Raw genomic sequence first — 57,671 nt, 5'->3', positions numbered from 1 at the left:
ACGGCTGCGGGCACTGGCAGGTGAGGCGCAGGTGGTTGCCATCGGCGAGTGCGGGCTCGATTTCAACCGGAACTTTTCAACGCCCGCACAGCAGGAGCATGCCTTTACCGAACAGCTGCGGCTGGCGGCGGAACTGGCGCTGCCGGTGTTTTTACATTGTCGCGATGCGCATGCGCGTTTTCTGGCGCTGCTGGATCCGTGGCTGGATAAACTGCCGGGCGCGGTGCTGCACTGCTTTACCGGCAGCGAACAGGAGGCGCGGGAGTGCCTGGCGCGCGGTCTGTATCTGGGCATTACCGGCTGGGTATGCGACGAGCGCCGCGGGCTCGAACTGCGCGCGCTGCTGCCTGTGATCCCGGCCGACCGCCTGCTGCTGGAGACCGACGCGCCTTATCTGCTGCCGCGCGATCTCACGCCAAAACCTGCGTCGCGCCGCAACGAGCCATGCTGGTTGCCTCATATCCTCTCACGCGTCGCGCAGTGGCGCGGCGAAGATCCGGCGTGGCTGGAGGCGACCACTGACGCAAACGCGGCCCGTCTGTTTCTGAAAAGCTCGTCGCCTGCGTAAGGCGGTTATCAGAATCCCACTGAGTGTGGATTTTTGCACGCGGTTGAGACATCACCTCCTGAAAGCCCGGTGATAAGCTTCCCGCCAGGGATTTTCCCTGTTTTCAGACGCGAGGGATGTTAATGAGAAAGGTAACGACAACAGTCGTAGTGTTGATGCTGCTGGCGGGCGGGCCCGTCATGGCGATGGATAAAACCGCGACCGGCGCGGTGCTTGGCGCCACCGCGGGCGCTATCGCTGGCAAAGATGTCAAAAGCGCAGCGGGTGGAGCCATCATTGGCGCAGGCACCGGCGCGATGCTGAAAAAAGGCGATAAAGGCAAAGCTGCGCGCAAAGGCGGCGTCGCGGGCGCGGTGGTGGGCGCAGGTGTGGCGGCGGCAACCGGAAAAAGCGTTTTAAAAGGCGCGGCGGTTGGCGCGGGTGCGGGCGGTGTTATTGGCGAAGCGGCACATTAATCGCAGGCGGCGTTACGGCGCCGCCAGTCTCGCGTCAGACTTTACGGAATTCGGTATTCTTCACGCTCTGCAGCACCTGCTTATTCAGCAAATTCAACAGCAGCATGGAACGGGCTTCGCCATCGGGCTCGGTAAAAATCGCCTGTAACCCTTCAAACGCGCCTTCGGTAATCACCACCATATCGCCGGTATGCGGCGTGTCCGGATCGGTCACGTTCTCCGGCTGCCAGTCGAGCAACTGTTCGATAACGGTTTGCGGCACCACCGCCGGGCTTGAGCCAAAGCGAACAAAATGGCTGACGCCGCGCGTAGAGCTGACCGTAGTGGTGTGGATATCTTCCGGATCGAACCGGACGAAAAGGTAATTGGGGAACAGCGGCTCGCTGACGGACGTGCGTCTGCCACGTACCATTTTTTCGAGCGTTATCATTGGCGTAAGGCAGTTCACCGACTGTCGTTCAAGGTGCTCTTTGGCGCGCTGAAGTTGCCCGCGTTTACAGTACAGTAAATACCAGGATTGCATAATGACTCTTCTTACATGGCCGGACGCGCCAGCATAACAAAACCACCTCAGGATCGCTAAGGGCATTATACCGCGCTGTGCTATAGCCTGTGGTGATGATTCACGTTAATTTAACAAAATTACGGCATGCCTGCGGCGAACACCGTATAATAAAAAGCTTATTTTAAAGCCACGAATAACTGCATGAAATACCACGACCTACGCGAATTTCTGGCGCTGCTGGAGCAGCAAGGCGAACTCAAGCGCATTACATTGCCTGTCGATCCTTATCTGGAGATGACGGAAATCGCCGACCGCACCCTGCGCGCGGGCGGTCCGGCGCTGCTGTTTGAAAATCCCAAAGGCCATACCATGCCGGTGCTCTGCAACCTGTTCGGCACGCCAAAACGCGTGGCGATGGGCATGGGGCAGGATGATGTCTCCGCGCTGCGTGAAGTCGGCAAGCTGCTGGCCTTTCTGAAAGAGCCGGAGCCGCCGCGCGGTTTTCGCGATCTCTTTGATAAGCTGCCGCAGTTTAAGCAGGTGCTGAATATGCCGACGAAGCGGTTGCGTAACGCGCCGTGTCAGCAGAAGGTGTGGCAGGGCGATGAGGTCGATCTGAACCGGATCCCCATTATGCAGTGCTGGCCAGATGATGCTGCGCCGCTCATCACCTGGGGCCTGACGGTAACGCGCGGGCCGCATAAAGAGCGTCAGAATCTCGGCATTTATCGCCAGCAGTTAATTGGCAAAAACAAACTGATTATGCGCTGGCTTTCGCATCGCGGCGGCGCGCTCGATTTTCAGGAGTGGTGTCAGGCGCATCCCGGCGAGCGTTTCCCGGTTGCCGTGGCGCTGGGCGCTGACCCGGCCACCATTCTGGGCGCGGTGACGCCGGTGCCGGATACACTCTCTGAATACGCCTTCGCCGGTCTGCTGCGCGGCACCAAAACCGAAGTGGTGAAGTGCCTGTCAAACGATCTGGAGATTCCGGCCAGCGCGGAGATCGTGCTGGAAGGGTATATCGAACCGGGCGAAATGGCACCGGAAGGGCCGTATGGCGACCACACGGGTTACTATAATGAGATTGATAATTTCCCGGTTTTCACCGTGACGCATGTGACGCAGCGCGAAGATGCGATTTATCACTCGACGTATACCGGCCGTCCGCCTGATGAACCGGCCGTGCTTGGCGTGGCGCTGAATGAAGTTCTGGTGCCGATTCTGCAAAAGCAGTTCCCGGAAATCGTGGATTTTTATCTTCCGCCGGAAGGGTGCTCTTATCGCCTCGCCGTAGTAACGATGCGCAAGCAGTACGCGGGCCACGCGAAGCGCGTAATGATGGGCGTCTGGTCGTTCCTGCGTCAGTTTATGTATACCAAGTTTGTCATCGTTTGCGATGATGACGTGAACGCGCGCGACTGGAACGACGTTATCTGGGCGATTACTACCCGTATGGACCCGGCGCGCGACACGGTGATGGTGGAGAACACGCCGATCGATTATCTGGATTTCGCCTCGCCGGTATCCGGTCTCGGCTCCAAAATGGGGCTCGACGCCACCAACAAATGGCCGGGCGAAACCCAACGCGAGTGGGGCAGACCCATCAAGAAAGATCCCGAAGTGACGGCGCGTATCGACGCCATCTGGGATGAACTCGCCATTTTTCATGACGGAAAAGGCGCCTGACGCGCCGCCGTTGCAGTTGCATTATTGACCCGACAGAGGGAACGCATGACAACCTTAAGCTGTAAAGTGACCTCGGTAGAAGCCATCACGGATACCGTTTATCGCGTTCGTTTGGTGCCGGAAGCGGCCTTTTCGTTTCGCGCAGGTCAGTACCTGATGGTGGTAATGGATGAGCGGGACAAGCGCCCTTTTTCTATGGCCTCCACGCCGGATGAGCAGGGCTTTATCGAACTGCATATCGGCGCGTCGGAACTTAACCTCTATGCGATGGCGGTGATGGACCGCATCCTCAAAGAGCGTGAAATCGTGGTCGATATTCCGCATGGCGAGGCGTGGCTGCGCGATGATGAAGAGCGCCCGCTGATTTTAATCGCAGGCGGCACGGGCTTTTCTTACGCCCGCTCAATTCTGCTGACAGCGCTGGCTCGCAATCCGAATCGCGATATCACCATTTACTGGGGCGGGCGCGAAGAGAAACACCTGTACGATCTGGCGGAGCTGGAAGCGCTGTCCGTCGACCATCCGAATCTCAACATTGTGCCCGTTGTCGAGCAACCTGATGAGACGTGGCGCGGCCGCAGCGGCACCGTACTGACGGCGGTAATGCAGGATTTCGGCACGCTTGCCGGGCATGACATCTATATTGCCGGACGTTTCGAGATGGCGAAAATCGCCCGTGACCTCTTCTGCAACGAACGCGGCGCGCGTGAAGACCGCCTGTTCGGCGACGCCTTCGCGTTTATCTGAGCCGCTGATTGATGACGCCAGCCCGGCATCTTAAGGGCTGGCGGTAAGCTCCTTCCCTGACCACACATACAACGGTTGATCGTTTTCCAGCAGGCAAAGCAGCGTAATATTTTTGCGCGCCGGATGGTCAAGCTTTGCGGTGAGCTGCGTCGCGATATGCTGTTGCCCCACGTTTTCGTCATACCGCTCCACCACGACGCTTCCCGGCACAATGCGAGACTCATTCAGAACCTGGTGCATCCAGGTATGGTTTTGCGACGCGTCGATAAGCGACGCCAGACAGCGCTGCGCCAGCGTCTCTTCAGACTGCTGCGCCTGGGCGGGAACCGTAAAAAACAGCGCAGCGGCAAGGGGCGCGCAGATAAAGCATCCTTTCATAATTTTCCCTGAAGCATGGAGAGCGATAAAAGAGCCTGGCACAAACGCGGCAAATAAAAAACCCGCCCCTGACAGGCGGGAAGAACGGCAACTAAACTTTTCTCTCTTCGCCGTTGATGCCATAGCGGCGTTGGCGGCGTTCACTTACCCCAGTCACTTACGTCAGTAAGCTCCTGGGGATTCGTTCACTTGCCGCCTTGCTCTGACATCAACGGCATTGAGAGCACGCTCTCTTCGCGCTTGCTACTATGGCGGCGTTGGCGGCGTTCACTTACCCCAGTCACTGACGCCAGTAAGCTCCTGGGGATTCGTTCACTTGCCGCCTTGCTCTGACATCAACGGCATTGAGATCATGCTCTCTTCGCGCTTGCTTACTATGGCGGCGTTGGCTATCTCACACCCGCTCAAACACCGTCGCAATTCCCTGGCCGAGGCCGATACACATGGTGGCGAGGCCGAGCTGTGCGTCGCGGCGCTCCATCAGGTTGATAAGCGTGGTGCTGATGCGCGCGCCAGAGCAGCCGAGCGGGTGACCGAGCGCGATCGCGCCGCCGTTAAGGTTGATCTTCTCATCTATCTGCTCCATCAGACCCAGATCTTTAATACAAGGCAGGATCTGCGCGGCAAAGGCTTCGTTCATCTCAAAAAGATCGATATCGCTCGCGGTCAGTCCGGCTTTTTTCAGCGCCAGCTTTGAGGCAGGCACCGGGCCATAACCCATAATGGAGGGATCGCAGCCCACCACCGCCATAGAACGAATACGGGCGCGCGGCGTCAGGCCAAGTTCACGGGCGCGCGACTCGCTCATCACCAGCATTGCCGCCGCACCATCGGAAAGCGCCGACGAGGTGCCTGCCGTCACGGTGCCATTAGCCGGATCAAAGGCCGGCTTCAACTGCGACAGCCCTTCGGCCGTGGTCTCCGGGCGGATCACTTCGTCAAAGTCATAGCGTTTCAGCACGCCGTCTGCGTCATGACCGCTGGTGGGGAGGATTTCATTTTTGAAATGCCCGGCCTGCGTAGCCGCCCAGGCGCGCTGATGCGAGCGGGCAGCGAAGGCGTCCTGCATTTCACGGCTGATACCGTGCATGCGCGAGAGCATTTCTGCCGTCAGCCCCATCATGCCTGCCGCTTTCGCCACATTGCGGCTTAAGCCGGGATGAAAATCGACGCCGTGGTTCATCGGCACATGGCCCATGTGCTCCACGCCGCCCACGAGGCAGACGCTGGCGTCGCCGGTCATGATCATCCGCGCGGCGTCATGCAGCGCCTGCATCGACGAGCCGCACAGGCGGTTTACCGTCACCGCCGGTACGCGGTGTGGAATTTCCGCCAGCAGCGCCGCGTTGCGGGCGATGTTAAAACCCTGCTCCAGCGTCTGCTGTACGCAGCCCCAGTAGATGTCGTCAATAGCATTCGCGTCCAGCGCCGGGTTGCGCGACAGCAGGCTGCGCATCAGGTGCGCGGAGAGATCTTCCGCGCGTACCTGACGGAACGCGCCGCCTTTGGAGCGGCCCATCGGGGTGCGGATAGCATCAACAATTACAACCTTTTCCATTCGTCACTCCTTAAGCCGTTTGCAGGTCGCCCACCGGTTGGGCGGGTTCAACCTGGGGATAATAGGGCGCGTTGTGGCTCGCTTTGTCGCGAAGCCCCGCAGGCGCTTCATACAGCGGCCCCAGATGCTGATAGCGCTGCGCCATATCGACATATTTCGCGCTGCCCTGGGTGTCGAGCCAGCGGAACGCGCCGCCGTGGAACGGCGGGAAACCGAGACCATAGACCAGCGCCATATCGGCCTCCGCCGGGCTTGCGATAATGCCTTCTTCCAGGCAGCGCACCACTTCGTTGACCATCGGGATCATCATGCGCGCCACGATCTCTTCATCGCTGAACGCGCGTTTCGGCTGACTCACTTCCGCCAGCAGGCTGTCGACGGCATCGTCCTGCTCTTTGCGCGGCTTGCCTTTGCTGTCTTCTTTATAGGCGTAGAATCCTTTACCGTTTTTCTGCCCGAAACGGCCTGCGTCAAACAGCGCGTCGATGGCGTCGCGGTAATCTTTCTGCATTCTTTCCGGGAAGCCCGCCGCCATCACTGCCTGAGCGTGGTGCGCGGTATCGATGCCGACAACGTCCAGCAGATACGCCGGGCCCATCGGCCAGCCGAACTGTTTTTCCATAACTTTATCGATCTGGCGGAAATCCGCGCCGTCGCGCAGCAGCTGGCTGAAACCCGCGAAGTAGGGGAACAGCACGCGGTTAACGAAAAAGCCGGGGCAGTCGTTAACCACAATCGGCGTTTTACCCATTTTGCTCGCCCAGGCGACGACTTTCGCAATGGTGTCGTCAGAGGTTTTTTCGCCACGGATCACTTCAACCAGCGGCATACGGTGAACCGGGTTAAAGAAGTGCATGCCGCAGAAGTTTTCCGGACGCTTAAGGACGCTCGCCAGTTCGCTGATAGGAATGGTGGAGGTATTGGAGGCGAGTACGGTGTCCGGGCGCACCTGATCTTCGGTTTCCGCCAGTACCGCTTTTTTGACTTTCGGGTTTTCGACCACGGCCTCGACGACGACATCGGCGCGCCCGAAGCCTGCGTAATCCAGCGTCGGGTGGATAGTCGCTATCACGCTCGCGAGCTTCAGCCCGTCAATTTTGCCGCGCTCCAGCTGTTTGTTCAGCAGTTTACTGGCTTCGCTGATGCCGAGCGCCAGCGATTTTTCATTTATATCTTTCATGATGACCGGCACGCCTTTCCAGGCAGACTGGTAAGCGATGCCGCCGCCCATGATGCCAGCCCCGAGAACGGCCGCTTGTTTTGGCGTCTCTGTTTCTCTGGTCTGCTTTTTCGCCAGCCCTTTGACGTACTGATCGTTTAAGAAGATGCCGACCAGCGCGCGCGCTTCGCTGGAGCGCGCCAGCGGAACAAAGCTGTTATTTTCCAGCGCCAGGGCGTCGTCGCGCCCCATACCGGCAGCGGCTTCAATGGTTTTCACCGCTGTCATCGGTGCCGGGTAATGTTTACCGGCGGTCTGCATGACCATGCCTTTGGCGATAGTAAAGCTCATGGCGGCTTCGATTTTGCTTAAGCGCAGCGGTTCGAGTTTCGGCTGGCGTCTGGCCTGCCAGTCGAGATCGCCGTCGATGGCCTGACGCAGCATGCGCAGCGCGCCTTCAACCAGTTTTTCCGGTTTCACGACGGCGTCCACCAGGCCCACTTTCAGCGCGGCGTCGGCGGTGATGTCTTTACCGGCGGCGATAATTTCCAGCGCGCTGTCGGCACCCAGCAGGCGGGGCAGACGTACAGAGCCGCCAAAGCCCGGCATGATGCCAAGTTTCGTCTCCGGCAGCCCGATACGGGCATCCGGCGTGGCGAGACGGAAATCGGTCGCCAGCACGCATTCGCAGCCGCCGCCCAGGGCGTAGCCGTTGATGGCGGAGAGCGTCGGCACCGGCAAATCTTCAAGACGGTTAAACACGCTGTTGGCGAAGTGCAGCCACTGGCTCAGTTGCTCAGCGGGCACCTGGAACAGCGAGAGGAATTCGGTAATGTCGGCCCCGACGATAAACGCGGCTTTTTTCGAGCGCAGCAGCAGGGCTTTCAGACGAGGTTCTTTTTCCAGCACTTCCAGCGCGTGGCCAAGGCTTGCCACGGTCGCGGTATCGAGCTTATTCACCGAGCCGGGGGCATCGAACACCAGTTCGGCAATGCCGTCTTCCAGCCAGTTAAGGTACAGGGTGTCGCCTTTGTAGAGCATGTCGGTCTCCTGAATCCAGCAAGGGGATCTGGTCGTACCAGATGAAGCGGAGTGTGGAGTTGATGTTAATGAAATGCAAATTACTGTTTAAATATTTGCAAACACGATCACGGATGGTGGAAAACGCTCGGGTGACAGACCGGTGTGCTAAGATGCCTGGGTTGAGAGCTCAAACTTTAAAGGTAAAGTATGGATTCGCTGACCACCCTCTATAAAAATCATCTCGATACGCTCCAGGAGCGTACCCGCAACGTTCTCGCCCGTTTTAATCTGGACGCGCTGCTTATCCACTCCGGGGAGTTGTTTAATGTCTTTCTGGACGATCACGCTTATCCGTTTAAGGTGAACCCGCAGTTTAAGGCGTGGGTGCCGGTGACTCAGGTGCCGAACTGCTGGCTGCTGGTGGACGGCGTTAATAAGCCGAAGCTGTGGTTTTATCTGCCGGTGGATTACTGGCATAACGTGGAGCCGCTGCCGAACGCGTTCTGGACAGAAGAGATTGATATTATCGCGCTGCCGAAAGCCGATGAGATTGGCGGTCAGCTGCCAGCCGCACGCGGTAATATCGCCTATATCGGTCCGGTGCCGGAGCGTGCGCTGAAGCTCGATATCCCGGCGGATAAAGTGAACCCGAAAGGTGTTATCGACTACCTGCATTTCTGGCGTGCGTATAAGACGGACTATGAACTGGCCTGCATGCGTGAAGCGCAGAAAACGGCAGTTAACGGTCATCGCGCCGCGCATGAAGCGTTTCTTTCGGGGATGAGCGAGTTTGATATCAATCTGGCGTACCTGACCGCGACCGGCCATCGTGATACCGACGTGCCTTACAGTAATATCGTGGCGCTGAATGAACACGCCGCCGTGCTGCATTACACCCGTCTCGATCACCGCGCGCCGTCTGAAATGCGCAGCTTCCTGCTGGATGCGGGCGCGGAATATAACGGCTACGCGGCAGATTTAACCCGCACCTGGGCTGCTGACAGCGACAACGATTTCGCTGCCCTCATTAAAGACGTTAATGAAGAGCAACTGGCGCTGATTGGCACCATGAAAGCGGGCGTCAGCTACATTGATTACCATATCCAGTTCCATCAGCGCATCGCGAAGCTGCTGCGCCGCCACCAGATTGTTACCGACATCAGCGAAGAGGCGATGGTGGAGGCAGACATTACGGGGCCGTTTATGCCACACGGCATCGGGCATCCGCTGGGCTTACAGGTGCATGACGTCGCGGGCTTTATGCAGGACGATACCGGCACGCATCTGGCGGCGCCGGGGAAATATCCGTATCTGCGATGCACGCGCGTGTTGCAGCCGCGTATGGTGCTGACGATTGAGCCGGGGATTTACTTTATCGAATCGCTGCTGGCGCCGTGGCGCGAAGGCGAGTTCAGCAAACACTTCAACTGGCAGAAAATTGAAGCGCTGAAACCGTTTGGCGGCATTCGCATCGAAGACAACGTGATTATCCACGAGCATGGCGTGGAAAACATGACCCGGGACCTGAAGCTGGCCTGATGGAGAGCTGGCTGGTTCCGGCCGCGCCGGTGATCTTTACAGAAGAGATCAAAAAGAGCCGCTTTATCACGCTGCTCGGGCATACCGAGGGCGTGGAGGCGGCAAAGGCGTTTGTCGCGCAGGCGCGCGTCGACTATCCGGACGCCCGGCATTATTGTCAGGCCTGGGTTGCGGGCGCGCCCGATGATTCTCAGCAACTGGGGTTCTCGGACGACGGCGAACCGGCGGGTACCGCCGGGAAACCGATGCTGGCGCAGCTGATGGGTGGCGGCGTCGGGGAAGTGACCGCCGTGGTGGTGCGCTATTTCGGCGGCGTTAAACTTGGTACCGGCGGGCTGGTAAAAGCCTATGGCGGCGGCGTACAACAGGCGCTGGCGCAGCTTACGACCACGCTCAAAGTGCCGATGAGGGAATATACTTTGCTGTGTGATTACGCGCAGCTCGCGGGCGTGGAAACGCTGCTCGCTCAGTTTAATGGCCGGGTCGTGCAGAGTGATTTCCAGGCGAACGTGGCGCTCAGGGTGGCGCTGGCGCCGTCGCAGGTGACGGCTTTTTCAGCAAAGCTCGCCGACTTTAGCCGTGGCGCATTGCATTTGTTGTCGGTTGAATAATAATCCTCCCCTTCATTTTTGATTCCAAAGGAAACGGCAGATGCATTTTCGCGCCATTACCCGAATCGTTGGTCTGTTGGTTATCCTGTTTTCCGGGACGATGATTATTCCCGGCCTGGTGGCCCTGTTATACCGCGACGGTGCGGGACGCGCTTTTACGCAAACTTTTTTTGTCGCTCTGGCGATTGGCGCGGCGCTCTGGTGGCCGAATCGTCATCAGAAGCGCGAGCTGAAATCGCGCGAAGGCTTTCTTATCGTGGTGCTGTTCTGGACGGTGCTGGGCAGCGTCGGGGCATTACCGTTTATTTTCTCCGAACGGCCTAATCTCACCATTACCGACGCCTTTTTTGAATCCTTCTCCGGGCTGACGACGACCGGTGCTACGACGCTGGTGGGCCTTGATTCGCTGCCGCATGCCATTCTGTTCTATCGTCAGATGCTACAGTGGTTCGGCGGGATGGGGATCATCGTGCTGGCAGTGGCGATTCTGCCGATTCTGGGTGTGGGCGGGATGCAGCTCTATCGCGCTGAAATGCCCGGCCCGCTGAAAGACAATAAGATGCGCCCGCGTATCGCCGAAACGGCCAAGACGCTGTGGCTGATTTATGTGTTGCTGACGGTCGCGTGCGCGCTGGCGCTGTGGTTTGCCGGTATGCCCGCGTTTGACGCCATCGGCCATAGCTTCGCCACCATCGCCATCGGCGGGTTTTCCACCCATGACGCGAGCGTGGGGTATTTCAACAGCCCCACCATCAACACCATTATTGCTATCTTTCTGCTTATCTCCGGCTGTAACTACGGGCTGCACTTTTCTCTGCTTAGCGGGCGTAGCCTTAAGGTCTATTCACGCGACCCGGAGTTTCGCATGTTTATCGGCGTACAACTGACGCTGGTATTTATCTGTACGCTGGTCCTCTGGTTTCATGATACGTACGACTCGGCGGTGACGACGCTCAACCAGGCATTTTTCCAGGTGGTATCGATGGCGACGACGGCGGGCTTTACCACCGACAGCATCGCGAAGTGGCCGCTGTTCCTGCCTGTGCTGCTGCTTTGTTCGGCATTCATTGGCGGGTGTGCCGGCTCTACCGGCGGCGGGCTAAAGGTCATTCGCATTCTGTTGCTCTTTAAGCAGGGCAACCGCGAGCTGAAAAGGCTGGTACACCCGAACGCTGTCTACAGCATTAAGCTTGGCAACCGCGCGCTGCCGGAGCGTATCCTCGAAGCGGTGTGGGGATTCTTCTCGGCCTATGCGCTGGTGTTTCTGGTCAGTATGCTGGCGATTATCGCCACCGGTGTGGATGACTTCTCCGCTTTCGCCTCTGTCGTGGCGACGCTTAATAACCTTGGCCCAGGGCTTGGCGTGGTGGCAGATAACTTCGCCAGTATGAATCCGGTCGCTAAATGGATACTTATCGCCAATATGCTTTTCGGGCGCCTGGAAGTGTTCACGCTTCTGGTGCTGTTTACCCCGACCTTCTGGCGCGAATAACAGGGAGATACTTGTGAAAACCTTAATTCTGTTTTCCACCCGCGACGGACAAACGCGCGAAATCGCTTTTTATATCGCATCACAATTACAGGAGCTGGGCGAGGCGACGGATGTCGTGAACCTGCACCGCGCCGAAGAGATAGACTGGGCGCAATATAAGAAGGTGGTGATTGGCGCGTCGATCCGCTACGGGCATTTTCATCCGACGCTGGACGCGTTTGTGAAAAAGCATCAGCAGGCGCTTAACGCGGTGCCGGGCGCATTCTTCTCGGTCAACCTCGTTGCGCGTAAACCGGAAAAGCGTACCCCCCAGACCAACAACTACACCCGCAAGTTTCTGCTGAGCTCGCCGTGGCACCCCGACCAGTGCGCCGTGTTCGCGGGCGCGCTGCGCTACCCTCGTTACCGCTGGTTTGACCGCTTTATGATTCGCCTGATTATGAAAATGACCGGCGGCGAAACGGATACGTCAAAAGAAGTGGTTTACACGGACTGGCCGCAGGTGGCCCTTTTTGCGCAAGAAATCGCCCGCCTGACCCGCGAGTAGTATCATTTTCAGGCGTGTTGCCTGGAAATTAAGCGAACGAAGAGTTTTTTGAATTTAGGGGTTGTCAGGGGAAAAGAACTCCCTATAATGCGCCTCCACTGACACGGCACAACGGCAAACGAGCCGGCCTGTCAGACAGACGAAAGCGAAAATAAACGCTTGACTCTGAAAGAGGAAAGCGTAATATACGCCACCTCGCGACAGCAGGCTGAAGGCCGCGTCGCACCGCTCTTTAACAATTTATCAGACAATCTGTGTGGGCACTCGGGGCACTGATATCTTAACGTCTTCGGACGATAAATGAATATCAAGTCTCAAGTGAACAACAGTTAATTCATTACGGACTAACAGTTTAATTCTTTGAGCATCAAACTTTAATTGAAGAGTTTGATCATGGCTCAGATTGAACGCTGGCGGCAGGCCTAACACATGCAAGTCGAACGGTAACAGGAAGCAGCTTGCTGCTTTGCTGACGAGTGGCGGACGGGTGAGTAATGTCTGGGAAACTGCCTGATGGAGGGGGATAACTACTGGAAACGGTAGCTAATACCGCATAACGTCGCAAGACCAAAGTGGGGGACCTTCGGGCCTCATGCCATCAGATGTGCCCAGATGGGATTAGCTAGTAGGTGGGGTAACGGCTCACCTAGGCGACGATCCCTAGCTGGTCTGAGAGGATGACCAGCCACACTGGAACTGAGACACGGTCCAGACTCCTACGGGAGGCAGCAGTGGGGAATATTGCACAATGGGCGCAAGCCTGATGCAGCCATGCCGCGTGTATGAAGAAGGCCTTCGGGTTGTAAAGTACTTTCAGCGAGGAGGAAGGGGTTAAGGTTAATAACCTTAATCATTGACGTTACTCGCAGAAGAAGCACCGGCTAACTCCGTGCCAGCAGCCGCGGTAATACGGAGGGTGCAAGCGTTAATCGGAATTACTGGGCGTAAAGCGCACGCAGGCGGTCTGTCAAGTCGGATGTGAAATCCCCGGGCTCAACCTGGGAACTGCATCCGAAACTGGCAGGCTTGAGTCTCGTAGAGGGGGGTAGAATTCCAGGTGTAGCGGTGAAATGCGTAGAGATCTGGAGGAATACCGGTGGCGAAGGCGGCCCCCTGGACGAAGACTGACGCTCAGGTGCGAAAGCGTGGGGAGCAAACAGGATTAGATACCCTGGTAGTCCACGCCGTAAACGATGTCGACTTGGAGGTTGTGCCCTTGAGGCGTGGCTTCCGGAGCTAACGCGTTAAGTCGACCGCCTGGGGAGTACGGCCGCAAGGTTAAAACTCAAATGAATTGACGGGGGCCCGCACAAGCGGTGGAGCATGTGGTTTAATTCGATGCAACGCGAAGAACCTTACCTGGTCTTGACATCCAGAGAATCCTGCAGAGATGCGGGAGTGCCTTCGGGAACTCTGAGACAGGTGCTGCATGGCTGTCGTCAGCTCGTGTTGTGAAATGTTGGGTTAAGTCCCGCAACGAGCGCAACCCTTATCCTTTGTTGCCAGCACGTCATGGTGGGAACTCAAAGGAGACTGCCGGTGATAAACCGGAGGAAGGTGGGGATGACGTCAAGTCATCATGGCCCTTACGACCAGGGCTACACACGTGCTACAATGGCGCATACAAAGAGAAGCGACCTCGCGAGAGCAAGCGGACCTCATAAAGTGCGTCGTAGTCCGGATTGGAGTCTGCAACTCGACTCCATGAAGTCGGAATCGCTAGTAATCGTGGATCAGAATGCCACGGTGAATACGTTCCCGGGCCTTGTACACACCGCCCGTCACACCATGGGAGTGGGTTGCAAAAGAAGTAGGTAGCTTAACCTTCGGGAGGGCGCTTACCACTTTGTGATTCATGACTGGGGTGAAGTCGTAACAAGGTAACCGTAGGGGAACCTGCGGTTGGATCACCTCCTTACCTGCAAGATACAACCTCGCGTGCTCACACAGATTGTCTGATAGAAAGTAAAGAAGCAAAACCTCTACAGGCTTGTAGCTCAGGTGGTTAGAGCGCACCCCTGATAAGGGTGAGGTCGGTGGTTCAAGTCCACTCAGGCCTACCAACTCCTCAGGAGTTGAAGAGGTTTAACTACGATGGGGCTATAGCTCAGCTGGGAGAGCGCCTGCTTTGCACGCAGGAGGTCTGCGGTTCGATCCCGCATAGCTCCACCATCACTTCAGAGTGTACTCACTGAGTATACTGCGAAGTATTTGCTCTTTAACAATCCGGAACAAGCTGAAAATTGAAACAGACATGCTGCTGCATTCTTCCGTAAACAGGGAATGCGCGGTGTGTCAGAGTCTCTCAAACTCGCAGCACGAAGACTTCTTCGGGTTGTGAGGTTAAGCGAACAAGCGTACACGGTGGATGCCCTGGCAGTCAGAGGCGATGAAGGACGTGCTAATCTGCGAAAAGCGCCGGTAAGGTGATATGAACCGTTATAACCGGCGATGTCCGAATGGGGAAACCCAGTGTGATTCGTCACACTATCTCAGCATGAATACATAGTGCTGTGAGGCGAACCGGGGGAACTGAAACATCTAAGTACCCCGAGGAAAAGAAATCAACCGAGATTCCCCCAGTAGCGGCGAGCGAACGGGGAACAGCCCAGAGCCTGAATCAGCTTGTGTGTCAGTGGAACGGTCTGGAAAGGCCGGCGATACAGGGTGACAGCCCCGTACACGAAGGCACACAGGTTGTGAGCTCGATGAGTAGGGCGGGACACGTGATATCCTGTCTGAAGATGGGGGGACCATCCTCCAAGGCTAAATACTCCTGACTGACCGATAGTGAACCAGTACCGTGAGGGAAAGGCGAAAAGAACCCCGGCGAGGGGAGTGAAACAGAACCTGAAACCGTGTACGTACAAGCAGTGGGAGCCTTCGTAAGAGGGTGACTGCGTACCTTTTGTATAATGGGTCAGCGACTTATATTCTGTAGCAAGGTTAACCGCATAGGGGAGCCGAAGGGAAACCGAGTCTTAATTGGGCGTTAAGTTGCAGGGTATAGACCCGAAACCCGGTGATCTAGCCATGGGCAGGTTGAAGGTTGGGTAACACTAACTGGAGGACCGAACCGACTAATGTTGAAAAATTAGCGGATGACCTGTGGCTGGGGGTGAAAGGCCAATCAAACCGGGAGATAGCTGGTTCTCCCCGAAAGCTATTTAGGTAGCGCCTCGTGAACTCATCTTCGGGGGTAGAGCACTGTTTCGGCTAGGGGGCCATCCCGGCTTACCAACCCGATGCAAACTGCGAATACCGAAGAATGTTATCACGGGAGACACACGGCGGGTGCTAACGTCCGTCGTGAAGAGGGAAACAACCCAGACCGCCAGCTAAGGTCCCAAAGTCATGGTTAAGTGGGAAACGATGTGGGAAGGCCCAGACAGCCAGGATGTTGGCTTAGAAGCAGCCATCATTTAAAGAAAGCGTAATAGCTCACTGGTCGAGTCGGCCTGCGCGGAAGATGTAACGGGGCTAAACCATGCACCGAAGCTGCGGCAGCGACACTTATGTGTTGTTGGGTAGGGGAGCGTTCTGTAAGCCTGCGAAGGTGTGCTGTGAGGCATGCTGGAGGTATCAGAAGTGCGAATGCTGACATAAGTAACGATAAAGCGGGTGAAAAGCCCGCTCGCCGGAAGACCAAGGGTTCCTGTCCAACGTTAATCGGGGCAGGGTGAGTCGACCCCTAAGGCGAGGCCGAAAGGCGTAGTCGATGGGAAACAGGTTAATATTCCTGTACTTGGTGTTACTGCGAAGGGGGGACGGAGAAGGCTATGTTGGCCGGGCGACGGTTGTCCCGGTTTAAGCGTGTAGGTGTGATGACCAGGCAAATCCGGTTATCTTTAACACTGAGGCGTGATGACGAGGCACTACGGTGCTGAAGCAATAAATGCCCTGCTTCCAGGAAAAGCCTCTAAGCATCAGGTAACACGAAATCGTACCCCAAACCGACACAGGTGGTCAGGTAGAGAATACCAAGGCGCTTGAGAGAACTCGGGTGAAGGAACTAGGCAAAATGGTGCCGTAACTTCGGGAGAAGGCACGCTGACATGTAGGTGAAGCCCCTGCGGGTGGAGCTGAAGTCAGTCGAAGATACCAGCTGGCTGCAACTGTTTATTAAAAACACAGCACTGTGCAAACACGAAAGTGGACGTATACGGTGTGACGCCTGCCCGGTGCCGGAAGGTTAATTGATGGGGTTATCGCAAGAGAAGCTCCTGATCGAAGCCCCGGTAAACGGCGGCCGTAACTATAACGGTCCTAAGGTAGCGAAATTCCTTGTCGGGTAAGTTCCGACCTGCACGAATGGCGTAATGATGGCCAGGCTGTCTCCACCCGAGACTCAGTGAAATTGAACTCGCTGTGAAGATGCAGTGTACCCGCGGCAAGACGGAAAGACCCCGTGAACCTTTACTACAGCTTGACACTGAACATTGAGCCTTGATGTGTAGGATAGGTGGGAGGCTTTGAAGCGTGGACGCCAGTCTGCGTGGAGCCAACCTTGAAATACCACCCTTTAATGTTTGATGTTCTAACCTGGCGCCATAATCTGGCGTGGGGACAGTGTCTGGTGGGTAGTTTGACTGGGGCGGTCTCCTCCCAAAGTGTAACGGAGGAGCACGAAGGTCAGCTAATCCTGGTCGGACATCAGGAGGTTAGTGCAATGGCATAAGCTGGCTTGACTGCGAGAGTGACGGCTCGAGCAGGTGCGAAAGCAGGTCATAGTGATCCGGTGGTTCTGTATGGAAGGGCCATCGCTCAACGGATAAAAGGTACTCCGGGGATAACAGGCTGATACCGCCCAAGAGTTCATATCGACGGCGGTGTTTGGCACCTCGATGTCGGCTCATCACATCCTGGGGCTGAAGTAGGTCCCAAGGGTATGGCTGTTCGCCATTTAAAGTGGTACGCGAGCTGGGTTTAGAACGTCGTGAGACAGTTCGGTCCCTATCTGCCGTGGGCGCTGGAGAATTGAGGGGGGCTGCTCCCAGTACGAGAGGACCGGAGTGGACGCATCACTGGTGTTCGGGTTGTCATGCCAATGGCACTGCCCGGTAGCTAAATGCGGAAGAGATAAGTGCTGAAAGCATCTAAGCACGAAACTTGCCCCGAGATGAGTTCTCCCTGAGACTTTAAGTCTCCTGAAGGAACGTTGAAGACGACGACGTTGATAGGCCGGGTGTGTAAGCGCAGCGATGCGTTGAGCTAACCGGTACTAATGAACCGTGAGGCTTAACCTTACAACGCCAAAGAAGTCTGGCGTGTTGAGAGAGATATTCAGCTTGTGACGGATAAACGTTCATGGCGGTACGCGGTGGACGGACAGAATTTGCCTGGCGGCTGTAGCGCGGTGGTCCCACCTGACCCCATGCCGAACTCAGAAGTGAAACGCCGTAGCGCCGATGGTAGTGTGGGGCCTCCCCATGCGAGAGTAGGGAACTGCCAGGCATCAAATAAAGAACCCCTCAGCCGTGCTGAGGGGTTTTTGCTTTTTGTAGCCCGGATTTTATTATCCGGCGCTTTTGCTTTCATACGCATCACCGCTCTTATCAATGACCTACCACTTCTCTTCTCTTTTGTCTGTCTGCTTATGCGGCAGACAAGCTATCACCTGACTAATCGGTTAAACTGTCCCTGTTTTGATATCAGGATTACTGGCATGAATAACTCCCTTAAACCCTACAATACCTTCGGGATTGATAAACGCGCGCAGAATATCGTCACGGCGCACTCTGACAAAGAGCTGGCTGAAGCATGGCAGCAGGCTCAAGCCGCTTCTTTGCCTGTATTGATTCTGGGCGAAGGGAGTAACGTACTGTTTCTGGATAATTTCAATGGTACCGTTATTCTGAATCGTATTATGGGCATCCAGGTTGAAGAACAACACGATGCCTGGTTAGTGCATGCGGGCGCGGGTGAGAACTGGCACCATCTCGTAGAATTTACCCTTGATCATAATATGGCCGGGCTGGAGAATCTGGCGCTGATTCCCGGCTGTGCAGGATCATCGCCCATTCAGAATATCGGTGCGTATGGCGTAGAGTTCAAACAATTTTGTCTGTATGTCGATTGTATCGATCTGGTCTCTGGTGAACATGTCCGGCTCGGAAACGCCGATTGCCGGTTTGGTTATCGCGACAGCGTATTTAAACATGATTACCAGCATCAATATGCGATTACAGGTATTGGTCTTCGCCTTCCGAAGCAGTGGACGCCCGTCCTTACTTATGGTGATTTGACTCGTCTGTCATCTGAAACCGTTACGCCCCGTCAGGTGTTTGAGACGGTGTGCAATATGCGGCGCACGAAGCTTCCTGATCCAAAAGAATATGGTAATGCCGGCAGTTTCTTTAAAAACCCGGTCATATCGGCAGAAGAAGCCAGCGCGCTCTTTGTTCATTATCCCGATGCGCCGCGCTACCCGCAAAATGACGGTCAGGTAAAACTGGCGGCAGGCTGGCTTATCGATCGCTGCGAAATGAAAGGCCATCGTATCGGCGGCGCAGCCGTTCATCGTCAACAGGCTTTGGTGCTGATTAATGAACAGAGCGCGACCAGTCAGGACGTGGTGAAACTTGCGCATGAAGTCCGCCAGCGCGTTGGTGAAAAATTTAATGTCTGGCTTGAGCCGGAAGTTCGTTTTATTGGCGCTATGGGTGAAGTGGATGCCGTGGAGACAATCGCTTGAAAGACAATACTATTCCTTTAACGTTGATTTCCCTTCTTGCCGATGGCGACTTCCACTCCGGCGAACAGCTGGGTGAAAAGCTCGGTATGAGTCGGGCGGCTATTAATAAGCATATTCAGACGCTGCGCGACTGGGGCATTGACGTATTTACGGTGCCGGGTAAGGGTTACAGCTTACCTGGACCAATACAGTTGCTTGATGAGTCTTTTATTCATTCCCACATTAAATCCGGCTCGGTAACGGTATTGCCAGTTATCGACTCGACAAACCAGTATTTACTGGATCGACTATCAGAGCTTGAGTCTGGCGATGCGTGTATTGCGGAGTATCAGCAGGCAGGTCGCGGGCGTCGCGGGCGTAAATGGTTCTCGCCATTTGGCGCGAACCTTTATTTGTCAATGTACTGGCGGCTTGAACAAGGGCCTGCAGCGGCGATTGGCCTGAGTCTGGTTATCGGTATTGTAATGGCGGAAGTGCTCCATGAGCTGGGTGCCGAGCAGGTTCGGGTAAAATGGCCGAACGATCTCTATTTGAACGACCGTAAGCTGGCGGGCATTCTCGTCGAGCTGACGGGCAAAACAGGCGACGCGGCGCAAATCGTGATTGGCGCCGGTATTAACCTGGCGATGCGGCAGGTTGAGAGCGAGATCGTCAATCAGGGCTGGATCAATCTGCAGGAAGCGGGCATTAAGGTCGACCGAAATGAACTTGCAGTAAGGTTGATCGAAAAGTTACGTTCTTCACTGCGTGAATTTGAGCAGGAAGGTCTGGCTCCGTTCCTCGCCCGTTGGGAAAAACTGGATAATTTTATTCACCGTCAGGTTAAGCTTATTATCGGTGAGCGTGAAATATACGGTATTTCTCGCGGTATCGATAATCAAGGCGCTTTATTGCTGGAGCAAAATGGCATAATTAAGCCCTGGGTTGGCGGTGAAATCTCATTACGTGGCGCAGAATAAAAAAGGGAGCTTAGCTCCCTTTTTTAATATCTCAATCATTTTCGCAACCGTACACACTCGACAGCATGATTAGCACTCTTCGTCATAATCAGGCTGGCGCGTTCACGCGTTGGCAATATATTCTCTTTTAGATTCAACCAGTTAATTTCTTCCCACAGTTGCGTAGCTATGTTGACCGCTTCGTCTTCGGAAAGCTGCGCATAATGATGGAAATAAGAGTCCGGATCGGTAAACGCGCCTTCACGGAATTTCAGGAAGCGATTAATATACCAGCGCTGAAGTAAGTCTTCAGGCGCATCCACATAAATCGAGAAATCCACAAAGTCAGAAACGAATACATGATGTGGGTCATGCGGATAATCCATACCGCTTTGCAGGACATTTAACCCTTCGAGAATAAGGATATCGGGTTGGTGGACGACCTTATCTCCATCGGGTATCACATCATAAATTAAATGCGAGTAGACCGGCGCGGTGACGTCCGGTACACCTGATTTAATATCAGAAACAAACTTAACCAGCCGATGCATATCATATGACTGCGGAAAGCCTTTTTTCTTCATCAGATTACGTTCTTTCAGCACCGCATTGGGATGAAGAAATCCATCAGTGGTTATCAGTTCAACGCGACGGTGCTCAGGCCATCGGCTTAACAGTGCCTGTAATACACGCGCCGTGGTGCTTTTACCCACCGCCACGCTGCCGGCAATACTGATGATATAAGGGATACGCTGGCCATTCGTTCCCAGGAACTGCTCAAGTACTGCCTGGCGACGTAAGTTAGAACTGATATAAAAATTGAGCAAGCGCGACAGCGGCAGATAAATTTCGGCCACTTCTTCCAGAGAAAGGTCTTCGTTAATACCCTTTAAACGCGCTATTTCGCCTTCGGTAAGCGTCATTGGCACAGAGTCGCGCAGGGCTGCCCACTGGCTCCGGTTAAACTGGAGATAAGGGGACGTTAATGTTTGATCTTTATTACTCATAAGCATGCTTCTGCCTGTCATTCAGGACAAAATGAAAACCCTTTGCTCAGCGCTGTGATGCTTTCATCTTAGACCGCTTAATGGCACGCCGGGTAAGCGAGAATTTCACAATGGGCAGGAGGGTAACATCAGATTAAAAGGAATAATAAGAAAAAATCTTCCGTACTTTCCTTTCTCCGGAAAGCGTCACGGTTCTTTCTCATGATTGTATAAACCTTATCCGCATCTTAACGTTCTCTCTCAAAATCGCGGGTAGAGGAAAGAGGTGAAGCGTATCGCGGGTGAATTTTAACCGCATCCCCCGCATCCTTTTTCTTCAATGGCGATAAATCGCAACGCCAAACTGTGGAATATTTCAGCATGAGTGGCTGAAAAGGCATCAGAAATGCGCAGTGGTGCGCAAAATGTGAGCGATAAAGCGGAATAAGCAATTTTTTTGTTGCATGCGCGCCCCGCTATTCCTAGAATGCGCGCTACTTGATGCCGGCTTAGCTCAGTAGGTAGAGCAACTGACTTGTAATCAGTAGGTCACCAGTTCGATTCCGGTAGCCGGCACCATCAAGTTCAGGTGGGGTTCCCGAGCGGCCAAAGGGAGCAGACTGTAAATCTGCCGTCACAGACTTCGAAGGTTCGAATCCTTCCCCCACCACCACTTTCGGCTTCGCAATTGCGTTGCCAGAGTTGGTCGGTAAGCCTGCCAGCTCAAGCAAAAAAGGTTTTCTTTTTTGTACAGAAAGAACTGGGTAGCCGAGTTTCAGGATGCGGGCATCGTATAATGGCTATTACCTCAGCCTTCCAAGCTGATGATGCGGGTTCGATTCCCGCTGCCCGCTCCAGGATGTGCTGATATAGCTCAGTTGGTAGAGCGCACCCTTGGTAAGGGTGAGGTCGGCAGTTCGAATCTGCCTATCAGCACCACTTCTCAATCTCCTCCCTGTTTCTCTTCTGTAGATCTATTCAACAAATTCAGGCTGTTGCCTGGTTGATGTGGTGATACCACCGATTTATCCGTGTCTTAGAGGGACAATCGATGTCTAAAGAAAAGTTTGAACGTACAAAACCGCACGTTAACGTCGGTACTATCGGCCACGTTGACCATGGTAAAACAACGCTGACCGCTGCCATCACTACCGTTCTGGCTAAAACCTACGGTGGTTCTGCTCGTGCATTCGATCAGATCGATAACGCGCCGGAAGAAAAAGCTCGTGGTATCACCATCAACACCTCTCACGTTGAATATGACACCCCGACTCGCCACTACGCGCACGTTGACTGCCCGGGCCACGCCGACTACGTGAAAAACATGATCACCGGTGCTGCTCAGATGGACGGCGCTATCCTGGTTGTTGCTGCGACTGACGGCCCGATGCCGCAGACCCGTGAGCACATCCTGCTGGGTCGTCAGGTAGGCGTTCCGTACATCATCGTGTTCCTGAACAAATGCGACATGGTTGATGACGAAGAGCTGCTGGAACTGGTTGAGATGGAAGTGCGTGAGCTGCTGTCTCAGTACGACTTCCCGGGCGATGACACCCCGATCGTTCGCGGTTCCGCGCTGAAAGCGCTGGAAGGCGAAGCTGAGTGGGAAGAGAAAATCATCGAGCTGGCAGGTCATCTGGATTCTTACATCCCGGAACCGGAGCGCGCGATTGACAAGCCGTTCCTGCTGCCGATCGAAGACGTATTCTCCATCTCCGGTCGTGGTACCGTTGTTACCGGTCGTGTAGAGCGCGGTATCATCAAAGTTGGCGAAGAAGTGGAAATCGTTGGTATCAAAGACACCGCGAAATCTACCTGTACCGGCGTTGAAATGTTCCGCAAACTGCTGGACGAAGGCCGCGCGGGCGAGAACGTAGGTGTTCTGCTGCGTGGTATCAAACGTGAAGAAATCGAACGTGGTCAGGTACTGGCTAAGCCGGGCTCCATCAAGCCGCACACCAAGTTCGAATCTGAAGTGTACATTCTGTCCAAAGACGAAGGCGGCCGTCACACTCCGTTCTTCAAAGGCTACCGTCCGCAGTTCTACTTCCGTACCACTGACGTGACCGGTACCATCGAACTGCCGGAAGGCGTTGAGATGGTAATGCCGGGCGACAACATCAAAATGGTTGTCACCCTGATCCACCCGATCGCAATGGACGACGGTCTGCGTTTCGCAATCCGCGAAGGCGGCCGTACCGTAGGCGCTGGCGTGGTTGCTAAAGTTCTCGGCTAATCGCTGATAACATTTGACGCAATGCGCAATAAAAGGGCATCATTTGATGCCCTTTTTGCACGCTCTCGAACCAGAACCTGGCTCATCAGTGATTTATTCCACATAATCATTGCTGAGACAGGCTCTGCAGATAGCGTAACTCCGAAGCGCAATGTAAAAAGAGCAATTCGGTCTGGCTTGCCTCGCACGTGCGGGGCAAAAATGTTTGTCTGATTTACTATGACAGGTTGGTTTATGAGTGCGAATACCGAAGCTCAAGGAAGCGGGCGCGGCCTGGAAGTGATGAAGTGGCTGGTTGTCGCTGCGCTGCTGATTGTAGCTATCGTAGGCAACTTTCTTTACCGTGAGATTACCCTGCCGCTGCGTGCTCTTGCGGTAGTTATTCTGATTGCTGCAGCGGGTGGTGTCGCGCTGTTAACGACAAAAGGTAAAGCTACCGTCGCCTTTGCCCGTGAAGCGAGAACCGAAGTCCGTAAGGTTATTTGGCCGACTCGCCAGGAAACGTTGCACACCACATTAATCGTGGCTGCAGTGACTGCTGTAATGTCACTGATCCTGTGGGGGCTGGATGGTATTCTGGTCCGCCTGGTATCCTTTATCACTGGCCTGAGGTTCTGAGATGTCTGAAGCACCTAAAAAGCGCTGGTACGTCGTTCAGGCGTTTTCCGGTTTTGAAGGCCGCGTAGCGACGTCGCTGCGTGAGCATATCAAATTACACAACATGGAAGAGTTGTTTGGCGAAGTCATGGTTCCTACCGAAGAGGTTGTGGAGATCCGTGGCGGCCAGCGTCGCAAGAGCGAGCGCAAATTCTTCCCCGGTTATGTGTTAGTTCAGATGGTCATGAACGATGCAAGCTGGCACCTGGTACGTAGCGTGCCGCGTGTGATGGGCTTTATCGGCGGTACTTCTGACCGTCCGGCACCGATCAGCGACAAAGAAGTCGATGCGATTATGAACCGCCTGCAGCAGGTGGGTGACAAACCGCGTCCGAAAACGCTGTTTGAACCGGGTGAAATGGTTCGCGTTAACGATGGTCCGTTTGCTGACTTCAACGGCGTGGTTGAAGAAGTTGACTACGAGAAGAGCCGCCTGAAAGTATCTGTATCTATTTTTGGTCGTGCTACGCCGGTTGAGCTTGATTTCAGTCAGGTCGAAAAGGCGTAAGTCGAGCTCGAAAAAGCACCGGTTAACCGTTGCACAAGGCGCGAGATTGGAATACAATTTCGCGCCTTTTGTTTTTATGGGCCCAGCCCATAAAACGTTTTAATCACGGGGAGCCTCTCTGAGGCGCTAGACCCAACTGAGGAAATTTTCATGGCCAAGAAAGTACAAGCCTACGTTAAGCTGCAGGTTGCAGCTGGTATGGCTAACCCGAGCCCGCCGGTCGGTCCGGCTCTGGGTCAGCAGGGTGTTAACATCATGGAATTCTGTAAAGCGTTCAACGCCAAAACGGATTCCATGGAAAAAGGTCTTCCGATTCCGGTTGTTATCACCGTTTACGCTGACCGCTCTTTCACCTTCGTTACCAAAACCCCGCCGGCAGCTGTACTGCTGAAAAAAGCGGCTGGTATCAAGTCTGGTTCCGGTAAGCCGAACAAAGACAAAGTGGGTACCATTACCCGCGCTCAGCTGCAAGAAATCGCACAGACCAAAGCTGCTGACATGACTGGCGCCGACATTGAAGCGATGACTCGCTCCATCGAAGGTACCGCACGTTCCATGGGCCTGGTAGTGGAGGACTAAGAAATGGCTAAACTGACCAAGCGCATGCGTGTGATCCGTGACAAGGTTGATGCTACCAAACAGTACGACATCAACGAAGCCATCACTCTGCTGAAAGAACTGGCTACCGCTAAGTTCGTAGAAAGCGTTGACGTTGCTGTGAATCTCGGCATCGACGCTCGTAAATCTGACCAGAACGTACGTGGTGCAACTGTACTGCCGCACGGTACTGGCCGTTCTGTTCGCGTAGCCGTATTTACCCAGGGCCCGAACGCTGAAGCAGCTAAAGCAGCTGGCGCAGAGCTGGTAGGTATGGAAGATCTGGCTGAGCAGATCAAAAAAGGCGAAATGAACTTTGACGTTGTTATTGCTTCTCCGGATGCAATGCGCGTTGTTGGCCAGCTGGGCCAGGTTCTGGGCCCGCGTGGCCTGATGCCGAACCCGAAAGTTGGTACTGTAACGCCGAACGTTGCTGAAGCGGTTAAAAACGCTAAAGCCGGTCAGGTTCGTTATCGTAACGACAAAAACGGCATCATCCACACCACCATCGGTAAAGTGGATTTCGACGCTGACAAACTGAAAGAAAACCTGGAAGCGCTGCTGGTTGCTCTGAAAAAAGCAAAACCGTCTTCTGCTAAAGGCGTGTACATCAAGAAAGTTAGCCTCTCCACCACCATGGGTGCAGGTGTTGCGGTAGACCAGTCTGGTCTGAGCGCAGCGGCGAACTAATTCGCCTCTTTACGTGGGCGTCGGATTTGTCTACAATCTTACGCCCATTGTTCTGCTAAGCAGAGCATAAAGATTTTCGGTTGGAGCCTGGCCTTATCCAGGCCTCCGTCCAAGACCGCAGGTGTCTCGAAAGAGGCTTAATTCCCTGCGTAGACGGTGACAGAACCTGAAGAATATTTTTTAAGTAGTCTTTGGCTTGTTTCTGCTCACCGTATTTCGACGCTCTTTCGTATGATTGAGTGAAGTGAGTTCCGGGACTTGTCCCGGCTAAAATCCAGGAGCAAAAGCTAATGGCTTTAAATCTTCAAGACAAACAAGCGATTGTTGCTGAAGTCAGCGAAGTAGCCAAAGGCGCGCTGTCTGCGGTTGTTGCGGATTCCCGTGGCGTTACCGTAGATAAAATGACCGAACTGCGTAAAGCAGGTCGCGAAGCTGGCGTATACATGCGTGTTGTTCGTAACACCCTGCTGCGCCGTGCTGTTGAAGGTACTGCTTTTGAGTGCCTGAAAGACGCGTTTGTTGGTCCGACCCTGATTGCATACTCTATGGAACACCCGGGCGCTGCTGCTCGTCTGTTCAAAGAGTTCGCGAAAGCGAATGCAAAATTTGAGGTCAAAGCCGCTGCCTTTGAAGGTGAGCTGATCCCGGCGTCCCAGATCGATCGCCTGGCAACTCTGCCGACTTACGAAGAAGCAATTGCACGCCTGATGGCAACCATGAAAGAAGCCTCTGCAGGCAAACTGGTTCGCACTCTGGCCGCTGTTCGCGACGCAAAAGAAGCTGCTTAATAGCGCTTACTCTCGCAACGCATTTGCTTACGTATAAAACTTATTCTGATATTCAGGAACAATTAAATGTCTATCACTAAAGATCAAATCATTGAAGCAGTATCCGCTATGTCCGTAATGGACGTTGTTGAGCTGATCTCTGCAATGGAAGAAAAATTCGGTGTTTCCGCTGCTGCTGCTGTAGCTGTTGCTGCTGGCCCGGCTGCTGAAGCTGCTGAAGAGAAAACTGAATTCGACGTTATTCTGAAAGCCGCTGGCGCTAACAAAGTTGCTGTTATCAAAGCAGTACGTGGCGCAACTGGCCTGGGTCTGAAAGAAGCTAAAGACCTGGTAGAATCTGCTCCGGCCGCTCTGAAAGAAGGCGTGAGCAAAGATGACGCTGAAGCTCTGAAAAAATCTCTGGAAGAAGCTGGCGCTGAAGTTGAAGTTAAATAAGCCAACCCTTCTGGTGGCAGCCTGAGAAATCAGGCTGATGGCTGGTGACTTTTTGGTCACCAGCCTTTTTGCGCTAGGGGACCAGTAGCGTTTCACACTGTTTTACTGCTGGTTACCCGTCAATGCTTGTTTCTATCGACGACTTAATATACTGCGACAGCGTTTCGGCACTGTGTAAATCGCAATGAAATGGTTTAAGCGTGATAGCAACAGGTATTGCGAAAAGTGTTCCACTTTTCGGTCAACAAAATGGTGTTGCATAAACTGTCCCTTCGATGGACAGAGTGGGTCGACTTGTCAGCGAGCTGAGGAACCCTATGGTTTACTCCTATACCGAGAAAAAACGTATTCGTAAGGATTTTGGTAAACGTCCACAAGTTCTGGATGTTCCCTATCTCCTTTCTATCCAGCTTGACTCGTTCCAGAAATTTATCGAGCAAGATCCTGAGGGTCAGTACGGTCTGGAAGCAGCTTTCCGCTCCGTATTCCCGATTCAGAGCTACAGCGGCAATTCGGAACTGCAATACGTCAGCTACCGTCTTGGCGAACCGGTGTTTGATGTTAAAGAATGCCAAATCCGTGGCGTGACCTATTCGGCACCGCTGCGCGTTAAGCTGCGTCTGGTGATCTACGAGCGCGAAGCGCCGGAAGGCACCGTTAAAGACATCAAAGAGCAAGAAGTTTACATGGGCGAAATCCCGCTCATGACCGATAACGGTACCTTTGTCATCAACGGTACTGAGCGTGTTATCGTTTCTCAGCTGCACCGCAGCCCGGGCGTCTTCTTTGACAGCGACAAGGGTAAAACCCACTCCTCTGGTAAGGTGCTGTATAACGCACGCATCATTCCTTACCGTGGTTCATGGCTGGACTTCGAATTCGATCCGAAAGACAACCTGTTTGTCCGTATCGACCGTCGTCGTAAACTGCCGGCAACCATTATCCTGCGCGCGCTGGATTACACCACTGAGCAGATCCTTGACCTGTTCTTCGAAAAAGTGGTCTTTGAAATCCGCGACAACAAGCTGCAGATGGAGTTGATTCCGGAGCGTCTGCGTGGCGAAACCGCGTCCTTTGATATCGAAGCAAACGGCAAAATCTACGTAGAAAAAGGCCGTCGTATCACTGCGCGTCACATTCGCCAGCTCGAAAAAGACGAAATCAAACACATCGAAGTTCCGGTTGAATACATCGCCGGTAAAGTTGCAGCGAAAGATTATGTCGACGCTTCCACTGGCGAGCTGATTTGCCCGGCCAACATGGAGCTGTCCCTGGATCTGCTGGCAAAACTGAGCCAGTCCGGTCACAAACGTATCGAGACGCTGTTTACTAACGACCTCGACCACGGCCCGTACATGTCTGAGACAGTACGCGTCGATCCAACTACCGATCGCCTGAGCGCACTGGTTGAAATCTACCGCATGATGCGTCCTGGCGAGCCGCCGACGCGTGAAGCGGCGGAAAGCCTGTTTGAGAACCTGTTCTTCTCCGAAGATCGTTACGATCTTTCTGCGGTCGGCCGCATGAAGTTCAACCGTTCTCTGCTGCGTGACGAGATCGAAGGTTCCGGTATCCTGAGCAAAGCTGACATCATCGACGTGATGAAGAAGCTCATCGATATTCGTAATGGTAAAGGCGAAGTGGACGATATCGACCACCTCGGCAACCGTCGTATCCGTTCCGTGGGCGAAATGGCGGAAAACCAGTTCCGCGTTGGCCTGGTGCGTGTAGAGCGTGCAGTGAAGGAGCGTCTGTCTCTGGGCGATCTGGATACCCTGATGCCTCAGGATATGATCAACGCCAAGCCGATTTCTGCCGCGGTTAAAGAGTTCTTTGGTTCCAGCCAGCTGTCTCAGTTTATGGACCAGAACAACCCGCTGTCCGAGATCACGCACAAGCGTCGTATCTCAGCACTCGGCCCGGGCGGTCTGACCCGTGAACGCGCAGGCTTTGAAGTTCGAGACGTACATCCGACCCACTACGGTCGCGTATGCCCTATCGAAACGCCTGAAGGTCCGAACATCGGTCTGATCAACTCCCTGTCCGTGTATGCGCAGACCAACGAATATGGCTTCCTTGAGACCCCGTACCGTAAAGTCACCGACGGTGTTGTGACCGATGAAATTCATTACCTCTCCGCTATTGAAGAAGGTAACTACGTCATCGCTCAGGCGAACACCAACCTGACCGAAGAAGGCCGCTTCGCCGACGATCTGGTCACCTGCCGCAGCAAAGGCGAATCCAGCCTCTTCAGCGCAGACCAGGTTGACTATATGGACGTTTCCACCCAGCAGGTGGTTTCCGTCGGTGCGTCCCTGATCCCGTTCCTGGAACACGATGACGCCAACCGCGCATTGATGGGTGCGAACATGCAACGTCAGGCGGTTCCGACCCTGCGCGCTGATAAGCCGCTGGTAGGTACCGGTATGGAACGTGCTGTTGCCGTTGACTCCGGCGTAACAGCCGTTGCCAAACGTGGCGGTACTGTTCAATACGTGGATGCGTCCCGTATCGTTATTAAAGTTAACGAAGACGAGATGTACCCGGGCGAAGCAGGTATCGACATCTATAACCTGACTAAATACACCCGTTCTAACCAGAACACCTGTATTAATCAGATGCCGTGCGTGTCTCTGAATGAGCCGGTTGAACGCGGCGACGTGCTGGCAGACGGCCCTTCCACCGACCTCGGTGAACTGGCGCTCGGTCAGAACATGCGCGTAGCGTTCATGCCGTGGAACGGCTACAACTTCGAAGACTCCATTCTCGTTTCCGAGCGTGTGGTTCAGGAAGATCGTTTCACCACGATTCACATTCAGGAACTGGCGTGCGTATCTCGTGATACCAAGCTGGGGCCGGAAGAGATCACTGCCGACATCCCGAACGTGGGTGAAGCTGCGCTCTCCAAACTGGATGAATCCGGTATCGTTTATATCGGTGCGGAAGTCACCGGTGGCGATATCCTGGTAGGTAAAGTAACGCCGAAAGGTGAAACCCAGCTGACGCCGGAAGAGAAACTGCTGCGCGCCATCTTCGGTGAGAAAGCGTCTGACGTTAAAGACTCTTCTCTGCGTGTGCCGAACGGCGTTTCCGGTACGGTTATCGACGTTCAGGTCTTTACCCGCGATGGCGTGGAAAAAGACAAACGTGCGCTGGAAATCGAAGAAATGCAGCTCAAGCAGGCCAAAAAAGACCTGTCTGAAGAACTGCAGATCCTCGAAGCGGGCCTGTTCAGCCGTATTCGTGCTGTACTGATCGCAGGCGGCGTTGAAGCTGAGAAGCTCGACAAACTGCCGCGTGACCGCTGGCTGGAACTCGGCCTGACCGATGAAGAGAAACAGAACCAGCTGGAACAGCTGGCTGAACAGTACGACGAGCTGAAGCACGAGTTTGAGAAGAAACTCGAAGCGAAACGCCGCAAGATCACCCAGGGCGACGATCTGGCGCCGGGCGTACTGAAAATCGTTAAGGTCTATCTGGCCGTTAAACGTCAGATCCAGCCGGGTGATAAGATGGCAGGCCGCCACGGTAACAAAGGTGTTATCTCCAAGATCAACCCGATCGAAGATATGCCTTACGATGAAAACGGCACGCCGGTAGACATCGTACTGAACCCGCTGGGCGTACCGTCTCGTATGAACATCGGTCAGATCCTGGAAACCCACCTGGGTATGGCGGCGAAAGGTATCGGCGATAAGATCAACGCCATGCTGAAGCGTCAGGAAGAAGTCGCGAAACTGCGTGAATTCATCCAGAAAGCCTACGACCTCGGCCAGGACGTGCGTCAGAAAGTCGACCTGAACACCTTCAGCGATGATGAAGTTCTGCGTCTGGCTGAAAACCTGCGTAAAGGTATGCCGCTCGCCACGCCGGTATTCGACGGCGCGAAAGAAGCTGAAATTAAAGAGCTGCTGCAGCTGGGCGACCTGCCGACATCCGGTCAGATCACCCTGTTCGATGGCCGTACGGGTGAACAGTTCGAGCGTCCGGTAACCGTAGGTTACATGTACATGCTGAAACTGAACCACCTGGTTGACGACAAGATGCACGCTCGTTCCACCGGTTCTTACAGCCTGGTTACTCAACAGCCGCTGGGTGGTAAGGCGCAGTTCGGTGGCCAGCGCTTCGGTGAGATGGAAGTGTGGGCGCTTGAAGCATACGGCGCCGCCTATACCCTGCAGGAAATGCTGACCGTTAAGTCTGATGACGTAAACGGCCGTACCAAGATGTATAAGAACATCGTGGATGGCAACCATCAGATGGAACCGGGCATGCCGGAATCCTTCAACGTACTGTTGAAAGAGATTCGCTCGCTGGGCATCAACATCGAACTGGAAGACGAGTAATTCTCGCTCAAACAGGTCACTGGCGTCGGGGTAACACCCGGCGCCGGAATGTGCTAACTCCGACGGGAGCCAATCCGTGAAAGACTTATTAAAGTTTCTGAAAGCGCAAACTAAAACCGAAGAGTTTGATGCGATCAAAATTGCTCTGGCCTCGCCAGACATGATCCGTTCCTGGTCTTTCGGTGAAGTTAAAAAGCCGGAAACCATTAACTACCGTACCTTCAAGCCGGAGCGCGACGGTCTGTTCTGCGCGCGTATCTTTGGGCCGGTAAAAGACTACGAGTGCCTGTGCGGTAAGTACAAGCGCCTGAAACACCGCGGTGTGATTTGTGAGAAGTGCGGCGTTGAAGTGACCCAGACTAAAGTGCGTCGTGAGCGCATGGGCCACATTGAACTGGCTTCCCCGACCGCGCACATCTGGTTCCTGAAATCTCTGCCGTCCCGTATCGGTCTGCTGCTGGATATGCCGCTGCGCGATATCGAACGTGTTCTGTATTTCGAATCTTATGTTGTTATCGAGGGCGGCATGACCAACCTCGAGCGCAGCCAGATCCTGACTGAAGAGCAGTACCTGGACGCGCTGGAAGAGTTCGGTGATGAATTCGACGCGAAAATGGGCGCCGAAGCTATTCAGGCCCTGCTGAAGAGCATGGATCTGGAAGCGGAGTGCGAGCAGTTGCGCGAAGAGCTGAACGAAACCAACTCCGAAACCAAGCGTAAGAAGCTGACCAAGCGTATCAAGCTGCTGGAAGCGTTCGTACAGTCTGGCAACAAGCCAGAGTGGATGATCCTGACCGTGCTGCCGGTACTGCCGCCGGATCTGCGTCCGCTGGTTCCGCTGGATGGTGGTCGTTTCGCTACCTCGGATCTGAACGATCTGTATCGTCGCGTGATCAACCGTAACAACCGTCTGAAACGTCTGCTGGATCTGGCGGCGCCGGACATCATCGTACGCAACGAAAAACGTATGCTGCAGGAAGCGGTAGACGCCCTGCTGGATAACGGCCGTCGCGGTCGTGCGATCACCGGTTCTAACAAGCGTCCGCTGAAATCTTTGGCCGATATGATCAAAGGTAAGCAGGGTCGTTTCCGTCAGAACCTGCTCGGTAAACGCGTGGACTACTCCGGTCGTTCCGTAATTACCGTAGGCCCGTACCTGCGTCTGCACCAGTGCGGCCTGCCGAAGAAAATGGCGCTGGAACTGTTTAAACCGTTCATCTACGGCAAGCTGGAACTGCGTGGCCTCGCGACCACCATCAAAGCCGCCAAGAAAATGGTTGAGCGTGAAGAAGCGGTCGTTTGGGATATCCTGGACGAAGTTATCCGTGAGCACCCGGTACTGCTGAACCGTGCGCCGACCCTGCACCGTCTGGGTATTCAGGCGTTCGAACCGGTACTGATCGAAGGTAAAGCTATTCAGCTGCACCCGCTGGTATGTGCGGCATACAACGCCGACTTCGATGGTGACCAGATGGCTGTTCACGTACCGCTGACGCTGGAAGCCCAGCTTGAAGCGCGTGCGCTGATGATGTCTACCAACAACATCCTGTCTCCGGCGAACGGCGAGCCAATCATCGTTCCGTCTCAGGACGTTGTACTGGGTCTGTACTACATGACCCGCGACAAGATTAACGCCAAAGGCGAAGGCATGGTGCTGACTGGCCCGAAAGAAGCGGAACGTCTGTACCGCTCTGGCCAGGCTGAACTGCATGCTCGCGTAAAAGTTCGTATCACTGAATACGAAAAAGACGCGAACGGCGAGTTCGTTTCCAAAACCAGCCTGATCGACACCACGGTTGGCCGTGCCATCCTGTGGATGATCGTACCGAAAGGTCTGCCGTTCTCTATCGTGAACCAGCCGCTCGGTAAGAAAGCGATCTCCAAAATGCTGAACACCTGTTACCGCATTCTGGGTCTGAAGCCGACCGTTATCTTCGCTGACCAGACCATGTATACCGGTTTTGCATATGCAGCGCGTTCTGGTGCGTCCGTTGGTATCGACGATATGGTTATCCCGGCGAAAAAAGCCGAGATCATCGCCGAAGCCGAAGCGGAAGTGGCCGAAATCCAGGAGCAATTCCAGTCTGGTCTGGTTACCGCTGGTGAACGTTATAACAAAGTCATCGATATCTGGGCCGCGGCGAACGATCGCGTATCCAAAGCGATGATGGACAACCTGCAGACCGAAACCGTTATCAACCGTAACGGCGAAGAAGAGCAGCAGGTTTCCTTTAACAGCATCTACATGATGGCCGACTCCGGTGCGCGTGGTTCTGCGGCACAGATTCGTCAGCTGGCAGGTATGCGTGGTCTGATGGCGAAGCCGGATGGCTCCATCATCGAAACCCCGATCACCGCGAACTTCCGTGAAGGTCTGAACGTACTCCAGTACTTCATCTCAACCCACGGTGCTCGTAAAGGTCTGGCGGATACCGCACTGAAAACGGCGAACTCCGGTTACCTGACCCGTCGTCTGGTTGACGTGGCGCAGGATCTGGTTGTCACCGAAGACGATTGTGGCACGCTGGAAGGCATCACCATGACGCCGGTTATCGAGGGTGGCGATGTTAAAGAACCGCTGCGCGATCGCGTTCTGGGCCGTGTAACGGCGGAAGATGTGCTGAAGCCTGGCACCGCGGATATCCTGGTGGCGCGCAACACGCTCCTCAACGAGCAGTGGTGTGACATCCTGGAAGCCAACTCGGTTGACAGCGTTAAAGTTCGCTCCGTAGTAACCTGTGACACTGACTTCGGCGTTTGTGCGCACTGCTATGGTCGAGATCTCGCACGTGGTCACATCATCAACAAAGGTGAGGCCATCGGCGTTATCGCAGCACAGTCCATCGGTGAGCCGGGTACTCAGCTGACGATGCGTACGTTCCACATCGGTGGTGCGGCATCTCGTGCGGCTGCTGAATCCAGCATCCAGGTGAAAAACAAAGGTAGCATCCGTCTGAGCAACGCCAAGTCGGTTGTGAACTCCAGCGGTAAGCTGGTTGTTACTTCGCGTAACACTGAGCTGAAACTGATCGACGAATTCGGCCGAACCAAAGAAAGCTATAAAGTGCCTTACGGTGCTGTTATGGCGAAAGGTGACGGCGAACAGGTCGCAGGCGGCGAAACCGTCGCGAACTGGGATCCGCATACCATGCCGGTTATCACCGAAGTGGCGGGTTACATTCGTTTCACCGACATGATCGACGGCCAGACCATTACTCGTCAGACTGACGAGCTGACCGGTCTGTCTTCGCTGGTGGTTCTGGATTCTTCAGAACGTACCGCGGGCGGTAAAGATCTGCGTCCGGCGCTGAAAATCGTTGATGCTAACGGCAACGACGTTCTGATCCCAGGCACCGACATGCCGGCTCAGTACTTCCTGCCGGGTAAAGCGATTGTTCAGCTGGAAGATGGCGTTCAGATCAGCTCTGGTGACACCCTGGCGCGTATTCCGCAGGAATCTGGCGGTACCAAGGATATCACCGGTGGTCTGCCGCGCGTTGCAGACCTGTTCGAAGCACGTCGTCCGAAAGAGCCGGCAATCCTTGCTGAAGTGGCGGGTATCGTCTCCTTCGGTAAAGAGACCAAAGGCAAGCGTCGTCTGGTAATCACCCCGGTTGATGGCGGTGATGCATACGAAGAGATGATCCCGAAATGGCGTCAGCTCAACGTGTTCGAAGGCGAACGTGTGGAGCGTGGTGACGTTATCTCCGATGGCCCGGAAGCGCCGCATGACATTCTGCGTCTGCGTGGCGTTCAGGCAGTGACCCGTTACATCGTTAACGAAGTGCAGGACGTTTACCGTCTGCAGGGCGTTAAGATTAACGATAAGCACATCGAAGTTATCGTTCGTCAGATGCTGCGTAAAGCCACCATCATGAACGCGGGCAGCTCCGAGTTCCTCGAAGGTGAGCAGGTTGAATACTCTCGCGTCAAGATTGCTAACCGCGATCTGGAAGCGAACGGCAAAGTTAGCGCGACTTACATGCGCGACTTGCTGGGTATCACCAAAGCGTCTCTGGCGACCGAGTCCTTCATCTCCGCGGCATCGTTCCAGGAGACCACTCGCGTGCTTACCGAAGCAGCCGTTGCGGGTAAACGCGACGAACTGCGCGGTCTGAAAGAGAACGTTATCGTCGGTCGACTGATCCCGGCCGGTACCGGTTACGCGTACCACCAGGATCGTATGCGCCGTCGCGCTGCGGGTGAACTCCCGGCAGCCCCGCAGGTGACTGCGGAAGATGCGTCTGCAAGCCTGGCAGAACTGCTGAACGCAGGTCTGGGTGGCAACGACAACGAGTAATCGTTCTTCGCCTGATTAAAAACCCGCTTCGGCGGGTTTTTTCATGTCTGGAAGAGACCAAAACGACCTCGATCGCGTTTCAGGACGCCCACTCTCCGCCCCGATGTTACAAATCCGCCACTGTAAACGGAGGGCATTCCCATGTATCGACTCATCACCTTTATCACTTTTGCATTGTTTAGCGCTGCCGCATCGGCGGGGATCGGTTTTCATCAGTTCACACTCAATGAACCAGCCACTCGTTCGCTGGACGTTGCGGTCTGGTATCCGACGTTTGATAACCGCGCTCTGGAGACGGTGGGCGAGAACGTTGTCTTTTCGGGGGTTAAGGTCCAGCGTGATGCGGCACCCGCGCCGGGCGCGCACCCGCTGCTATTGCTCTCGCATGGCTTTGGCGGCAACTGGCGCAACCTGGACTGGCTCGCGCAACATATGGCGGAGCAGGGGTATATTGTTGCGGCAATGGATCACCCGGGCACCACGACCCGTAATAAACAGCCCGCGCAGGCGCAGGCGCTTGGGGAGCGTCCGCACGACGTGACGCGCGTGCTGGAGGCGCTTATCGGCAACCCGAAAACAGCCGGAAAAATAGATGAACAGCGCATCGCCGCCGCAGGGCATTCCTTAGGCGGGTGGACGGTCATGGCGCTGGCAGGTGCGAGGTTTTCTGCGCCGCGTTTTGTGGCCGACTGTGAAAATCACCCGCAGCTTGGCGGCTGTAAGGTGGCACGTACGCTTGGCATCGGCTTACCCGGGACGGAAAACCAGCTGGTAAAAAGCGTGCGTGATACACGAATAAAAGCCGTGGTGTCGCTGGATTTGGGCCTGGCGCGCGGCTTTACGGCGGAAAGCCTGTCGCAGGTTGCCATCCCGGTGCTGGTGATGAGTGCGGGCGTTGACAGCGATGACGTACCCGCTGCGCTGGAGTCGGGCTATCTGGCCCACGGGCTGCCTGCCTCGCTCACTCGTACGGTGAGCGTACCGGGTGCAACCCATTTCAGTTTTATGCAGCGGTGCAAACCAGGCGCGGCAGCCATTATCGAAGCGGAAGAGCCGGGCGAAGGGATCGTGTGCCGCGATGGCGCAGGCTTCAGTCGGGCGGCGATCCACCAGCAACTGGCGGCACAGATAAGCGAGTTTCTGAGTCAGACGCTGCATTATTCGCCGCCGCGCGCCGATACGCCACAGGGCTCATCCCCACAAGTCGCGCAAACTCACGATTGAAATTTGATTTGGTATTAAAGCCTGACTCAAGCATCACGGTGGTAACGGGCAGGTCAGTCTCGCGTAACAGCTGTTGCGCGTGAGCAATGCGAAAGCTGTTAATCCACTGTGAGACATTACAGCCGCGCGTTGCGTTGACCGCCCGGGAAATATGGCGCGCGGGCGTGCCGGTTTTTCTCGCCAGCAGATCCAGCGTGAGGTCAGGGTTGAGGTGCAGCGCCTGTGTTCGTAAGGTTTTTTCCAGTTGCACGCAGCGTTCTGTCTCTTCTTCAGCTTCACTTTCGTGATGGTTCGTGGGCGGCACCGGCACGGCGACAGGCACAGGCACCGCCGGTTTTTTAGCGGGCAGCAGAATAGCGAGCCCCAGGAACGGTAATAATATCGCCTGCGAGGCGGCCACCAGCAGCGGTGCCTGGCGCCCGTGAAAAAAGCCAAAATCAACGGCGATGGCGATATCGGTCATCCCGCAAAAACAGAGAAACGCACCGGCGATAAACGCGAGTTTCGCCGCTGTCGGCGCATCGCTCAGACGACTCAGTAAAAAGGCATCCGAGCCCTGACGGGCGGTACGCAGCAGGGCAGCGCCATAGCCGAGGTAGAGCGCCACCAGCATCACATCTGTGGCGACGGGCAACGTAAGATTAATCATCAGCGCGGCAAGCGGCGGCGCAAGCATAAACGCGTTGCGACGAGATGGCTGAGATGACGTCAATTCGCTAAAGCAACGCCAGGCCAGCGGCGGCAGCGCGATGGCCATCAGGGATTGCAACTGACGCAGCAAAGGCAGATCGAACGACCAGCGCAACGCGGAAAGAAATACCAGCAGCGCGCAGCCTGCGAGAAAACCAATCACCCGACGATAGCGGCTGGCGTCAACCAGAGAAACTTTCGCCAGTAGCATCACCAGCACAGCAAGCGTAAAAAATGGAACGGGAACGGAAGGCATGCGTAACCTGCATCATCGGTAAGGCGCATTAAGGGCGCTTAAGAATACCGTTGTGCCATAAAGTGAGCGCAAAAGACACCGCCTGCTTTAGCGGCTTGCAAACCGGGCTGGGCTGTAGAGATAAAAATGCCCGGCGAAACCGGGCAAGGGCGATGGGGTGACTGCACGTTATTTTATCAGCGGCAGGCGGCGATAAAGTTCAATCAGATCGCCTGCCAGATCCTGAATCACCATCGCGTTCATCAGATGATCCTGGGAGTGCACGGTAATCAGGTTTACCGGCAGCTTACCGCTGCCTTCGTCAAGCCCGATAAGCTCCGTCTGGATTTTATGCGCATGCTTAACAAACTCATGGGATTCTTCCATCGCTTTTTCGGCGGCCTCGAAGTCGCCTTTGCGGGCCAGTTGAAGAGCCGTCAGCGCCTGGCTGCGCGCGCTACCGGCATTCACCAGCAGCTCCATGATAATTGACTCTAAATCTTCCATTTATTGCTCCAGCATTTTCAGGGCTTTATCCAGCACCACATCGCCTTTCATCATGCCGTAATCCATCATGTCGATAACGGCGACTTTTTTACCCAGCGGATCGGCGATTTCCTGGAACTTCGGCTGCTCGTATTTGACCTGCGGGCCAAGCAGAACGATGTCGGCGGTGCCGATAATATCTTTAAACTCCGCGACCGGAACGGCCTTGATCTCCACCTCGACGCCTTTTTTCTGGGCGGCGTCTTTCATCCGTTGAACCAGCATGCTGGTGGACATACCTGCGGCACAGCATAAAACGATATTTTTCATAATCCGCTCTCTGTGACTGTTGTTTAGTTGATATTTATCCCCCACCTCCTGTCCCAACAACCGCTTTGATGTGATTGTGTGTTACCCATCACAAAGAAAGGCGCAAAAACGGAAACCGGTTACCAAAGCCGTTTCCTTTTGCCATTTGGTACAGGGAAAGAGGCGGGGCGGCAGAGAGAGAGCATCAGGAGCCGCCCCGGCCGGTCATCCCCGACCGGCGGACGCAGAGTAAAACGGCGGCAGTTTTCACTCAAACGGCAAACGCGCACTTTGCGTGACATGCCGAAAGATATCGCGCAGTTTGCGTTTGGTTTCAGGGATTTTGCGCATGTCTTCCCAGAAAACCGTCCCAGTCTTTCCAGACGGGCTGCAGACCGCGCTGCGTCAAACTCGTCGCCACCTCTTCCGGGCGTCGCCCGTCATGTGGCGTGAACTGTTCAAGCTCGGCGTGGCCGTCAGCATAGCCGCCAGGCTGCGTGCGCGAGAACGCGCTCACGGTGTTTATGGCAATCGGGATGACGTTATCGCGAAAATGTGGCGATTCACGGGTGGAAAGCGACAGTTCCGCCTCCGGCGCCAGCAGCCGAAACGCGCAAATAAGCTGCACCAGCTGCCGTTCGTCCATAAGTGACGCAGGCTGAATGCCGCCCGCGCAGGGCCGCAGGCGCGGAAACGATACCGAGTAGCGGCTCTGCCAGTAGCGCTGTTGCAGCCAGAGCAGGTGCTCCGCCACCATATAGTTATCGGTGCGCCAGCAGTCGGAGAGCCCCGTCAGCGCGCCAAGGCCAATGCGATCGATACCGGCGCGCCCGAGCCGGTCCGGCGTCTCCAGTCGCCAGAAGAAATCCTGTTTATTGCCACGCAGATGATGCCTTGCATAGACCGCCTCGTGGTATGTCTCCTGGTAGACCAGCACGCCGTCAAGCCCGAGTGATTTCAGCTCGGCATACTCCGCCTCTGACAGCGGCTGCACTTCCATTTGCAGCGAGGCGAACTGGCGGCGAATGGCCGGAAAGTGGCGGCGAAAATAGTCCATTCCCACTTTCGTTTGGTGTTCTCCTGTGACCAGCAACAGATGTTCAAATCCCATCGCTTTAATAGCCGCGCACTCGCGCGCGATCTCTTCTTCATCGAGCGTCTTGCGCTTAATGCGGTTGCTCATTGAAAAGCCGCAATAAGTGCACTCATTGGCGCAGAGATTAGAGAGATAGAGCGGGAGATAAAAGCTCACGGTGTTGCCAAAGCGCTGGCGGGTGAGCTGTTGCGCGCGCTGTGCCAGCGGTTCGAGATATTCCAGCGCGGCGGGGGAGAGCAACGCCATCATATCGTCCCTGTCGGGGCGCGTGGCAGCGAGGGCGCGCTCCACATCGCGCCCGGTTTTGCTGTGAATGCGCAGCCGGATGTCATCCCAGTGGAGCGTGCGCCAGCGTTCGGTAAATGTCTTCATGCCTGCGCCTCCAGAAAGCCGGTCAACGGGCTGGTGGCCTGCGCCTGCGTGGTGCGCGCGCCGAGCCCGGCTTCATATCCTGTACGTCCCGCCCCGACCGCCTGACGGAACGCCCGCGCCATGGCTACCGGATCGCGCGCCACCGCGATCGCCGTGTTAACCAGCACCGCGTCGGCGCCCATCTCCAGCGCCTCGGCGGCGTGGCTTGGCGCGCCGATGCCCGCATCCACCACGACCGGCACCGTCGCCTGCGCGATGATAATTTCGAGCAGCGCGCGCGTCTGGAGACCCTGATTGGAGCCGATTGGCGCGCCCAGCGGCATTACCGCCGCGCAGCCCGCCTCCTCAAGCCGCTTGCAGAGCACCGGATCGGCGCCGCAGTAGGGCAGTACGACAAATCCCTGCGCCACCAGCTTCTCCGCCGCCCGCAGCGTCTCTATCGGGTCCGGCAGTAGCCAGCGGGCGTCAGGATGGATCTCCAGTTTGACCCAGCGTGTGCCCAGCGCTTCGCGGGCGAGCTGCGCGGCGAAAATCGCTTCTTCGGCGGTTTTGGCGCCGGAGGTATTGGGCAGCAGCGTCACGCCCGCTGCCTGTAACGGCGCCAACAGGGCATCATCACGACGCGTCAGATCCACGCGCTTCATGGCGAGCGTCGCCAGTTCGCTGCCGCTTTCGCGCAGCGCCGCCAGCATGAGCGCGGGCGAGGCGAATTTACCGGTGCCGGTAAACAGGCGCGATTGAAAGGTTTTATCCGCAATACGTAACATCTCAGCCTCCTGCGATAACCTGAAACAATGTCAGGCTGTCGCCTTCCTGCAATGCATAATCGGGCCACTGACTGCGCGGCAGAATGGTCTGGTTGATGGCGAGCGCCGTACCGGGCCTGTCGAGTTTTAGCTGTTCCAGCAGTTGCGCTGCGCTAAGCCCCTCGACGCACTGCATCGCCTCATCGTTCAGTTCAATGCGCATGCTTGCCTCCGCACACCGGACAGTCTGCGGCGCGCTGTAGTGTCAGGGTACGCCAGTGGCTGGCGCGCGCGTCGAAGAGGCGCAACTCGCCGCGGTCTGGCGTCACGTCGCACAGCAGCTTGATGGCTTCCAGCGCCTGCAGCGTGCCCATCAGCCCGACCACCGGCCCGAGCACGCCCGCGGTGCGGCAGTTTCGCTCCGGTTCGCTGTCATCAGGCCACAGGCATCGGTAGCAACCGTATTCGAAAGGCGGCGCGAATGTGGCGATTTGCCCGCCCATACCGACCGCGCTGGCGGTGATAAGCGGCGTACCGTGCGCCACACAGGCCGCGTTAATGGCCTGCCGCGTCGACATGTTGTCGCTGCAGTCGAGCACCAGATCGGCCTTGGAAACCGCCGCATGCAGCGCGTCGCCCTCAAGTCGCTGGTTCAGTGCCACGGTCTCGATTGCCGGGTTAAGCGCCTTCAGGCGTCGTAGCGCGGCAAGTGATTTCGGCTGTTCGATATCCCCGACGCCAAACAGGATCTGGCGCTGAAGATTGCTAAGGTGCACCGCGTCGTCATCCGCGAGCCAGAGCGTGCCGACGCCCGCGCCTGCGAGATAAAGCGCGGCTGGCGAGCCCAGCCCACCGAGACCGACGATCAGCACGCGGCTTTCCAGCAGCTTTTGCTGGCCGTCAATCGCGATATCTTCCAGCAGCAGCTGGCGGCTGTAGCGCATAAAATCCGCGTCATTCATCGCCCACCCCCGCGAGTTCGAGCAACTGTTGCGTCGCGGCGCGCCAGTCCGCCGCCTGCGTAATGGCGCTTACCACCGCGATGCTGCCGACGCCGGTTTCCAGTACCCCAGGGGCGCGCGCAAGACTGATGCCGCCGATGGCCACGGTCGGGTAGTCACCGAGCCGTTTCACATGCGCGGCCAGCTGCGCCAGCCCCTGCGGGGCAGAAGGCATCTGTTTGGTCTGGGTGGGAAAAACGTGGCCGAGCGCGATATAAGACGGGTGCGCCGCCAGCGCCACGTCGATTTCCATATCGTCGTGAGTAGAAACGCCAAGCCGCAGTCCGGCGGCGCGGATGGCGTTGAGATCGGCGGTTTCCAGATCTTCCTGGCCAAGATGGACGCCGTACGCCTGATGTTTAATGGCCAGTCGCCAGTAATCGTTAATAAACAGCCGCGCGTGATAGCGTTCCCCCAGCGCAATGGCGGCCCGGACATCCGCTTCGACGTCGGCATCGGTTTTATCCTTGATACGCAGCTGTAGCGTGCGCACGCCCGCCTCCAGCAGACGCGCTATCCACTCAACGCTGTCTACCACCGGGTAAAGCCCCAGGCGGCGCGGTACGGGGGCGAAAAGCGGCGCCATCATTCCACCTCCTCCTGACGCAGATAGATGTCGCCGCCGCGGGCGCGAAAGCTGCTGGACATATCCGCCATACCGGCGTCGATGGCCTGTTTCGCGGCGTAATCGCGCACCTCCTGGGTGATTTTCATCGAACAGAATTTCGGACCGCACATGGAGCAGAAGTGCGCCACTTTGCCGGATTCCTGCGGCAGTGTTTCGTCGTGGTAGGCGCGGGCGGTGAACGGATCGAGCGCCAGATTGAACTGATCTTCCCAGCGGAATTCGAAGCGTGCTTTGGACATCGCGTTGTCGCGGATCTGCGCGCCCGGATGCCCTTTGGCAAGATCGGCGGCGTGGGCGGCGATTTTGTAGGTGATAAGCCCCTGCTTCACATCCTCTTTATTGGGCAGACCAAGATGCTCTTTGGGCGTCACATAACAGAGCATGGCGCAGCCGAACCAGCCAATCATCGCCGCGCCAATGCCAGACGTGAAGTGATCGTAGCCCGGCGCGATGTCGGTGGTGAGCGGCCCGAGCGTGTAAAAGGGCGCTTCATGGCAGTGCTCCAGCTCTTCGGTCATGTTGCGGCGGATCATCTGCATCGGTACGTGGCCTGGGCCTTCAATCATCACCTGTACGTCATATTCCCAGGCGATTTTCGTCAGCTCGCCAAGCGTGCGCAGTTCCGCGAACTGCGCCTCGTCGTTGGCGTCCTGGATGGAGCCTGGGCGCAAACCGTCGCCGAGCGAGAGCGAGACATCATATGCGGCGCAGATTTCGCAGATTTCACGGAAATGTTCATAGAGGAAGTTCTCTTTATGATGCGAAAGGCACCATTTAGCCATGATAGAGCCGCCGCGCGAGACGATGCCCGTCAGGCGTTTTGCGGTCATCGGCACGTAGCGCAGCAGCACGCCTGCGTGGATGGTGAAGTAATCCACGCCCTGTTCGGCCTGCTCCAGCAGCGTGTCGCGAAACATCTCCCAGCTGAGATCTTCGGCGATCCCATTGGCCTTCTCCAGCGCCTGGTAGATCGGCACCGTGCCGATCGGCACCGGGCTGTTGCGCAGGATCCATTCGCGGGTTTCGTGAATATAGCGTCCGGTAGAGAGGTCCATGACCGTATCGGCGCCCCAGCGGGTGGCCCAGACCAGCTTTTCCACTTCTTCTTCAATCGATGACGTCACCGCCGAGTTGCCGATATTGGCGTTCACCTTCACCAGAAAGTTGCGCCCAATGATCATCGGCTCCGATTCGGGGTGGTTGATATTGGCGGGGATAATGGCGCGCCCGGCGGCCACTTCATCACGCACAAATTCCGGCGTGATGTTGTCTGGCAGACGCGCGCCGAAGCCTTCGCCCGGATGCTGCTGACGTAGCACCGCGCCGCGAATGCGCTCGCGCCCCATGTTTTCGCGAATGGCGATGAACTCCATTTCCGGCGTCACGATGCCCTGACGGGCGTAGTGCAGCTGCGTCACGCGCTTCCCGGCCTGCGCGCGCTTCGGTGTCAGCAGGCCGCGAAAGCGCAGGTCGTCGAGCCCGTCGTCGGCGAGACGCTCGCGGGTGTAGGCGGAGCTGCGCGCGTTCAGGGTTTCCGTGTCGTTACGTGCGTCTATCCAGCGGCTGCGCAGCTTTTCCAGCCCTTCGCGCACGTCGATGCGCACGGCCGGATCGCCATACGGGCCGGAGGTGTCATAAACCGGCACCGGCTCGTTGGGTTCAATGCGCGGGTTTTCTTTCGTGCCGCCCGCAAGCGTCGGGCTCAGGCGGATTTCGCGCATCGGCACGCGAATATCGTCGCGTGAGCCAGTGAGGTAGATACGGTGGGAATTGGGAAAGGCGGTGCCTTCCAGCGTGTCGATAAAGTGTTGTGCGGCGGCGCGCTGTTCGCGGCGGCCAGGTTTGTTTGATACAGACATAGCGCATTCCAGTTAACGGTCAGGAAGTGGCTTGTCAGAACAACGGAGGAGTAATGGCGATGCGCCCGCGCCGCGTTTACCGATCTTCAGGAGCGGCAGACGGCTCCCTGAGCGGGGCATAATGGAATTACTCTTGTTCCCTTCGCAGGTATTAACCTGATCAGGTTCCGCGGATCCCGAATTAACGGTCTCAGCCCGTGCTTGCGCACTGGGCACTCCGACAAGATAAACCCCGCAACAGGTGCGGGGACGTGATTAAACTACTCGCGAATCATTGCAAACTCAAGCCGGACGGGCAAGACCGGCTTCATCATTGGCGCTTTCGCTCAGGTTGTTGTCAAAGGCCAGCAGGATGAGCTGGTCTTCCAGCGCGAAGCGGGCGGCGAGCGCCTCGCCGATGCCGGAAAGCGCCTCCTGGAACTCCAGGCAATTATCGTGATCGATAGCGCTTTCCAGATGGGTGTCGTAGAAATCCATGAGGTGCTGGGTGTTGGCCTCCAGCTGCGGGTAGATCTGCGTGGCGGCGACCAGCGGGCTGGTGCCTTCCATTTCGCTGATGACACGTTCGTAGATATTGAAGTGACCGGCGGAGAGATAATCCACCAGACAGTGACAAAAATCGTCCAGCGCCTTTTCATCCAGCGCGGTGAGCGGCTCCTTGCCGGGCTTGATGCCGACCATTTTGTAATAGGTGACTAACAGATGGTTGCGGGCGCCAAGCCAACGATCAACTAACTCATTACTCCCACCAACGCGTTCCGTCAGACTTTTTAGCTGGTTTAGCATGATCGACTCCATGAGATATAAGATGTAAAAACGCAAATGACCCAAAATATGTAAAAACAATGTTAATAACGTGCCAGTGAAGCAGAGGTAGCGCAATCAATTATGGAACGTACATTAGAAAATTTAGACCATGGCTGGTGGATAGTCAGCCATGAACAGAAATTATGGCTGCCAAAAGCAGAATTACCTTACGGTCGGGCCGCGGATTTTGGTCTTACGGGCGAAAAGGCGCTGCAAATCGGCACCTGGGAAGACGCGCCGGTATGGCTGGTGCTTCAGAAGCGCGATGACGAGATGGCCTCGGTGCGCCAGCTTATCGATCAGGACGCCGGGCTGTTTCAACTGGCGGGGCGCGGTGTGCAACTCGCCGAGTTTTACCGCTCGCATAAATATTGCGGCTACTGCGGTCATGAGATGCACCCGAGTAAAACCGAATGGGCGATGCTTTGCGGACACTGCCGCGAGCGCTACTACCCCCAGATCGCGCCGTGCATCATCGTGGCGATTCGCCGTGAAGATAAGATTCTGCTGGCGCAGCACACCCGTCACCGCAATGGCGTCTATACCGTGCTGGCCGGGTTTGTCGAAGTGGGCGAAACGCTTGAGCAGGCGGTGGCGCGCGAGGTGATGGAAGAGAGCAGTATCCGTGTAAAAAACCTGCGCTACGTGACGTCCCAGCCCTGGCCGTTCCCGCAATCGCTGATGACCGCCTTTACTGCGGACTACGACAGCGGCGAAATCAAAATCGATCCTAAAGAACTCATCGACGCAGGCTGGTATCGCTACGACCAGTTGCCGTTGTTGCCAGCGCCGGGCACCGTCGCGCGCCGCCTGATAGAAGATACCGTGGCGCGCTGCCGGGCAGACTACGAATGACGTGGTACAATGGCGCCCTGTCGCTTGAGGAATAAGAAAAATGACCGAACTGAAAAACGATCGTTACCTGCGCGCCCTGCAACGCCAGCCTGTCGACGTCACCCCGGTGTGGATGATGCGTCAGGCGGGACGTTATCTGCCGGAATATAAGGCCACCCGCGCGCAGGCGGGCGATTTTATGTCGCTTTGCAAAAACGCCGAGCTGGCGTGCGAAGTGACGCTACAGCCGCTGCGCCGCTATCCGCTTGATGCTGCGATCCTCTTTTCGGACATTCTGACGATCCCGGATGCGATGGGGCTGGGGCTCTATTTTGAAGCGGGCGAAGGCCCACGCTTTGCCTCGCCGATCACAGGCAAAGCGGATGTCGAAAAGCTGCTGGTGCCGGACCCGGAACAGGAGCTCGGCTATGTGATGAATGCGGTACGCACCATTCGCCGCGAACTGAAAGGCGAAGTGCCGCTGATTGGCTTCTCCGGCAGCCCCTGGACGCTCGCTACCTACATGGTGGAAGGCGGTAGCAGCAAAGCGTTTACCGTTATCAAGAAGATGATGTACGCCGAGCCGCAAACCCTGCATTTGCTGCTCGATAAGCTCGCGAAAAGCGTCACGCTCTACCTGAACGCCCAAATCCGCGCGGGCGCGCAGTCGGTGATGATTTTCGATACCTGGGGCGGTGTGCTGACCGGGCGCGACTATCAGCAGTTCTCACTTTACTACATGCATAAAATCGTCGACGGGCTGCTGCGGGAAAACGAAGGCCGCCGCGTGCCGGTGACGCTGTTTACCAAAGGCGGCGGTCAGTGGCTGGAGGCGATTGCAGACACCGGCTGCGACGCGCTGGGACTGGACTGGACGACCGATATCGCTGATGCGCGCCGTCGCGTCGGGCATAAGGTCGCGCTGCAGGGCAACATGGATCCTTCCATGCTTTACGCGGCGCCCGCCCGCATCGAAGAGGAAGTGGCGTCTATACTTGCTGGTTTCGGCAAGGGTGAAGGTCATGTGTTCAACCTGGGACATGGCATTCATCAGGATGTGCCTCCGGAACATGCGGGGGCCTTCGTCGAGGCGGTTCACCGCTTATCGGCGCCTTATCACCTGTAAGGAGAAACTATGGATCTCGCGACGCTTCGCGCACAACAAATCGAACTGGCATCCAATGTGGTCCGTGAGGACCGGTTAAATGTTGATCCGCCGACGTTTATCGGCGGGGCGGATGTCGGGTTTGAGCAGGGCGGCGAAGTGACGCGGGCGGCGATGGTGCTGTTGAAATACCCCTCGCTGGAGCTGGTGGAGTATCAGGTGGCGCGTATCCCAACCACGATGCCTTATATTCCCGGCTTTCTGTCGTTTCGCGAATACCCGGCGCTGCTTGCCGCCTGGGAGATGCTCTCCAGAAAGCCGGATTTATTGTTTGTCGATGGCCACGGGATTTCGCATCCGCGCCGTCTCGGCGTCGCCAGCCACTTCGGCATGCTGGTGGATGTGCCGACGATAGGCGTTGCGAAAAAGCGGCTCTGCGGCAAATTTGAACCGCTCTCCGACGAGCCGGGCGCGGTCGCGCCGCTGATGGACAAAGGCGAGCAGCTGGCGTGGGTGTGGCGCAGCAAAGCGCGCTGCAATCCGCTGTTTGTCTCGACGGGGCATCGCGTCAGCATCGATACGGCGCTTGGCTGGGTGCAGCGCTGTACCAAAGGCTACCGGCTGCCGGAGCCGACGCGCTGGGCAGACGCCGTCGCATCGGGCCGCCCCGCCTTTCTACGATGGCAGGAAATTCAGGGGTGATTCAGGTACACTGCCGCTAATTTTCGGTTTGTGAGACGCCACTATGTTACAAAACCCTATTCACCTGCGGCTGGAAAAGCTCGAAGCCTGGCAGCACGAGACCTTTATGGCCTCGCTGTGCGAGCGGATGTACCCGAATTACGCCATGTTCTGCCAGCAGACCGGCTTCGGCGATGCGCAGCTCTACCGCCGTATTCTCGATCTGGTCTGGGAAACGCTGACGGTTAAAGACGCTAAAGTCAATTTCGACAACCAGCTCGAAAAGCTTGAAGAGGCGATTCCGGCGGCAGAGGATTATGACCTGTACGGCGTCTATCCGGCCATTGACGCCTGCGTGGCATTGAGCGAACTGATCCACTCGCGCCTGAGTGGCGAGACGCTGGAGCACGCGATTGAAGTCAGCGAGACATCTATCACGACCGTGGCCATGCTGGAGATGACGCAGGCGGGCCGCGAAATGACTGATGAAGAGCTGAAAGCGAACCCGGCCGTCGAGCAGGAATGGGACATCCAGTGGGAAATTTTCCGTTTGCTGGCCGCCTGCGAAGAACGCGATATTGAGCTGATAAAAGGCTTACGCGCAGACCTGCGCGAGGATGGAACCAGTAATATCGGTATAAATTTGCAGCAATGAGACAATAAAACGTGATTTACAGCCTGTTTTGTCTCACCTGAAGGCTTCCAATTAGCCCCCCGTCTGGTCTACATTTGGGAGGCGAAAAAAAGTGGCTATCGGTGCGTGTATGCAGGAGAGTGCTTTCAAGGCATTTCCGTCGCACTCGATGCTTAGCAAGCGATAAACACATTGTAAGGATAACTTATGAACAAGACTCAACTGATTGATGTAATTGCAGACAAGGCTGACCTGTCTAAAGCGCAAGCGAAAGCTGCTCTGGAATCCACTCTGGCTGCGATTACTGAGTCTCTGAAAGAAGGCGATGCTGTACAGCTGGTTGGTTTCGGTACCTTCAAAGTGAACCACCGCGCTGAGCGTACTGGCCGCAACCCGCAGACCGGTAAAGAAATCAAAATCGCTGCAGCTAACGTGCCGGCATTCGTTTCTGGCAAAGCACTGAAAGACGCTGTTAAGTAAACCGCGTGGCAGTGAAAGGTTTTAACGAAGGGGCGACATCGCCCCTTTTGTTTAGCTGGCGTTTGCTGGCGCTGACAGGCGCGCTGTTCCTTTCGGCCTGTCGTTCCACTCCGGAAATTCCCTCCTTTACCGCCAGCGGCTATCTCGCCGATGACGGCGTCGTGCGCCTGTGGCGTAAAGACAATAACGACGGTTCCGTGCACCTGCTGGCGGCGTTCAGCCCCTGGTCGGGCGATAACACCTCGATCAGCGATTATCGCTGGCAAAACGACACGCTCGCTTCGGTGGATTACCGCCTGCAAGGCAAACAGCCGGAACAGGTAAAAGTGCGCTTTGACGATCGCGGCGGCTTAAGCTTTATGCAGCGCGAAGTGAACGGGCAGAAGCAGCAGCTCTCAAGCGATCAGATTGCCTTGTGGCAGTACCGCGCCACCCGTATGCGCAATACCAGCGACGCGCTGCGCGCAGGCCGCGTGGTGCTGCGCCAGGGACGCTGGAACCCTGACGGCACGATGACGACCTGCGAAGGGCAAACCGTGCTCCCTGAACTGGACAGAAGGGCGCAGGCGCGGCTTGCCGAACGCCAGCGTCACGCTACCGCGCGCGTTAGCGCCGCCTGGCTGGAGGCGCCGGAAGGCACCCAGTTGTTGCTGGTGGCGAACGAAGACTTTTGCGCATGGCAACCGAAGCCTGACGGCTTCTGAGGCAATAAAAAAGCGACGGGTTGAGCCGTCGCTTTTGCGGGAGCCTGTCAGCGGCGTGGCGGGTTATTCCGCCTGTTCACGCGCGATAGCGCGATAGCCGATATCTTTACGACAGAAGCAGTCATCCCAGTGAATATCTTCCGCTAAGCGATACGCCCGCGCCTGCGCATCGGCAACAGTATCGCCGAGTGCCGTCACGCACAGTACACGACCGCCGCTGGTTACAACGCGCTCATCGTCACGCAGTGTGGTACCGGCGTGGAAGACTTTGCCGTCGCCACTGGCAATCTCTTCAATCGGCAGGCCGTGGATCACATCGCCGGTGCGATAATCGCCCGGATAGCCGCCGGCGGCCATCACCACGCCAAGCGACGGGCGCGAGTCCCACTGCGATTTTACGGTGTCGAGTTTGCCGTCGCAGGCAGCGAGACAGAGCGCCACCAGATCGGACTGCAGGCGCATCATAATCGGCTGGGTTTCCGGGTCGCCGAAGCGGCAGTTAAACTCAATGACTTTCGGGTTGCCCTGTTTGTCGATCATCAGGCCCGCATAAAGAAAACCGGTATAGGTGTTGCCTTCCGCTGCCATGCCTCGCACGGTCGGCCATATGATGCGCTCCATGGTGCGCTGGAAGACTTCATCGGTCACGACCGGCGCCGGAGAGTAAGCGCCCATCCCGCCCGTATTCAGACCGGTATCGCCGTCGCCGACGCGCTTGTGATCCTGGCTGGTGGCCATCGGTTCAACATGCTCGCCATCCACCATCACGATAAAACTGGCTTCTTCGCCATCAAGAAACTCTTCAACCACGATGCGGTGACCGGCATCGCCAAACGCGTTGCCCGCCAGCATATCGTTAACGGCCGCTTCGGCTTCATCCAGCGTCATCGCGACGATAACGCCTTTGCCCGCCGCCAGACCGTCAGCTTTGATAACAATTGGCGCGCCTTTTTCTCGGATATACGCGAGCGCAGGTTCCGTCTCGGTAAAGTTCTGGTATTCCGCCGTCGGAATACGATGGCGCGCCAGGAAATCTTTGGTAAACGCTTTGGAGCCTTCCAGCTGTGCGGCGCCTTTGGTCGGCCCGAATATTTTCAGACCGGCGGCGCGGAATGCATCCACCACGCCGATAACCAGCGGCGCTTCCGGCCCGACGATGGTCAGATCGATATTTTCACGCTGCGCAAAACGGAGCAGCGCTGGAATATCCGTCGGGTTGATAGCGACGTTTTGCAGTGCAGGCTCCAGCGCGGTGCCTGCGTTACCTGGCGCGACATAGACGGTTTCAACCAGCGGCGACTGGACGGCTTTCCAGGCCAGCGCATGTTCGCGCCCGCCGTTGCCAATGACTAATACTTTCATCGTTGCTCCGTTATTAATGGCGGAAGTGGCGCATGTCGGTGAAGATCATAGCGATGCCGTGCTCATCGGCGGCGGCGATAACTTCATCGTCACGAATCGAACCCCCCGGCTGGATCACGCAGGTGATACCCACGGCGGCTGCGGCGTCGATACCGTCACGGAAGGGGAAGAACGCGTCGGAGGCCATCGCCGAGCCTTTGACTTCCAGGCCTTCGTCGCCAGCTTTAATGCCTGCGATTTTAGCGGAATAGACGCGGCTCATCTGGCCGGCGCCAATACCGATGGTCATGTTATTGCGGGCGTAAACAATCGCATTCGATTTTACAAACTTCGCCACTTTCCAGCAGAAGAGCGCGTCGCGCAGCTCCTGTTCGGTCGGCTGGCGTTTAGTCACAACGCGCAGATCGCTTTCCGTCACCATGCCAAGATCGCGGTCCTGAACCAGCAGGCCGCCGTTGACGCGTTTGAAATCCAGGCCCGCTGCGCGAGCCTGCCATTCACCGCAAACCAGCACGCGCACGTTTTGCTTCGCTGCGGTTATCTTCAGCGCTTCTTCGCTGGCGGAGGGCGCGATGATGACTTCAACGAACTGGCGAGAGATGATCGCCTGCGCGGTTTCGGCGTCCAGCTCGCGGTTAAACGCAATAATGCCGCCAAAGGCGGAGGTTGGATCCGTTTTATACGCGCGATTATAAGCTTCAAGAATCGAGTCACTAACGGCAACGCCGCACGGGTTAGCGTGCTTGACAATAACGCAGGCCGGTTCGCTGAAGGCTTTTACGCACTCCAGCGCCGCGTCGGTGTCGGCGATGTTGTTATAAGAGAGCGCTTTGCCCTGAACCTGCTGTGCGGTCGCGACGGAGGCTTCCTTAATTTCTTCTTCTATATAGAAGGCAGCGTGCTGATGGCTATTTTCGCCGTAGCGCATATCCTGCTTTTTAATGAAGTTCAGATTAAGCGTACGCGGGAAGCGGCCGGAAGGCGCTGATGTTTCACCGTGATAAGCCGGAACCAGGCTGCCGAAGTAGTTGGCTATCATGCTGTCATAGGCGGCGGTGTGTTCGAAAGCTTTGATGGCGAGATCGAAGCGGGTGTCGAAGGTCAGCGAGCCGTTATTGGCGTCCAGCTCTTCAATAATGGCGCTGTAGTCGCTGCTCTTCACTACGATAGCCACATCTTTATGGTTCTTGGCGGCGGAGCGGACCATGGTCGGGCCGCCGATGTCGATATTCTCAACCGCATCTTCCAGCGTGCAGCCGTCACGCGCGACGGTCTGTGCGAACGGGTAAAGGTTGACTACGACCATATCAATCGGGGAGATAGCGTGCTGCGCCATGATATCGTCATCCTGGCCGCGGCGTCCCAGAATACCGCCATGCACTTTCGGGTGCAGCGTTTTGACGCGACCGTCCATCATCTCCGGAAAACCGGTGTAGTCGGAGACTTCCGTCACCGGCAGGCCAGCCTGCGCCAGGAGGCCTGCCGTACCGCCAGTAGAGAGGAGTTCAACGCCGCGGTCAGAGAGCGCGCGGGCGAAGTCGACGATACCGGCTTTGTCAGAAACGCTGAGCAGAGCGCGGCGTACAGGACGAGGTTGTTGCATGTATAAATCCCCTGGATTTGATCATTACAGAAGAGCGTTAGCTGAATCTCAGCTTCTTTACTGAAATTCAGCTGACGCTCCTTAAAAAAATAGCGCTTCAGTAGCAGGGCTGCATTGTAGCGAAAACGTTTGCGTGGCGCTCGCAAAATTTAGGTAGTGGAGTGCTTTGTGGATAACTCTGTGTGCAAATGCGTATAAACCGGGGTTTTGCTGGGGAATGCAGCAGTCAGTCATTTTTATGTCATTTTCCTGTTGCGGCGAAAAGAGAACTCCCTATAATGCGCCTCCATCGACACGGCGCTGATGAAGAACATCACACAGCGACGGTGAGTCGGAAAGAGAAAAATCCTGAAATTAAGGGTTGACTCTGAAAGAGGAAAGCGTAATATACGCCACCTCGCGACAGCAGGCTGAAGGCCGCGTCGCACTGCTCTTTAACAATTTATCAGACAATCTGTGTGGGCACTCGGGGCACTGATATCTTAACGTCTTCGGACGATAAATGAATATCAAGTCTCAAGTGAACAACAGTTAATTCATTACGAACTAACAGTTTAATTCTTTGAGCATCAAACTTTAATTGAAGAGTTTGATCATGGCTCAGATTGAACGCTGGCGGCAGGCCTAACACATGCAAGTCGAACGGTAACAGGAAGCAGCTTGCTGCTTTGCTGACGAGTGGCGGACGGGTGAGTAATGTCTGGGAAACTGCCTGATGGAGGGGGATAACTACTGGAAACGGTAGCTAATACCGCATAACGTCGCAAGACCAAAGTGGGGGACCTTCGGGCCTCATGCCATCAGATGTGCCCAGATGGGATTAGCTAGTAGGTGGGGTAACGGCTCACCTAGGCGACGATCCCTAGCTGGTCTGAGAGGATGACCAGCCACACTGGAACTGAGACACGGTCCAGACTCCTACGGGAGGCAGCAGTGGGGAATATTGCACAATGGGCGCAAGCCTGATGCAGCCATGCCGCGTGTATGAAGAAGGCCTTCGGGTTGTAAAGTACTTTCAGCGAGGAGGAAGGGGTTAAGGTTAATAACCTTGGCCATTGACGTTACTCGCAGAAGAAGCACCGGCTAACTCCGTGCCAGCAGCCGCGGTAATACGGAGGGTGCAAGCGTTAATCGGAATTACTGGGCGTAAAGCGCACGCAGGCGGTCTGTCAAGTCGGATGTGAAATCCCCGGGCTCAACCTGGGAACTGCATCCGAAACTGGCAGGCTTGAGTCTCGTAGAGGGGGGTAGAATTCCAGGTGTAGCGGTGAAATGCGTAGAGATCTGGAGGAATACCGGTGGCGAAGGCGGCCCCCTGGACGAAGACTGACGCTCAGGTGCGAAAGCGTGGGGAGCAAACAGGATTAGATACCCTGGTAGTCCACGCCGTAAACGATGTCGACTTGGAGGTTGTGCCCTTGAGGCGTGGCTTCCGGAGCTAACGCGTTAAGTCGACCGCCTGGGGAGTACGGCCGCAAGGTTAAAACTCAAATGAATTGACGGGGGCCCGCACAAGCGGTGGAGCATGTGGTTTAATTCGATGCAACGCGAAGAACCTTACCTGGTCTTGACATCCAGAGAATCCTGCAGAGATGCGGGAGTGCCTTCGGGAACTCTGAGACAGGTGCTGCATGGCTGTCGTCAGCTCGTGTTGTGAAATGTTGGGTTAAGTCCCGCAACGAGCGCAACCCTTATCCTTTGTTGCCAGCACATCATGGTGGGAACTCAAAGGAGACTGCCGGTGATAAACCGGAGGAAGGTGGGGATGACGTCAAGTCATCATGGCCCTTACGACCAGGGCTACACACGTGCTACAATGGCGCATACAAAGAGAAGCGACCTCGCGAGAGCAAGCGGACCTCATAAAGTGCGTCGTAGTCCGGATTGGAGTCTGCAACTCGACTCCATGAAGTCGGAATCGCTAGTAATCGTGGATCAGAATGCCACGGTGAATACGTTCCCGGGCCTTGTACACACCGCCCGTCACACCATGGGAGTGGGTTGCAAAAGAAGTAGGTAGCTTAACCTTCGGGAGGGCGCTTACCACTTTGTGATTCATGACTGGGGTGAAGTCGTAACAAGGTAACCGTAGGGGAACCTGCGGTTGGATCACCTCCTTACCTGCAAGATACAACCTCGCGTGCTCACACAGATTGTCTGATAGAAAGTAAAGAAGCAAGACGGCTGCGAAGTCGTGACACGCTGTGTCCCCTTCGTCTAGCGGTTAGGACTCCGCCCTTTCACGGCGGCAACAGGGGTTCGAATCCCCTAGGGGACGCCACTTGCTGGGTGTGGGTGAAAGACACAACCAACCGATATCTCAAAACTGACTGTTAAGTCACGTTTGAGATATTTGCTCTTTAACAATCCGGAACAAGCTGAAAATTGAAACAGACATGCTGCTGCATTCTTCCGTAAACAGGGAATGCGCGGTGTGTCAGAGTCTCTCAAACTCGCAGCACGAAGACTTCTTCGGGTTGTGAGGTTAAGCGAACAAGCGTACACGGTGGATGCCCTGGCAGTCAGAGGCGATGAAGGACGTGCTAATCTGCGAAAAGCGCCGGTAAGGTGATATGAACCGTTATAACCGGCGATGTCCGAATGGGGAAACCCAGTGTGATTCGTCACACTATCTCAGCATGAATACATAGTGCTGTGAGGCGAACCGGGGGAACTGAAACATCTAAGTACCCCGAGGAAAAGAAATCAACCGAGATTCCCCCAGTAGCGGCGAGCGAACGGGGAACAGCCCAGAGCCTGAATCAGCTTGTGTGTCAGTGGAACGGTCTGGAAAGGCCGGCGATACAGGGTGACAGCCCCGTACACGAAGGCACACAGGTTGTGAGCTCGATGAGTAGGGCGGGACACGTGATATCCTGTCTGAAGATGGGGGGACCATCCTCCAAGGCTAAATACTCCTGACTGACCGATAGTGAACCAGTACCGTGAGGGAAAGGCGAAAAGAACCCCGGCGAGGGGAGTGAAACAGAACCTGAAACCGTGTACGTACAAGCAGTGGGAGCCTTCGTAAGAGGGTGACTGCGTACCTTTTGTATAATGGGTCAGCGACTTATATTCTGTAGCAAGGTTAACCGTATAGGGGAGCCGAAGGGAAACCGAGTCTTAACCGGGCGTTAAGTTGCAGGGTATAGACCCGAAACCCGGTGATCTAGCCATGGGCAGGTTGAAGGTTGGGTAACACTAACTGGAGGACCGAACCGACTAATGTTGAAAAATTAGCGGATGACCTGTGGCTGGGGGTGAAAGGCCAATCAAACCGGGAGATAGCTGGTTCTCCCCGAAAGCTATTTAGGTAGCGCCTCGTGAACTCATCTTCGGGGGTAGAGCACTGTTTCGGCTAGGGGGCCATCCCGGCTTACCAACCCGATGCAAACTGCGAATACCGAAGAATGTTATCACGGGAGACACACGGCGGGTGCTAACGTCCGTCGTGAAGAGGGAAACAACCCAGACCGCCAGCTAAGGTCCCAAAGTCATGGTTAAGTGGGAAACGATGTGGGAAGGCCCAGACAGCCAGGATGTTGGCTTAGAAGCAGCCATCATTTAAAGAAAGCGTAATAGCTCACTGGTCGAGTCGGCCTGCGCGGAAGATGTAACGGGGCTAAACCATGCACCGAAGCTGCGGCAGCGACACTTATGTGTTGTTGGGTAGGGGAGCGTTCTGTAAGCCTGCGAAGGTGTGCTGTGAGGCATGCTGGAGGTATCAGAAGTGCGAATGCTGACATAAGTAACGATAAAGCGGGTGAAAAGCCCGCTCGCCGGAAGACCAAGGGTTCCTGTCCAACGTTAATCGGGGCAGGGTGAGTCGACCCCTAAGGCGAGGCCGAAAGGCGTAGTCGATGGGAAACAGGTTAATATTCCTGTACTTGGTGTTACTGCGAAGGGGGGACGGAGAAGGCTATGTTGGCCGGGCGACGGTTGTCCCGGTTTAAGCGTGTAGGTGTGATGACCAGGCAAATCCGGTTGTCTTTAACACTGAGGCGTGATGACGAGGCACTACGGTGCTGAAGCAATAAATGCCCTGCTTCCAGGAAAAGCCTCTAAGCATCAGGTAACACGAAATCGTACCCCAAACCGACACAGGTGGTCAGGTAGAGAATACCAAGGCGCTTGAGAGAACTCGGGTGAAGGAACTAGGCAAAATGGTGCCGTAACTTCGGGAGAAGGCACGCTGACATGTAGGTGAAGCCCCTGCGGGCGGAGCTGAAGTCAGTCGAAGATACCAGCTGGCTGCAACTGTTTATTAAAAACACAGCACTGTGCAAACACGAAAGTGGACGTATACGGTGTGACGCCTGCCCGGTGCCGGAAGGTTAATTGATGGGGTTATCGCAAGAGAAGCTCCTGATCGAAGCCCCGGTAAACGGCGGCCGTAACTATAACGGTCCTAAGGTAGCGAAATTCCTTGTCGGGTAAGTTCCGACCTGCACGAATGGCGTAATGATGGCCAGGCTGTCTCCACCCGAGACTCAGTGAAATTGAACTCGCTGTGAAGATGCAGTGTACCCGCGGCAAGACGGAAAGACCCCGTGAACCTTTACTACAGCTTGACACTGAACATTGAGCCTTGATGTGTAGGATAGGTGGGAGGCTTTGAAGCGTGGACGCCAGTCTGCGTGGAGCCAACCTTGAAATACCACCCTTTAATGTTTGATGTTCTAACCTGGCGCCATAATCTGGCGTGGGGACAGTGTCTGGTGGGTAGTTTGACTGGGGCGGTCTCCTCCCAAAGTGTAACGGAGGAGCACGAAGGTCAGCTAATCCTGGTCGGACATCAGGAGGTTAGTGCAATGGCATAAGCTGGCTTGACTGCGAGAGTGACGGCTCGAGCAGGTGCGAAAGCAGGTCATAGTGATCCGGTGGTTCTGTATGGAAGGGCCATCGCTCAACGGATAAAAGGTACTCCGGGGATAACAGGCTGATACCGCCCAAGAGTTCATATCGACGGCGGTGTTTGGCACCTCGATGTCGGCTCATCACATCCTGGGGCTGAAGTAGGTCCCAAGGGTATGGCTGTTCGCCATTTAAAGTGGTACGCGAGCTGGGTTTAGAACGTCGTGAGACAGTTCGGTCCCTATCTGCCGTGGGCGCTGGAGAATTGAGGGGGGCTGCTCCCAGTACGAGAGGACCGGAGTGGACGCATCACTGGTGTTCGGGTTGTCATGCCAATGGCACTGCCCGGTAGCTAAATGCGGAAGAGATAAGTGCTGAAAGCATCTAAGCACGAAACTTGCCCCGAGATGAGTTCTCCCTGAGACTTTAAGTCTCCTGAAGGAACGTTGAAGACGACGACGTTGATAGGCCGGGTGTGTAAGCGCAGCGATGCGTTGAGCTAACCGGTACTAATGAAC

General features: G+C 55.9%; 42 protein-coding genes, 7 tRNA genes, 5 rRNA genes, 1 pseudogene and 1 riboswitch (2 of these 56 only partly in view). Of the genes and pseudogenes, 38 read left to right on the top strand and 17 right to left on the bottom strand.

The window, feature by feature from the left end:
* Both tatD and AFK63_RS17085 read left to right on the top strand, forming a co-directional pair.
* On the top strand, positions 1-568 hold the 3' portion of the coding sequence (gene tatD, locus AFK63_RS17090) for a 3'-5' ssDNA/RNA exonuclease TatD (protein WP_038865890.1). It extends 224 nt beyond the left edge of the window; 568 of the gene's 792 nt are visible here — the last part of the coding sequence; its start codon lies beyond the left edge, outside the window; the stop codon is at positions 566-568.
* A gap of 122 nt (positions 569-690) precedes the next feature.
* Positions 691-1,023 (top strand): glycine zipper family protein, encoded by a 333-nt coding sequence (locus tag AFK63_RS17085; protein ID WP_038865763.1) that lies wholly within the window; start codon positions 691-693, stop codon positions 1,021-1,023.
* A 34-nt stretch (positions 1,024-1,057) separates the two neighbouring features.
* Here the strand turns inward: AFK63_RS17085 and rfaH are convergent, their stop codons facing one another.
* A complete protein-coding gene (gene rfaH / locus AFK63_RS17080) occupies positions 1,058-1,546 on the bottom strand; it encodes a transcription/translation regulatory transformer protein RfaH (RefSeq protein WP_038865761.1) in 489 nt (162 codons plus the stop codon).
* A gap of 183 nt (positions 1,547-1,729) precedes the next feature.
* Between rfaH and ubiD the strand changes: the two genes are divergently transcribed.
* The gene (gene ubiD, locus AFK63_RS17075; RefSeq protein ID WP_038865758.1) at positions 1,730-3,214 is read left to right on the top strand and encodes a 4-hydroxy-3-polyprenylbenzoate decarboxylase; all 1,485 of its coding nucleotides are present in this window, start codon (positions 1,730-1,732) and stop codon (positions 3,212-3,214) included.
* Positions 3,215-3,259: 45 nt separating this feature from the next.
* On the top strand, positions 3,260-3,961 hold the full coding sequence (gene fre / locus AFK63_RS17070) for an NAD(P)H-flavin reductase (protein WP_038865756.1): 702 nt from the start codon (positions 3,260-3,262) through the stop codon (positions 3,959-3,961).
* A gap of 30 nt (positions 3,962-3,991) precedes the next feature.
* On the opposite strand, the gene AFK63_RS17065 is transcribed toward fre, so the two are convergent.
* The 3 genes from AFK63_RS17065 to fadB form a co-directional block, all read right to left on the bottom strand.
* On the bottom strand, positions 3,992-4,339 hold the full coding sequence (locus tag AFK63_RS17065) for a hypothetical protein (protein ID WP_038865754.1): 348 nt from the start codon (positions 4,337-4,339) through the stop codon (positions 3,992-3,994).
* Between the two features lie 394 nt (positions 4,340-4,733).
* Positions 4,734-5,897: an acetyl-CoA C-acyltransferase FadA gene (gene fadA, locus AFK63_RS17060; RefSeq protein WP_038865746.1), complete on the bottom strand. Its 1,164-nt coding sequence runs from the start codon at positions 5,895-5,897 to the stop codon at positions 4,734-4,736.
* Between the two features lie 10 nt (positions 5,898-5,907).
* A complete protein-coding gene (gene fadB, locus AFK63_RS17055; protein WP_038865744.1) occupies positions 5,908-8,097 on the bottom strand; it encodes a fatty acid oxidation complex subunit alpha FadB in 2,190 nt (729 codons plus the stop codon).
* A 189-nt stretch (positions 8,098-8,286) separates the two neighbouring features.
* Here fadB and pepQ point away from each other — a divergent pair, with 189 nt between their 5' ends.
* The 11 genes from pepQ (at position 8,287) to birA (ending at position 19,921) form a co-directional block, all read left to right on the top strand.
* The gene (gene pepQ / locus AFK63_RS17050) at positions 8,287-9,618 is read left to right on the top strand and encodes a Xaa-Pro dipeptidase (protein WP_038865741.1); all 1,332 of its coding nucleotides are present in this window, start codon (positions 8,287-8,289) and stop codon (positions 9,616-9,618) included.
* Positions 9,618-10,229, top strand: coding sequence for an IMPACT family protein (locus AFK63_RS17045; protein WP_038865739.1), 612 nt, complete (start codon positions 9,618-9,620; stop codon positions 10,227-10,229). The genes pepQ and AFK63_RS17045 overlap by 1 nt, the downstream gene beginning before the upstream one ends.
* A 40-nt stretch (positions 10,230-10,269) precedes the next feature.
* Positions 10,270-11,721 carry a Trk system potassium transporter TrkH gene (trkH, locus tag AFK63_RS17040; protein ID WP_038865737.1) on the top strand — a complete coding sequence of 484 codons (1,452 nt, stop codon included), beginning with the start codon at positions 10,270-10,272 and terminating at the stop codon, positions 11,719-11,721.
* Between the two features lie 13 nt (positions 11,722-11,734).
* A complete protein-coding gene (hemG, locus tag AFK63_RS17035) occupies positions 11,735-12,268 on the top strand; it encodes a menaquinone-dependent protoporphyrinogen IX dehydrogenase (protein WP_038865735.1) in 534 nt (177 codons plus the stop codon).
* A 375-nt stretch (positions 12,269-12,643) separates the two neighbouring features.
* Positions 12,644-14,186 (top strand): 16S ribosomal RNA (locus tag AFK63_RS17030).
* Between the two features lie 68 nt (positions 14,187-14,254).
* Positions 14,255-14,331: transfer RNA gene (locus tag AFK63_RS17025), tRNA-Ile, on the top strand.
* Positions 14,332-14,364: 33 nt separating this feature from the next.
* Positions 14,365-14,440 (top strand) — tRNA-Ala (locus AFK63_RS17020).
* A 169-nt stretch (positions 14,441-14,609) separates the two neighbouring features.
* Positions 14,610-17,514, top strand: a 23S ribosomal RNA gene (locus AFK63_RS17015).
* A 92-nt stretch (positions 17,515-17,606) separates the two neighbouring features.
* Positions 17,607-17,722: ribosomal RNA gene (gene rrf / locus AFK63_RS17010) — 5S ribosomal RNA — on the top strand.
* Together the 16S, 23S and 5S rRNA genes with 2 tRNA genes alongside form the textbook arrangement of a ribosomal RNA operon.
* A gap of 211 nt (positions 17,723-17,933) precedes the next feature.
* Positions 17,934-18,962: a UDP-N-acetylmuramate dehydrogenase gene (murB, locus tag AFK63_RS17005; RefSeq protein ID WP_038865725.1), complete on the top strand. Its 1,029-nt coding sequence runs from the start codon at positions 17,934-17,936 to the stop codon at positions 18,960-18,962.
* Complete coding sequence (gene birA, locus AFK63_RS17000; RefSeq protein WP_038865723.1) at positions 18,959-19,921, top strand: bifunctional biotin--[acetyl-CoA-carboxylase] ligase/biotin operon repressor BirA; 963 nt, start codon at positions 18,959-18,961, stop codon at positions 19,919-19,921. The genes murB and birA overlap by 4 nt, the downstream gene beginning before the upstream one ends.
* A 35-nt stretch (positions 19,922-19,956) precedes the next feature.
* Here birA and coaA read toward each other — a convergent pair whose 3' ends face one another.
* On the bottom strand, positions 19,957-20,907 hold the full coding sequence (coaA, locus tag AFK63_RS16995; RefSeq protein ID WP_201764743.1) for a type I pantothenate kinase: 951 nt from the start codon (positions 20,905-20,907) through the stop codon (positions 19,957-19,959).
* A gap of 482 nt (positions 20,908-21,389) precedes the next feature.
* On the opposite strand from coaA, the gene AFK63_RS16990 reads away from it, so the two are divergent.
* The 14 genes from AFK63_RS16990 to AFK63_RS16925 all read left to right on the top strand — a co-directional run bounded on the left by AFK63_RS16990 (position 21,390) and on the right by AFK63_RS16925 (position 36,667).
* Positions 21,390-21,465 (top strand) — tRNA-Thr (locus AFK63_RS16990).
* A 9-nt stretch (positions 21,466-21,474) separates the two neighbouring features.
* Positions 21,475-21,559 (top strand) — tRNA-Tyr (locus tag AFK63_RS16985).
* A 109-nt stretch (positions 21,560-21,668) separates the two neighbouring features.
* Positions 21,669-21,743, top strand: a tRNA-Gly gene (locus AFK63_RS16980).
* Positions 21,744-21,749: 6 nt separating this feature from the next.
* Positions 21,750-21,825, top strand: a tRNA-Thr gene (locus AFK63_RS16975).
* A gap of 112 nt (positions 21,826-21,937) precedes the next feature.
* Entirely contained in the window at positions 21,938-23,122 is a 1,185-nt protein-coding gene (gene tuf / locus AFK63_RS16970; RefSeq protein WP_038869252.1) for an elongation factor Tu, read from the top strand.
* 234 nt (positions 23,123-23,356) lie between these two features.
* The gene (gene secE, locus AFK63_RS16965; protein WP_007727302.1) at positions 23,357-23,740 is read left to right on the top strand and encodes a preprotein translocase subunit SecE; all 384 of its coding nucleotides are present in this window, start codon (positions 23,357-23,359) and stop codon (positions 23,738-23,740) included.
* A 1-nt stretch (position 23,741) separates the two neighbouring features.
* Positions 23,742-24,287: a transcription termination/antitermination protein NusG gene (gene nusG, locus AFK63_RS16960; protein WP_001287521.1), complete on the top strand. Its 546-nt coding sequence runs from the start codon at positions 23,742-23,744 to the stop codon at positions 24,285-24,287.
* A gap of 150 nt (positions 24,288-24,437) precedes the next feature.
* Positions 24,438-24,866, top strand: coding sequence for a 50S ribosomal protein L11 (gene rplK / locus AFK63_RS16955; protein WP_004387082.1), 429 nt, complete (start codon positions 24,438-24,440; stop codon positions 24,864-24,866).
* Positions 24,867-24,869: 3 nt separating this feature from the next.
* On the top strand, positions 24,870-25,574 hold the full coding sequence (gene rplA, locus AFK63_RS16950) for a 50S ribosomal protein L1 (RefSeq protein WP_004387081.1): 705 nt from the start codon (positions 24,870-24,872) through the stop codon (positions 25,572-25,574).
* A 290-nt stretch (positions 25,575-25,864) separates the two neighbouring features.
* Complete coding sequence (gene rplJ, locus AFK63_RS16945) at positions 25,865-26,362, top strand: 50S ribosomal protein L10 (RefSeq protein ID WP_038865708.1); 498 nt, start codon at positions 25,865-25,867, stop codon at positions 26,360-26,362.
* 66 nt (positions 26,363-26,428) lie between these two features.
* Positions 26,429-26,797 carry a 50S ribosomal protein L7/L12 gene (gene rplL / locus AFK63_RS16940; RefSeq protein ID WP_007727297.1) on the top strand — a complete coding sequence of 123 codons (369 nt, stop codon included), beginning with the start codon at positions 26,429-26,431 and terminating at the stop codon, positions 26,795-26,797.
* 317 nt (positions 26,798-27,114) lie between these two features.
* Positions 27,115-31,143, top strand: a complete 4,029-nt coding sequence (rpoB, locus tag AFK63_RS16935; protein WP_038865706.1) for a DNA-directed RNA polymerase subunit beta — start codon at positions 27,115-27,117, stop codon at positions 31,141-31,143.
* A 76-nt stretch (positions 31,144-31,219) separates the two neighbouring features.
* Positions 31,220-35,443 (top strand): DNA-directed RNA polymerase subunit beta', encoded by a 4,224-nt coding sequence (gene rpoC, locus AFK63_RS16930; protein ID WP_038865704.1) that lies wholly within the window; start codon positions 31,220-31,222, stop codon positions 35,441-35,443.
* A 141-nt stretch (positions 35,444-35,584) separates the two neighbouring features.
* Positions 35,585-36,667 (top strand): alpha/beta hydrolase family protein, encoded by a 1,083-nt coding sequence (locus AFK63_RS16925; RefSeq protein WP_038865702.1) that lies wholly within the window; start codon positions 35,585-35,587, stop codon positions 36,665-36,667.
* A gap of 7 nt (positions 36,668-36,674) precedes the next feature.
* On the opposite strand, the pseudogene AFK63_RS21755 reads toward AFK63_RS16925, so the two are convergent.
* From AFK63_RS21755 to AFK63_RS16880, 10 genes and pseudogenes are all read right to left on the bottom strand, one after another.
* Positions 36,675-37,130: pseudogene (locus AFK63_RS21755) on the bottom strand (helix-turn-helix domain-containing protein); the annotation flags it as partial.
* 651 nt (positions 37,131-37,781) lie between these two features.
* Positions 37,782-38,099: a PTS lactose/cellobiose transporter subunit IIA gene (locus tag AFK63_RS16920; RefSeq protein ID WP_038865700.1), complete on the bottom strand. Its 318-nt coding sequence runs from the start codon at positions 38,097-38,099 to the stop codon at positions 37,782-37,784.
* Positions 38,100-38,408: a PTS sugar transporter subunit IIB gene (locus tag AFK63_RS16915; protein ID WP_038865699.1), complete on the bottom strand. Its 309-nt coding sequence runs from the start codon at positions 38,406-38,408 to the stop codon at positions 38,100-38,102.
* A 313-nt stretch (positions 38,409-38,721) separates the two neighbouring features.
* Positions 38,722-39,855: a 2-iminoacetate synthase ThiH gene (thiH, locus tag AFK63_RS16910; protein WP_038865697.1), complete on the bottom strand. Its 1,134-nt coding sequence runs from the start codon at positions 39,853-39,855 to the stop codon at positions 38,722-38,724.
* Positions 39,852-40,622, bottom strand: coding sequence for a thiazole synthase (gene thiG, locus AFK63_RS16905; protein WP_038865693.1), 771 nt, complete (start codon positions 40,620-40,622; stop codon positions 39,852-39,854). Before thiG ends, thiH begins: the two co-directional genes overlap by 4 nt.
* Position 40,623: 1 nt before the next feature.
* The gene (gene thiS, locus AFK63_RS16900; protein WP_038865691.1) at positions 40,624-40,824 is read right to left on the bottom strand and encodes a sulfur carrier protein ThiS; all 201 of its coding nucleotides are present in this window, start codon (positions 40,822-40,824) and stop codon (positions 40,624-40,626) included.
* Positions 40,814-41,563 carry a HesA/MoeB/ThiF family protein gene (locus tag AFK63_RS16895; RefSeq protein WP_038865689.1) on the bottom strand — a complete coding sequence of 250 codons (750 nt, stop codon included), beginning with the start codon at positions 41,561-41,563 and terminating at the stop codon, positions 40,814-40,816. The genes thiS and AFK63_RS16895 overlap by 11 nt, the downstream gene beginning before the upstream one ends.
* Positions 41,556-42,191, bottom strand: coding sequence for a thiamine phosphate synthase (gene thiE, locus AFK63_RS16890; protein WP_038865687.1), 636 nt, complete (start codon positions 42,189-42,191; stop codon positions 41,556-41,558). The genes AFK63_RS16895 and thiE overlap by 8 nt, the downstream gene beginning before the upstream one ends.
* Positions 42,188-44,089 (bottom strand): phosphomethylpyrimidine synthase ThiC, encoded by a 1,902-nt coding sequence (thiC, locus tag AFK63_RS16885; protein ID WP_038865685.1) that lies wholly within the window; start codon positions 44,087-44,089, stop codon positions 42,188-42,190. The genes thiE and thiC overlap by 4 nt, the downstream gene beginning before the upstream one ends.
* Before the next feature lie 120 nt (positions 44,090-44,209).
* Positions 44,210-44,319: riboswitch (TPP riboswitch) on the bottom strand.
* A gap of 52 nt (positions 44,320-44,371) precedes the next feature.
* Positions 44,372-44,875, bottom strand: coding sequence for an Rsd/AlgQ family anti-sigma factor (locus tag AFK63_RS16880; protein ID WP_038865682.1), 504 nt, complete (start codon positions 44,873-44,875; stop codon positions 44,372-44,374).
* A gap of 102 nt (positions 44,876-44,977) precedes the next feature.
* On the opposite strand from AFK63_RS16880, the gene nudC reads away from it, so the two are divergent.
* The 6 genes from nudC (at position 44,978) to AFK63_RS16850 (ending at position 49,334) form a co-directional block, all read left to right on the top strand.
* Complete coding sequence (gene nudC, locus AFK63_RS16875; RefSeq protein ID WP_038865680.1) at positions 44,978-45,751, top strand: NAD(+) diphosphatase; 774 nt, start codon at positions 44,978-44,980, stop codon at positions 45,749-45,751.
* Positions 45,752-45,791: 40 nt separating this feature from the next.
* The gene (gene hemE, locus AFK63_RS16870) at positions 45,792-46,856 is read left to right on the top strand and encodes a uroporphyrinogen decarboxylase (protein WP_038865678.1); all 1,065 of its coding nucleotides are present in this window, start codon (positions 45,792-45,794) and stop codon (positions 46,854-46,856) included.
* A gap of 9 nt (positions 46,857-46,865) precedes the next feature.
* Complete coding sequence (gene nfi / locus AFK63_RS16865; protein WP_038865675.1) at positions 46,866-47,537, top strand: deoxyribonuclease V; 672 nt, start codon at positions 46,866-46,868, stop codon at positions 47,535-47,537.
* Positions 47,538-47,580: 43 nt separating this feature from the next.
* Positions 47,581-48,171, top strand: a complete 591-nt coding sequence (locus AFK63_RS16860; RefSeq protein WP_038865672.1) for a YjaG family protein — start codon at positions 47,581-47,583, stop codon at positions 48,169-48,171.
* Positions 48,172-48,357: 186 nt separating this feature from the next.
* Entirely contained in the window at positions 48,358-48,630 is a 273-nt protein-coding gene (gene hupA / locus AFK63_RS16855) for a nucleoid-associated protein HU-alpha (protein WP_002884342.1), read from the top strand.
* A 5-nt stretch (positions 48,631-48,635) separates the two neighbouring features.
* Complete coding sequence (locus AFK63_RS16850) at positions 48,636-49,334, top strand: DUF1481 domain-containing protein (RefSeq protein ID WP_158408863.1); 699 nt, start codon at positions 48,636-48,638, stop codon at positions 49,332-49,334.
* Between the two features lie 63 nt (positions 49,335-49,397).
* Here the strand turns inward: AFK63_RS16850 and purD are convergent, their stop codons facing one another.
* Together purD and purH are read right to left on the bottom strand one after the other, a co-directional pair.
* Entirely contained in the window at positions 49,398-50,696 is a 1,299-nt protein-coding gene (gene purD / locus AFK63_RS16845; protein WP_038865668.1) for a phosphoribosylamine--glycine ligase, read from the bottom strand.
* A gap of 13 nt (positions 50,697-50,709) precedes the next feature.
* On the bottom strand, positions 50,710-52,299 hold the full coding sequence (purH, locus tag AFK63_RS16840; RefSeq protein ID WP_038865665.1) for a bifunctional phosphoribosylaminoimidazolecarboxamide formyltransferase/IMP cyclohydrolase: 1,590 nt from the start codon (positions 52,297-52,299) through the stop codon (positions 50,710-50,712).
* 577 nt (positions 52,300-52,876) lie between these two features.
* On the opposite strand from purH, the gene AFK63_RS16835 reads away from it, so the two are divergent.
* The 3 genes from AFK63_RS16835 to AFK63_RS16825 all read left to right on the top strand — a co-directional run.
* Positions 52,877-54,419: ribosomal RNA gene (locus tag AFK63_RS16835) — 16S ribosomal RNA — on the top strand.
* Between the two features lie 86 nt (positions 54,420-54,505).
* Positions 54,506-54,580, top strand: a tRNA-Glu gene (locus AFK63_RS16830).
* A 202-nt stretch (positions 54,581-54,782) separates the two neighbouring features.
* A 23S ribosomal RNA gene (locus tag AFK63_RS16825) occupies positions 54,783-57,671 on the top strand (it continues 16 nt past the right edge of the window).

The organism is Cronobacter muytjensii ATCC 51329 (genome assembly GCF_001277195.1).
In the GTDB taxonomy this organism is placed as follows: domain Bacteria; phylum Pseudomonadota; class Gammaproteobacteria; order Enterobacterales; family Enterobacteriaceae; genus Cronobacter; species Cronobacter muytjensii.
Note: the sequence above shows the minus strand (reverse complement) of the source record. Positions and strands in the feature narration are given on the sequence as shown.

Excerpts from the sequence above, each read along its gene's own strand:
- AFK63_RS17085 (WP_038865763.1), top strand. The coding sequence starts at position 691 with ATGAGAAAGGTAACGACAACAGTCGTAGTGTTGATGCTGCTGGCGGGC.
- rfaH (WP_038865761.1), bottom strand. The coding sequence starts at position 1,546 with ATGCAATCCTGGTATTTACTGTACTGTAAACGCGGGCAACTTCAGCGC.
- ubiD (WP_038865758.1), top strand. The coding sequence starts at position 1,730 with ATGAAATACCACGACCTACGCGAATTTCTGGCGCTGCTGGAGCAGCAA.
- fre (WP_038865756.1), top strand. The coding sequence starts at position 3,260 with ATGACAACCTTAAGCTGTAAAGTGACCTCGGTAGAAGCCATCACGGAT.
- AFK63_RS17065 (WP_038865754.1), bottom strand. The coding sequence starts at position 4,339 with ATGAAAGGATGCTTTATCTGCGCGCCCCTTGCCGCTGCGCTGTTTTTT.
- fadA (WP_038865746.1), bottom strand. The coding sequence starts at position 5,897 with ATGGAAAAGGTTGTAATTGTTGATGCTATCCGCACCCCGATGGGCCGC.
- fadB (WP_038865744.1), bottom strand. The coding sequence starts at position 8,097 with ATGCTCTACAAAGGCGACACCCTGTACCTTAACTGGCTGGAAGACGGC.
- pepQ (WP_038865741.1), top strand. The coding sequence starts at position 8,287 with ATGGATTCGCTGACCACCCTCTATAAAAATCATCTCGATACGCTCCAG.
- AFK63_RS17045 (WP_038865739.1), top strand. The coding sequence starts at position 9,618 with ATGGAGAGCTGGCTGGTTCCGGCCGCGCCGGTGATCTTTACAGAAGAG.
- trkH (WP_038865737.1), top strand. The coding sequence starts at position 10,270 with ATGCATTTTCGCGCCATTACCCGAATCGTTGGTCTGTTGGTTATCCTG.
- murB (WP_038865725.1), top strand. The coding sequence starts at position 17,934 with ATGAATAACTCCCTTAAACCCTACAATACCTTCGGGATTGATAAACGC.
- coaA (WP_201764743.1), bottom strand. The coding sequence starts at position 20,907 with ATGAGTAATAAAGATCAAACATTAACGTCCCCTTATCTCCAGTTTAAC.
- tuf (WP_038869252.1), top strand. The coding sequence starts at position 21,938 with ATGTCTAAAGAAAAGTTTGAACGTACAAAACCGCACGTTAACGTCGGT.
- secE (WP_007727302.1), top strand. The coding sequence starts at position 23,357 with ATGAGTGCGAATACCGAAGCTCAAGGAAGCGGGCGCGGCCTGGAAGTG.
- nusG (WP_001287521.1), top strand. The coding sequence starts at position 23,742 with ATGTCTGAAGCACCTAAAAAGCGCTGGTACGTCGTTCAGGCGTTTTCC.
- rplK (WP_004387082.1), top strand. The coding sequence starts at position 24,438 with ATGGCCAAGAAAGTACAAGCCTACGTTAAGCTGCAGGTTGCAGCTGGT.
- rplA (WP_004387081.1), top strand. The coding sequence starts at position 24,870 with ATGGCTAAACTGACCAAGCGCATGCGTGTGATCCGTGACAAGGTTGAT.
- rplJ (WP_038865708.1), top strand. The coding sequence starts at position 25,865 with ATGGCTTTAAATCTTCAAGACAAACAAGCGATTGTTGCTGAAGTCAGC.
- rplL (WP_007727297.1), top strand. The coding sequence starts at position 26,429 with ATGTCTATCACTAAAGATCAAATCATTGAAGCAGTATCCGCTATGTCC.
- rpoB (WP_038865706.1), top strand. The coding sequence starts at position 27,115 with ATGGTTTACTCCTATACCGAGAAAAAACGTATTCGTAAGGATTTTGGT.
- AFK63_RS16925 (WP_038865702.1), top strand. The coding sequence starts at position 35,585 with ATGTATCGACTCATCACCTTTATCACTTTTGCATTGTTTAGCGCTGCC.
- AFK63_RS16920 (WP_038865700.1), bottom strand. The coding sequence starts at position 38,099 with ATGGAAGATTTAGAGTCAATTATCATGGAGCTGCTGGTGAATGCCGGT.
- AFK63_RS16915 (WP_038865699.1), bottom strand. The coding sequence starts at position 38,408 with ATGAAAAATATCGTTTTATGCTGTGCCGCAGGTATGTCCACCAGCATG.
- thiH (WP_038865697.1), bottom strand. The coding sequence starts at position 39,855 with ATGAAGACATTTACCGAACGCTGGCGCACGCTCCACTGGGATGACATC.
- thiG (WP_038865693.1), bottom strand. The coding sequence starts at position 40,622 with ATGTTACGTATTGCGGATAAAACCTTTCAATCGCGCCTGTTTACCGGC.
- thiS (WP_038865691.1), bottom strand. The coding sequence starts at position 40,824 with ATGCGCATTGAACTGAACGATGAGGCGATGCAGTGCGTCGAGGGGCTT.
- AFK63_RS16895 (WP_038865689.1), bottom strand. The coding sequence starts at position 41,563 with ATGAATGACGCGGATTTTATGCGCTACAGCCGCCAGCTGCTGCTGGAA.
- thiE (WP_038865687.1), bottom strand. The coding sequence starts at position 42,191 with ATGATGGCGCCGCTTTTCGCCCCCGTACCGCGCCGCCTGGGGCTTTAC.
- thiC (WP_038865685.1), bottom strand. The coding sequence starts at position 44,089 with ATGTCTGTATCAAACAAACCTGGCCGCCGCGAACAGCGCGCCGCCGCA.
- AFK63_RS16880 (WP_038865682.1), bottom strand. The coding sequence starts at position 44,875 with ATGCTAAACCAGCTAAAAAGTCTGACGGAACGCGTTGGTGGGAGTAAT.
- nudC (WP_038865680.1), top strand. The coding sequence starts at position 44,978 with ATGGAACGTACATTAGAAAATTTAGACCATGGCTGGTGGATAGTCAGC.
- hemE (WP_038865678.1), top strand. The coding sequence starts at position 45,792 with ATGACCGAACTGAAAAACGATCGTTACCTGCGCGCCCTGCAACGCCAG.
- nfi (WP_038865675.1), top strand. The coding sequence starts at position 46,866 with ATGGATCTCGCGACGCTTCGCGCACAACAAATCGAACTGGCATCCAAT.
- AFK63_RS16860 (WP_038865672.1), top strand. The coding sequence starts at position 47,581 with ATGTTACAAAACCCTATTCACCTGCGGCTGGAAAAGCTCGAAGCCTGG.
- hupA (WP_002884342.1), top strand. The coding sequence starts at position 48,358 with ATGAACAAGACTCAACTGATTGATGTAATTGCAGACAAGGCTGACCTG.
- purD (WP_038865668.1), bottom strand. The coding sequence starts at position 50,696 with ATGAAAGTATTAGTCATTGGCAACGGCGGGCGCGAACATGCGCTGGCC.
- purH (WP_038865665.1), bottom strand. The coding sequence starts at position 52,299 with ATGCAACAACCTCGTCCTGTACGCCGCGCTCTGCTCAGCGTTTCTGAC.